Here is a 51626-nt window from a genome sequence, read left to right as displayed (position 1 = left end):
CGAAGGCGGTGTGTCATTCAGCGATGATCTGACTGACACACCGCCTTCGCGAGCAAGCCCGCTCCCACCTGTAGTTCGGTGTGTTGCCGAGCTGCCCATAACAACAATAAAAATGCTGATTCAGAGACTGACTGCCATGGCCGCACCCGCATCGCCGTTGTCCCACGACGCCATCATCCAGGACTCCTGGTCCCGTTGCCGCGCGTTCGGCCTCAGTCATCAGAGCACGCCGGCATTCGACCAATTGCCGGCCGCGGGCATCGCGCAACTGCTGGAGAGCCAGCATTCACTGGTGCAAACCACCCATCAGGAAGTGCTGCCCTACTACGAGAACATCCTGAGCAATTCCAATTGCCTGATCATGCTCGCCGACCATCAGGGCCAGGTGCTCACATCGTGGGGCACCCAGCGCTTTATCGAACCGAAACTGGCCCGGGGTTTCAGCGCCGGCGCCAGCTGGATGGAACGCTGCACCGGCACCAACGCCATTGGCACCGCCCTGGCCTGCGAGCAAGCGGTGCACATCGAGCACGACGAACATTTCCTCAAGGCCAACCGCTTCATGACCGGTTCCGCCGCGCCGATATTCGATACCGAGCGCAAGGTGATCGCGGTGCTGGACGTGTCCAGCGACAGCTACCTGCCGCCCTCCCACACCCTGGGCATGGTCAAGATGATGAGCCAGACCGTGGAAAACCGGTTGATCCTCAACCTGTTCCATGGCCAGCATTTTCAGCTGACGTTCAACACCGGGCTTAACAACCTCGACAGTCAGTGGGCCGGGTTGCTGATATTCGATGAAACCGGCCAGGTGCTGTCGGCCAACCGCCGGGCCGACAACCTGCTGGGCATCAGCCTGTCGCGGGTCAGTGTCGAAAGCCTGTTCAAGGTCTCGCTGCTGGAGTTGCTGAACCAACCCGAAGGCTTGCCCTTCTCGCTGCAGGCTTCCGGGCGTAACCGCTTCCAGTGTCTGCTGACAAGACCCAAGCAGGTTCCGATTCAGCCGCGAGTGTTCGCCGAACCTGCCGTGACTGCGCCAACACCGGCCGCGATCAGCCTCAACACCCTGCACTTCGGCGACAGCCGCGTGGAAAAAGCTGTGCGCCAGGCCGAGCGGTTGCTGGAAAAAGACATTCCGCTGTTAATCCACGGCGAGACTGGCGTCGGCAAGGAAGTTTTCGTCAAAGCCCTGCATCAGGCCAGCTCTCGCAGCAAACAGGCGTTTATTGCGGTGAACTGTGCAGCGATCCCCGCCGAACTGGTCGAGTCAGAGCTGTTCGGCTACGAGAAAGGCGCGTTCACCGGCGCCAGCCAGAAAGGCAGCATCGGCCTGATCCGCAAGGCTGACAAAGGCACGCTGTTCCTCGATGAAATCGGCGATATGCCACTGCCAACCCAGGCGCGACTGTTGCGGGTGTTGCAGGAGCGTTGCGTGCAGCCCGTGGGCAGCAGCGAGTTGTTTCCTGTGGACTTGCGCATCATTTCAGCGACCAATCGCTCGTTGCGCGAACAGGTACAACTGGGGCGGTTTCGTGAAGACCTGTATTACCGCATCGGCGGCCTGACCCTGGAACTGCCACCGTTAAGAGAGCGCAGCGATAAAGAGGCGTTGTTCAAACGCCTGTGGGAACAGCATCGCGAGCCAAGCCAATGGGCCGGACTGAGCCGCGAGGTATTGGAGCTGTTCGAGCGCCATCCGTGGCCGGGAAACCTGCGTCAGGTCAGCAGCGTGATGCAGGTGGCGTTGGCCATGGCCGAGGAACAACCGATAAGGCCGGAGCATTTGCCGGATGATTTTTTTGTTGATCTGGAGATGGAGCCGGTGGAGACGCCGGAGCCGTTGGCGGTTGACCTTGATGATGCCGAGGAGTTGAATCGGCAGCTGCAGGCGGTTGGGGGGAATATTTCCCATCTGGCGCGCAGGCTCGGAGTAAGCCGTAATACCCTTTACAAGCGGTTGCGCCAAGTGGAATGACGAGTGATCGGCGCTGGCGATGTTCGGCTTGAGACCGTTCGCGAGCAAGCCCGCTCCCACATTGGATTTGCGTCGTACACCAAACTCAAACACACCGTAGATCAAATGTGGGAGCGGGCTTGCTCGCGAAGGCGTCAGCACTGCTGGAACAGCATTTTCCTGCCATACCCACAAACAAAAACCCGCACAAGGCGGGTTTTTGCTTTTGTAAAAGGCGTAGCCAACAAGGCAATCAGTCAGCCAGACGCCAGGTCGTGCCGCCCTTGCCGTCTTCCAGCACCACGCCCATGGCGGTGAGCTGGTCGCGGATGCGGTCGGATTCGGCCCAGTCCTTGCCAGCGCGTGCCGCCAGACGCGCGGCAATCAGCGCCTCGACTTCGGCTGCGTCCACGCGCCCTTCGGCGCCGGCCTGCAGGAAGTCATCGGCTTCGAGTTGCAACACACCCAACACGCTGGCCAGTTCTTTCAAACGGGCGGCCAGACCGGCCGCAGCGTTCAGGTCACTCTCACGCAGGCGGTTGATCTCGCGGACCATCTCAAACAGCACCGCGCAGGCTTCCGGCGTGCCGAAGTCGTCGTTCATCACCTGGGTGAAGCGCTCGACGAAGGCTTCGCCGCCCGCTGGCGCCACGTTCGGCAGGCCTTTCAACGCGTGGTAGAAACGCTCCAGGGCGCCTTTGGCGTCCTTGAGGTTGTCTTCCGAGTAGTTGATGGCGCTACGGTAGTGGCTCGACACCAGCAGGTAACGCACGACTTCCGGGTGGTACTTGTCGAGCACGTCGCGAATGGTGAAGAAGTTGTTCAAGGACTTGGACATCTTCTCGCCATTGATACGGATCATGCCGCAATGCATCCAGGCGTTGGCGTAGGTCTTGCCGGTGGCCGCTTCGCTTTGGGCAATTTCGTTTTCGTGGTGCGGGAACTCAAGGTCGCTGCCGCCGCCATGAATGTCGAAGGTCTCGCCCAGGCAGCAGGTGGACATCACCGAGCACTCGATGTGCCAGCCCGGACGCCCGGCGCCCCACGGCGATTCCCAGCTCGGTTCGCCCGGTTTGGCGGCTTTCCACAATACGAAGTCCAGCGGGTCCTGCTTGGACTCGTCGACTTCGATGCGTGCGCCGATGCGCAGGTCTTCGATCTTCTTGCGCGACAGCTTGCCGTAGCCCATGAACTTGCCGACGCGGTAGTACACGTCGCCATTGCCCGGGGCGTAGGCGTAGCCCTTGTCGATCAGGGTCTGGATCATCGCGTGCATGCCAGGGATGTGATCCGTGGCACGCGGCTCCATGTCCGGTTTCTTGATGTTCAGGCGCGCTTCATCTTCGTGCATCGCCGCGATCATGCGTTCGGTCAGCGCTTCGAACGACTCGCCGTTCTCGTTGGCCCGATTGATGATCTTGTCGTCGATGTCGGTGATGTTGCGCACGTAGGTCAGGTCGTAGCCGCTGAAGCGCAACCAGCGCGTCACCAGGTCGAACGCGACCATGCTGCGGCCGTGGCCCAGGTGGCAATAGTCGTACACGGTCATGCCGCACACGTACATGCGCACCTTGTTGCCATCGAGCGGCTTGAAGACTTCTTTGCTCTTGGTGAGCGTGTTGTAGATCGTAAGCACGTTTATTCCTTGACGCTAAATCACTGGCCCCACGAATCACGCAGGGTCACGGTACGGTTGAATACCGGCTGACCTGGTTTCGAATCCTTGAGATCGGCGACGAAGTAACCTTCGCGCTCGAACTGGAAACGGTCTTCCGGCTGTGCATTGCCCAGCGAAGGCTCGGCACGACAACCGGTGAGTACCTGCAGCGAATCAGGGTTGATGTTGTCCAGGAAACTGGCGCTGTCTTCGGCCTTCTCCGGGTTCGGAGAACGGAACAGACGATCGTACAGACGCACTTCGCACTCGACGCTGGCAGCGGCCGGCACCCAGTGGATCACGCCTTTGACCTTGCGACCTTCCGGGTTCTTGCCCAGGGTGTCCGGATCGTAGGAGCAACGCAGTTCGACGATGTTGCCATCGGCGTCCTTGATCGCTTCGTCGGCGCGGATCACGTAGCTGCCACGCAGGCGCACTTCACCGGCCGGCTCCAGGCGCTTGTAGCCCTTGGGCGGCTCTTCCATGAAGTCGTCACGGTCGATGTAGATTTCACGGGCGAACGGCAACGCGCGCACGCCCATGTCTTCTTTCGGGTGGCACGGCAGTTCGAGGTTTTCGACCTGGCCTTCCGGGTAGTTGGTGATCACGACTTTCAGCGGACGCAACACGCACATGGCGCGCGGGGCGCTGTGGTCGAGGTCGTCGCGGATGCTGAATTCGAGCATGCCGAAGTCGACCACGCCGTCGGAACGGTTGGTGCCGATCATTTCGCAGAAGTTGCGGATCGATTTAGGCGTGTAGCCACGGCGGCGGAAACCCGACAGCGTGGACATGCGCGGGTCGTCCCAGCCGTTGACGTGCTTTTCATCGACCAGCTGCTTGAGCTTGCGCTTGCTGGTGATGGTGTAGTTCAGGTTCAGGCGGCTGAACTCGTACTGGCGCGGGTTGGCCGGTACCGGCAAGTGCTCGAGGAACCACTCGTACAGCGGACGGTGGCTTTCGAACTCCAGGGTGCAGATCGAATGGGTGATGCCTTCGATGGCGTCCGACTGACCGTGGGTGAAGTCGTAGTTGGGGTAGATGCACCACTTGTCACCGGTCTGGTGGTGGTGAGCGTGACGGATGCGATACATGATCGGGTCACGCAGGTTCATGTTCGGCGAGGCCATGTCGATCTTGGCCCGCAGCACCCGTGCGCCGTCCTTGAACTCGCCGGCTTTCATGCGGGCGAACAGGTCCAGGTTCTCTTCGACGCTGCGGTCGCGGAACGGGCTGTTCTTGCCCGGCTCGGTCAGGCTGCCTCGGTATTCCTTGGCTTGTTCCGGGGTCAGGTCGTCGACGTAGGCATTGCCGGACTTGATCAACTCCACCGCCCAGTCATGCAACTGGTCGAAATACTGCGAGGCATAGCGCACTTCGCCGGACCATTCGAAGCCCAGCCATTTGACGTCGCTTTCGATCGCGTCGATGTATTCCTGGTCTTCCTTGGCCGGGTTGGTGTCGTCGAAACGCAGGTGCGTGACGCCGCCGAACTCCTGGGCCAGGCCGAAGTTCACACAGATCGACTTGGCGTGGCCAATGTGCAGGTAGCCGTTGGGTTCAGGCGGAAAACGGGTGACGATCTGCGTGTGCTTGCCCGAGTCCAGGTCTGCCTGGATGATCGGCCGCAGGAAGTTGACCGGCACGGCAGGGCCGGTCTTGGCATTCGAGGTAGGGTCGACAGTGGGCTTGCTCATAGGATCCTTGAACGTACAAGTGCGTGGCCGTAATGAAGGCCGGACAAAACAAAGCCGCTATCATAGCCGATGCCGTCAAGTACCTGACAGAGCGCACTCTGTAAACCGTCGCATTTAATAGGCCGCAAATGAAAAAACAGCCTCGAAATTCGCGTCTGGCACGCTAAACTGCGCACCTTGGCCAAAAAGGCTGAACCGGTGGCGGGACGCGATGTTCCAACACCACGAATTCCTCTAGTGAGTAACGATCATGACCCAAGTCAAACTGACTACCAACTTCGGTGACATCGTCCTCGAACTGAACGCTGACAAAGCCCCGATCACCGTGGCCAACTTCGTTGAGTACGTTAAAGCCGGTCACTACGAAAACACCGTTTTCCACCGTGTCATCGGTAACTTCATGATCCAGGGCGGCGGTTTCGAGCCAGGCATGAAAGAAAAGAAAGACAAGCGTCCAAGCATCCAGAACGAAGCCGACAACGGTCTTTCCAACGACAAGTACACCGTCGCCATGGCCCGCACCATGGAGCCGCATTCGGCTTCCGCACAGTTCTTCATCAACGTGGCGGACAACAGCTTCCTGAACCACAGCGGCAAGAACGTTCAGGGCTGGGGCTACGCAGTATTCGGTAAAGTGACCGCAGGCACCGACGTTGTCGACAAGATCAAAGGCGTGGCCACCACTTCCAAGTCCGGCCACCAGGACGTACCGGCAGACGACGTGATCATCGAGAAAGCCGAGATCATTGAGTGATATTGCTGATTTCAGATTTACATCTGGAAGAGGAGCGCCCGGACATTACCCGGGCGTTTCTGGATTTGCTCGCCGGACGCGCCCGCTCGGCGAGTGCGTTGTACATTCTGGGCGACTTCTTCGAGGTGTGGATTGGCGACGACGCCATGACACCCTTCCAGCGTTCCATCTGCCAAGCCCTGCGCGAATTGAGCGACAGCGGCACGGCCATTTTCCTGATGCACGGCAATCGCGACTTCATGTTGGGCAAGGCCTTCTGCAAAGCAGCCGGCTGCACCTTGTTGAAGGATCCGAGTGTCGTGCAGTTCAACGGCGAGCCGGTGCTGCTGATGCACGGCGACAGCCTCTGTACCCGCGACGAAGCCTATATGAAGCTGCGTCGCTACCTGCGCAACCCGATCACCCTGTTCATCCTGCGGCATCTGCCGCTGCGCACCCGGCACAAGCTGGCGCGCAAACTGCGCAGTGAAAGCCGTGCGCAAACGCGGATGAAGGCCAATGACATCGTCGATGTCACGCCCGAAGAGATTCCGCGGATCATGCAGGAATTCGGCGTGAAGACCTTGATCCACGGGCACACCCACCGTCCCGCGATTCACAAGTTGCAGCTTGGCGAGCAAGCGGCCCGGCGCATTGTGCTGGGGGATTGGGATCGTCAAGGGTGGGCATTGCAGGTGGATGAGCAAGGGTTTGCGCTGGCGCCGTTTGATTTCACTCCGCCACCGCAACTGGCAGCACCCGCGAACTGAAGCCAGACACATAACCCTGTGGGAGCGGGCTTGCTCGCGAAGAGGGCGTGTCAGTCGACATCTATATTGACTGATCCACCGCTTTCGCGAGCAAGCCCGCTCCCACATTGGTACTGCGGTGTTTAGTGTCCCGCCGAGGCCTCTGGCCCGGCCTTCGCCGTAAACGGCGGCTTCGCCAGCCAGACAATCAGGATCAGCCCCAGGAACATCCAGCCCAGCAAGGTGAAGTAGTCCACCGTGGACATGATGTACGCCTGGCTGATCACCGTCTGCTCCAGCTGCGTGTAGGCCTTGGCCCCTGCCCCGCCCAGGTGGGTCAGCGCTTCGCGGGTCGCCGGATCGAAGGGGGTGATGCTTTCGGTCAGGTAGGCGTGGTGCTGGTCCGCCCGACGAATCCAGATCCAGGTGGTCAACGACGCCGCGAAACTGCCGCCCAAAGTCCGCAAGAACGTCGCCAGCCCCGAACCGTCGGCAATCTGGTTCGGTGGCAGGTCCGAGAGCAGGATGGTCAGGGTCGGCATGAAGAACAGCGCTACGCCGATCCCCATGAACAGCTGCACCATGGCGATGTGCTGGAAGTCCACTTCATTGGTGAAGCCTGCGCGCATGAAACAGCTCAGGCCGATGGCCAGGAACGCCCCGCCCGCCAGCAGGCGCATGTCGAATTTCGGTGCGTACTTACCGACAAACGGCGCCAGCAGCACCGGCAGGATCCCCAGCGGGGCCACGGCAAAACCGGCCCAGGTCGCGGTATAGCCCAGCCGCGTTTGCAGCCACTGCGGCAAAATCAGGTTGATCCCGAAGAACCCGGCATAGCCCAGGATCAGCACGATGGTGCCGTAGCGGAAGTTACGATGGGCGAACAGGCGCAGGTTGACCACCGGGTGTTCGTCGGTCATTTCCCAGATCACGAAGAACGCCAGGGCCACCACCGAAATCACCGAGCCGATCACGATGAAGCTGGATTCGAACCAGTCGGCATCGTTGCCCTTGTCGAGCACGATCTGCAAAGCCCCGACGCCAATGATCAGCGCGATCAGACCGACGTAATCCATCGGTTGGCGGCTGGTGACCACCGGGCGCTTTTTCATCTGCTGGGTGACCACCCATGCCGCGAACAGGCCGATCGGCACGTTGATGAAGAAAATCCACGGCCAGCTGTAGCTGTCGGTGATCCAGCCGCCGAGAATCGGCCCGGCAATCGGCGCGACCACCGTGACCATCGCCAGCAGCGCTAGCGCCAGCCCCCGTTTCGCCGGGGGGTAAACCGCAATTAGCAGGGTCTGGGTCATCGGGTACAGTGGCCCGGCCACTACCCCTTGCAGCACCCGGAAGCCCACCAGCTCCGGCATCGAGGTGGAAATCCCGCACAGGAACGAAGCCAGCACGAACAGCAGCGTCGCCCAGACAAACAGCTTCACCTCGCCGAAACGCCGACTGAGCCAACCGGTCAGCGGCAAGGCGATGGCGTTGCTCACGGCGAACGAGGTGATGACCCAGGTGCCCTGCTCCGAACTCACGCCCAGGTTGCCGGAGATCGTCGGCAGCGCCACGTTGGCGATGGTGGTGTCGAGCACCTGCATGAAGGTCGCCAGCGACAGGCCGATGGTGCTGAGCAACAGGCTGGGCGGTGTGAAAGACGCGTTATTGCTCATCGCAAATCCTTTGAAACCAGACGGGCGCAGCTAACCCTGTGGGAGCGGGCTTGCCCGCGAAGAGGTCGGCACATTCAACATGGATGTCGCCTGACGCTCCGCCTTCGCGAGCAAGCCCGCTCCCACAGGATCGATGTAATGGCATATCAGCGTTGCGCGGTCTTGCTGACCGCAGCGCTGTTGTCGTGGATCAACTGGGTGATCATCGCGTCGGCCTCGGTCAGCTGACGGTCGTAGACGCTAGTACTGAACGAAGCCTTCTGCGGCGGCTGTTGCGCCAGCACCGGCCCGCTCTGGTCGTGCAGGTCCACATCGACCATGGTCGACAGGCCGACCCGCAGCGGATGTTTGGCCAGCTCCTCGGCGTTGACGTGGACTCGCACCGGCACGCGCTGCACGATCTTGATCCAGTTGCCGGTGGCGTTTTGCGCTGGCAGCAAGGCAAACGCGCTGCCGGTCCCGGCGCCGAGGCTGTCGATGGTGCCGCTGTATTTGACGCTGCTGCCGTACAGGTCTGTCTCGATCTCCACCGGTTGGCCGATGCGCATGTCACGCAACTGGGTTTCCTTGAAGTTGGCGTCGATCCACAGCTGATCCAGGGGAATCACCGCCATCAACGCGGTACCCGGTTGCACGCGCTGGCCAAGTTGTACAGAACGCTTGGCCACGTAACCGGTCACCGGCGCAATCAAGGTGCTGCGGGCGTTGTTCAGGTAGGCCTGGCGCAGTTGCGCGGCGGCGGCCATCACGTCCGGGTGCGATGAAACCACGGTGTCATCGACCAGCGCGCTGGTGGTCTTGAGCTTTTGTTCGGCATTGGCCAGGGCGTTTCGCGCCGAGGTCAGGTCGTCACGGGCGTGGGACAGCTCTTCCTGGGAAATCGCCCCGCCGGCGGCGAGGTTCTTGCGGCGGCTGAAGTTGTCCTGGGCCTTTTGCACTTCGGCTTTCTGGGCGTTGACCTGGGCCTTCATGCCGTCCACATCGCTGTACAAGCCACGCACCTGACGCACGGTACGCGCCAGATTGGCCTGGGCATTTTGCAGACCGATTTCGGCGTCGTTCGGGTCGAAGTTCACCAGCACCTGGCCTTCGTGCACCAGATCGCCATCATCGGCGCCGATGCTGACCACGGTGCCGGTGACCAGCGGCGTGATTTCCACCACGTTGCCGTTCACATAGGCGTCGTCGGTGCTTTCGCTCCAGCGCCCGTAGAACTCGTGGTAGGCCCAGACACCCGCGCAACCGAGCACGACGACGGCAGCCAGGACCAGCAGCATGAACTTGCGCTTGCCCGAATTGGGGTTGCCCTGGGTGTTTTCAGGAGGTTGAGTTGTATCGGCAGTGGCCATGACAAGTACCTTGAATTAGTGGGTCAGCGTGGCTGGCGCGGTGTTGGCCGAGGCGATGGCCTCAGGCTGGAAACCGCCGCCCAGCGCCTGCATCAGTTGGATCGACAGGTCAATCTGCTCGGCATTCAGGTTGGCCAGCTGGCGCTGGGCCTGGAGCAATTGCTGTTCGATGCTGAGCACGTCCAGGTAGTTGCCGATGCCGGAACCGTAACGCTGGACCACGGTGTTGTAGGAATCCTGGGCGATGTCGGTGGCGTGCTGCTGGGCAGCGATCTGCCGGCCGATGTCACGCAGCTGGTTGATGCTGTCACTGACATCCCCCAGCGCCTTGACCAGGCTTTTGTTGTACTGCGCCACGGCGAGGTCGTAATCGGCGTCGCGGGAATCGAGGTCGGCGCGCAAGCGGCCACCGTCGAAGATCGGCACAGAGATCGTCGGTGCAATGTTGAAGAAGCGGCTGGCCGAACCAAACATCGCATCGCCCAGCAAGGATTCGGCGCCGACAGCGGCACTGAGGTTCAGGTTGGGATAGAACCGGGTCTTGCCGGCGTCGATGCTTTTGCTCGCCGCTTCGACCCGCCAGCGCGCGGCCACCAGGTCCGGGCGACGCCCGAGCAACTCGGCCGGCAGCACCGAAGGTAGCGCTACCGCACTCGACTGAAGAATGTTGGGTCGGGCAATTTCATTGCCGCGGTCCGGGCCTTTGCCGAGCAGAACGGCCAGGGCAATTTTCGCGCTGTTCAAGCGTTTTTCGGCGTCGATCAGGTTGGCCTGGGAAGTGGCTTCCAGGCTTTCGGTCTGCTGGAACTGGTACTGGCTGTCGATCCCGGCAGTCAGGCGCCGCTGGCTGAGGTCGAGCATTTGCCGGGTGCGCTTGAGGTCTTCGTTGGACAGGTCGTAGACGATGTGCGCCTGACCGAGATCGCTATAGGCCCGGGCGACATCGGCGGCCAGCGTCAGTTGCGCAGCCTGCTGGTCGACTTCGGCGGCGCGAGCCTGGCCGAGGGCCGCTTCCCAGGCATCGCGTTGACCGCCCCACAGGTCGAAGTCGTAGTTGAAACCGGTGCTGATGTTGCGAACGGTGGCGTAAGCGTCACCCTGCCCGAGCGGGTCCTGGTCCCGGGCCAGGCGCGAGCGGCTGATACCAGCGCTGGCATCCAGGGTCGGCATCCGCGCAGCGTCGGCGGCGTAGGCTGCGGCGCTGGCCTGATGGGCACGGGCATCGGCGATCTGCATGTCCGGGCTGTCGCGCAGGGCCTCGCGGATCAGGTCATCGAGTTGCGGGTCGCCGAGGCTTTTCCACCAGTCGCTTTTTGGCCAGGCCGCGGGGGACAACGTCACACCGCTGAGAGATTGCCCCGCCTTGAGGGTCTTCGCGTCGAGGCTGACGCCTTCGGTTTTCAGGCCGCTGTAACTGGCGCAACCGGCGACGCTCATGGCCAACAGCACCAGGCTCAAGCCGGTACGCAAGGGGTTACTGCTCATTTGTCACCTACCCGCAGCAGGGTGATCGCGTCACCGGCTGCCACCAAAATTTTCTTCAGGATCAACTCCAGGGTTTTCAGTTCTTCCGGAGTGATGGCACCGGCCAGTTCATTCATGGCTTCGGCGCCGATATGCGGCAACCGCCCGGCGAGCTTCTGCCCTTCTTCCGTGAGCACAAGCTGCACCTGGCGGCGATCTGCCTCGGAGCGTTGGCGGGCAAGGAAACCTTTCTGTTCCAGACGATCGAGCATGCGCGTCATCGAGCCGCTGTCCAGGGACAGGTGCCGGCACAACTCGCCCGGCGAATCGACGCCGTACTGGGCGATGATGATCAACACCTTGAACTGCGCGGCGGTGATGCCGTGGGGTTCCATGTGGGTGTCGATGATCCGGTCCTTGAGCAGCGCGGCACGCCCGAGCAACAGGCCGAGATGGCAATTCTGGAAATCTTCCGGGGAGAAATGTTTCATCTGACCACCAATTAGCTGCCTAGGCAGTGAATGTATGTCAAGATGTTACTGCCTAGGCAGCGAATGTCAACGTAATAGTTAGGTTGCTTGCTAAATACCTGATAAACGGAGTCGGGTATTGCGGTGATAACTCAGACGCCTTCGCGAGCAAGCCCGCTCCCACAGGGATCACGCTGAACCTGTGGGAGCGGGCTTGCTCGCGAATGGGGCGACTCGGTCTTTTGTACGGAATGCGGGCCTAGAAATCCCGCTTGTAGAAGATGTCCAGCGAACTGGCCACGCCGCCGGCGGCTTCGAGGTAGACCCTCTTGCTCAGTTTGTAGCGCAGGGCAATGGTGTTGGCCGGTTCGAACACGCCGACGCCATAGCGCAGGCTGAGCTTCTCGGAAATATTGCCGCTGGCCACCACACTGGTGGCGTCACCACTGCCTTGGGTGTCCAGCTGGAAGTCCTGGATGCCCAGGTTCTTGGCGATGCCGCTGGTCACCCCGGAGCTGCCCATCAAGCCCAACCCGAGGGCCGCCTGGGCGAGCATGTTGTTGTCTTCGCCATTGCTGCTCAGCGGACGCCCGAGCACCAGATAGGACAAGGCCTGCTCCTGGCTCATGGCCGGTTCGGAGAAGATCTGCGTGGTCGGCTGCTCGGCGCTGCCACTCAAACGAATGCCGGCAATGATGTCGTCGGTCTTGCGAATGGCCTCGATGTCCAGGTACGGCTGATCGATGGGACCTGCAAACAGCAAGCGTGCCCGGCGCACCGATAGCCGCTGGCCGTAGGCGCGATATCGCCCATCGTTGAGCCACAGCTCGCCACGGGTGTCCATGTTGTCGCCGATGTGCACATGCCCCTGCACATTCGCGGTCAGGCCAAATCCTGCAAAGCTCAGCTTGTCTTCGCCGACCAGCACTTCGATATCCATTTTCATTGCCAGCGGCGGCTTGCCCTCCTCGGTCTGCTGACCGACGATCACCGTGTCATCGGAGACCTTGACCGTCGATGGCGGCAACTCGCGAATGGTGATATCGCCCCTGGGCACCAGCACTTTGCCGGCGATGGCCAACTCATCGCCCTTCATCGAGATTTTCAGGTCAGGTGCGACTTCCAGCTTGGCGTAAGGCTCGACGGTGACTGGCAACTGCGAACCCTTGAGCGCCAGATCCACCACCAGCGCCTGGCCCCACGCGACGTTGCCGTTCAGGCTGCCATGCCCGGCCTTGCCGCTGTCCCAGCCACCGTTCAGTTGCACGCTTTCACCGGCGATGAGCGCCTGGAGGTGCAGATTTTTCAGCTCCATCGGCAATTCAGGACCGGAGATCTGACCGTCGCTGAGTTGCAGGCTGCCATTAACCTGCGGTGCCAGCAGCCCACCGGAAATCGTGCCGCTGCCATTCAAGCGCCCGGTCAGCTTCTCGACCATCGGCACGAACGGTCGCGCCACCGACAGGTCCAGCCCGCTCAAGCGGAACGAGCCGCTCAACGGTTTGTTCTTCGGCAACGGATTGAGCTGCGCCTGCACCATCAGCTCGCCGAGTTTGCCACCGACGAAGTTGAGCTCGGTGTCGATGCGCTTGGGCGTGAGTTTGCTGGTGAGTTTCAGGGTCTGGTACGGGAAGTCCAGCCACTGGTCCTTGTCCTTGATGCGCAACGTGCCGCCGCCGGCATCGACGCTGACCTGGCCGTTCGGGCCACTGGCCGGCAGGTCCAGTTGCAGCTCGGCGTTGAGCCGGCCCTGCCAGGCGAAATCCTTCGGCAACCACTGCGCGAGGCTGTCGATCGGGAATTGCTTGAGGTGATAACGCAGCTTAGGCTCGGGCATCAGGCGCGAGTCTTCACCGCAGAGGCTGGCTTGGCCGGAGGCCCAGCAATGGGCGCCAAAGGTGATTTTGCCGTCCGCCAGGCGTTCGAATTTCGCCGGCCCTTGCAGCTTCCAGTCCTGGCCACCGGCCTGTATATCACCGCTGGCCAGGCGTCCGCGCCAATTGCCTTTGTCCAGCGCACCGTCCAGCCCCAGCGCCAGTTTCAGCTTCGGCCCTTGCAGATCGAGGCTCAACTTCTGGTTCTTGATGTCGCCCTGGCCGCTGGCGGTCAGGGTTCCCAGTGAAGTGTCGCCCGCCCGGATGCCGCTGCCCTTGAGGTCGACTTTCGCCCGTTGCGCACTGTCCAGCGTGGCGTCCAGGTTCAGGCTTTGCAGGCGATTGTCCTGGAAAGCCAGTTGCGAACCTTGCAGGTCAAGCTTGCCTTGGGGCGCCTTGAGTGTGCCGGCGACATCCACGCGGCCATTGAGCTGGCCGCGCAGTTGCGGCCAGAGCTGGGCCAGGCGCGGCAACTTGAGATCGATCTGGCCGGCGAGTTTCTGTTGCAGGCTGCCTTTGCCGCTGATGCTGTTATCGCCGAGGCGAACTTGCAGGGTATTGAGGTTCCATTGCTCGCCACGGCCATCGGCCTTGGCCTGGATCACTGCTGGCTGACCGCGCAGTTTGCCCTTGAGGTCCAGGTCGGCATTGAGGCTGAGCACCTCGTTCTTCATCTCACCCGTGCTGCGCAACGGCCCGGCCAATGTGCCCGGCAGCTCTGCGACCCAGTACGCCGGGTTGATCGCCGACAGGTCCAGCGCGGTGTCCCAGGCAATGCCGTCGGCGAATTGCAGGTTCAGGTGCCCTTCAGCCTTGCCCTGCCCGGCCTGGAGTTGAATCTGTTGCAGGTAGATTTTCGTCAGGTCGCCCGCGAAAGGGCTGGCCAGGGTGAAGGCGCCGGCCGGACCATCCGCCGCCGCGGCGAAATGCCCGAGGTACTTGCCGTCGGTGTAAGAGACTTCGCCGGTGAACGTGCGAAGCGCTACCTGCGGTTCGTCGATGAGCGGATAGAGCCTGTGCCACGGGAAATCCAGCCAGTCGATCTTCGCCTCGGCGCTCAAGCCCTTGCTCCAATCCAGCTGTCCGGTGAGCTTGAGGCTTTGCTTGTCGTTGGCGGTCAGGTCCAGCGCGGCGATCTGCGCGCCCTTGGCGTCGACCTTGCCTTGCAGCGCCAGGGTGACTGGCCCTTGCTCGGCGGGCAGCGTGGCTTTGCCGAGCAGCGCGTAGCCGTTCTTCAAGTCGCCTGCCCCCGTGAGTTCAAGCTGATTGAGTTGCAGGGTGTCCGGCAGATCGGCACTGGGCTTGAAGCCATCGGCGGTGATCCGCACCTTGGCCGGCAGGTTTTCCACCAGCGGTTGCAGTTCGCCGGTCAGTTGCCCGTTGAGGTAACCGCTGCTGTCGGCTTTCAGGTTCAGGGTCTTGAGCAGGTCGCCGTCGACTTTCAGCGCCAGCGCCAGCGGCTCAGGCGTCGACAACAGGGTCACCTTACCGGAGGCGCTGAGGGGCCAGTTGCCGGAGGGCTGCAACAGGCCGGACAGGTTCAGGCTCAGGTCATCGCGCTGCAACGACACCGCGTCGATCTTCAAACCGGCCGTTGTCCAGTGCGCCGCCAGTTGCAAGCCCTTGAGTTCTTCGCTGCCGTTGAACAACAGGCTGCCGACCTTGATCTCCCCCAGTTCGAGGGCCAACGGTAACTTCAGCTCCGGGAGCGTGATCGGGCCGCTGTCTGGCTCTTCGGCACCCGGCGGGAACGTCAGGCTGACCTGATCGGCCTGCAATTGCTCGATGCACAGGGTCATGCGGGTCAGGCACAACGGCGACCAGGCGAAAATCACCTTGCTCAGTTCAACCCGGTTGCTGTCCTGCTGCCACAGCACCCGGTCGGCACTCCACTGCCCGCCCAACCGGCCCTGGAAGTTTTCCAGGGTCAAGCCCGGCACGAAACCCAATGCCCAGCGGCTGCCCGTCGCCGTGCCCAGCACCGTGGCCAGCGTCAGGGCAACCACTGCCACCAGCGCCACCATCGTCAGCAGTGTTGCTTTCAAACCACGCTTCACAGCTCAGGCCCCATGGAAAAGTGCAGTCGAATACCGCCATCGTCGTCCAGCGCATGGGCCAGGTCGAGGCGGATCGGCCCCACCGGCGATACCCAGCGCACGCCGATACCGACCCCGGTCTTGAGGTTCGGCAGTTCGAGCGTGTTGAAGGAGTTGCCCTGATCGACAAAGGTCGCGATCCGCCATTTTTCGGCGATGGAATACTGATACTCCGCGCTGGCGGCGACCATGTAGCGGCCACCAATGCGGTCGCCGTCGGAGTTTTCCGGGGACAGGCTCTGATAGTCGTAGCCACGCACGCTCTGGTCGCCACCGGCGAAGAAGCGCAGCGATGGCGGCACCGATTTGAAACCGTTGGTGGCACTGCCGCCGACCTGCACCCGCCCGAGGAGGCGGTGTTTATCGAACACCGTGGTCAGGCCTTTGACCAATGCCGTGCCGTAGAGCAGGTTGCTGTCGGAACCCAGACCTTCCTTGGCCACTTTGGATTCGAATTGCAGGCGATAACCGTTGTGCGGGTCGATGCGGTTGTCGCTTTTGAGGTACGAATAGCTCACACCGGGCATCAGCAAGGTACTGAGTCCCGAGTCATCGCCCAGTTGATAATCCTCGCGCTGCCACTTCAGCGACACCACCCGTTGCCAGCCGCTGGGCAGTTTGCTGTGCCACTCGGGGCCGAGGGTCAGCAGCTTGCTGTGGCTGTCCTTATCGGCGATTTCTTCATTCTGGTAGCCACCGGCAAAACGCAGTTTGTCGGTCAGTGGCGGGTCCAGCGGAATGTCGTAGAACAGCCCGACGTTTTGCCGAGGTGCCGAGACTTCGGTTTCCCAGCCATAACTGTGCCCTTGCGCGTTGACCCAGTGCCGGGTCCAGTTGGCCTTGGCCCGCGGGCCGACGTCGGTGGAGAAACCCAGGCCCAGGCCCATGGTCCGCGGCTTGCGGGTTTCGAGCTTGACGTCCACCGGGATCGCCTCGTCCCTGGACGCCGTGGGTGCCGCGTCCACGCGCACGCCTTCGAAGTAGCCGCTCGATTGCAGATTCTGGTTGAGCTCGGCGATCAGTTCCGAGTCATACGGCGTGCCGGTCTTGAACGGCACCATGCGTTGCAGCAACTCGTCATCGAACGGCGTATCGCCCTCGAAACTGACCTTGCCCAAGGTATAGCGCGGACCGCTTTCATAGATCAGTTCGATATCGGCAACGCCGGCCCGCGGATCGACCGACAATTTTGAACGGGTGAAACGGCCGCTGAAAAAGCCATAACGCGAAGCCTGATTCTGGATCAGGCGCTTGGCGTCCTCGTAATGCCCATGGTTGAGCACGGCGCCGGGCTTGAGCGCGTCGCTTTTGGGAATTCGAAAGGCCTTGAGGGAGGCTGCCGGACCGTCGACACGTACCGTGACGTTGCGCAAGTGCACCGGCTCGCCGGGGTCGACCGTCAACACCAGGCGCGGCTTTTCGCCGCCCTTCACCTCGCTGTCGATGTGCGGCTGATAATAGCCCAAGGCCTGGGCGGCCTTGCGCGCCTGTTCTTCGGCGCCACGGCTGAAGCGCAGCAACGCTTCTTCATCGCGATCGCCGAGGCTGCCGATATAGCCTTCGATATTGGCTTTCAGCTCGTCATTGGACGGTTTGATCCGTACATCCAATTCGCTTTGTGCCAGCGCTGCGCAGCTGGTCATCAGCATCAGCACACCGCTGGTAATTCTTCCTGGAAACTTCATAGGCGCGGATGCTATCACGAGCTTGAGAACGTGATAGAGCCTGACATGCCCGGAAAGTTCGAGGTTCAGGCCGTTGCGGTGTGTAACACCTGAGGATTGGGGTGAAAAAACACGTGCTCGCGAATCGGTCCTACAGCAACCTCACCGATTTCCTCGTAGCCCTGACGTTTATAGAACTCCAGATAGCGAGGATTCCCGGTATCGAGGATCACGCCCTGTGAGTTCTCATCCACCGCGCACCAGTTGTGCACGGCTTGCAACAGTTGTTCGCCGAAATGTTTGCCCTGGAACTGCGGATGAACCCCCAACAATGGCAAGACGTGCACCGATTCATTCGGCACACAGGCCTCCACGGCCGCGTGATATTCGAGGTAGCGACGGGTGCAGCGAAATCCCGTACTGAGCACCATGCGCAGGCGCCAGGCCCAACTTTCGGTGACGCCGAGGCGACGTTGCGGCGGTGCGATCAGGGCGATACCGATCAGGCGGTCGTTGACCAGCAGGCCGATGGCCGGCAGGTCCTGAAAAAAGTGCTGGGTCACCAACTCGCGCACGGTGGCGCGAACCCGCTGTTCGTAGCCGGGGCGCTCGGCTTCGAACAGATAGCCGAAGGTCGGCTCGTGTCGATAAGCCTGGTACAGCAACGAACGCGCTTCGCGGGCGTAGCCGCTGTCGAGCATGTGAATATCGGCGATGGCGGTCGAGGTTTCGGGCATGACGGTTGATCTCCCCGGCACAGCTCGGGTGGCTGCGCTCTTGTTGTTACGAGCCTGTTGGCGCTGACACAGTTCCGAAATGAGTGTAGGCAATGAAATCGCCTTCGCGAGCAAGCCCGCTCCCACAGGTGATGCGCCAGCCTTGCTTTTGTGGGAGCGGGCTTGCTCGCGAAAGGGCCATCACTACCCACACAAGACTGACAGGCAAAACCGAATCCCCTCAACCCACACTGGCCCGATTCCCACATGTCAGCTAGCATCGCCCTTTTGCCAGGACTGCCGACCATGAAGATCGTCTCCTTCAACATCAACGGGCTGCGCGCCCGTCCCCATCAGCTGGCGGCGCTGATCGAAAAGCACCAACCCGATGTGATCGGCTTGCAGGAAACCAAGGTCCACGACGAACAGTTCCCGCTGGCCGAGGTGCAGGCCCTGGGTTATCACGTGTACTTCCACGGGCAAAAAGGCCATTACGGCGTCGCCCTGCTCTCGCGCCAGGAGCCGCTGGCCCTGCATAAAGGTTTCGCCACCGACGAAGAAGACGCCCAACGACGCTTCATCTGGGGCACCTTCGCCGACGCCAACGGCGTGCCGGTGACCATCATGAACGGTTATTTCCCACAGGGCGAAAGCCGCGACCACCCGACCAAGTTCCCGGCCAAGCAGCGTTTCTACGGCGATTTGCAGCAATTGCTGGAAAGCCAGTTCAAGAACGACCAGCCGCTGGTGGTGATGGGCGATGTGAACATTTCCCCGGAAGACTGCGACATCGGCATCGGCCCGGACAACATGAAGCGCTGGCTGAAAACCGGCAAGTGCAGCTTCCTGCCGGAAGAGCGCGAGTGGATGGCCCGTCTGAAGAACTGGGGCCTGGTCGACAGTTTCCGTCACTTGAACCCGGACGTGACCGACACCTTCAGCTGGTTCGACTATCGCAGCCGTGGCTTCGAAGACGAGCCCAAGCGTGGCCTGCGCATCGACCTGATCCTCGCCTCCCACGGCCTGTTGCCACGGGTGAAGGCCGCCGGTGTGGACTATGAACTGCGAGGCATGGAAAAACCTTCAGACCATGCGCCGATCTGGCTTGAGTTGAGCTGACATCTAACAGACACATCAATACCTTGTGGGAGCGGGCTTGCTCGCGAAGGCGGTCTTACATTCAACATCGACATTGAATGTTATGGCCCCTTCGCGAGCAAGCCCGCTCCCACATTTGCAAAGCGTCATTTTTCGGAAACCTTACTGACTTAATCTCCCGACACCTCCTTTGGCTATATATGGTGCCGGCATGATGCTGCGCGTGTTGTTCCTGTTGATGCTGTGCACGGGCTTGCCGCAGGCGGCCTCGGCCGGCGACTTGCCGACACCCGAACACGGCCCGGCGCTGCGGATTCAGGGTTCCAACACCATCGGTGCGGCATTGGGGCCGGCGCTGGTCGAGGGTCTGTTGAGTGAACAGGGCCTGCGCAAGATCCGCCGTGAAACCCCGGACACCGCCAACGAACTGCGCATCGTCGGCGAAACCGTTCAGGGCCGTCGGGTCGTGGTGGAGGTAGCGGCCCATGGCTCCAGCACCGGTTTCACTGCACTCAAAGCAGCCAGCGCCGATCTGGCCGCCTCGTCGCGCCCAATCAAGGACAGCGAACTGGCCAGCCTGCAATCGCTCGGCGACCTGAAAAGCCCGAGCGCCGAACAGGTCATTGCCATCGATGGCCTGGCGATCATCCTTCATCCGGATAATCCGCTGAACCAACTCGACACCGTGCAACTGGCGCGCATTTTCAGTGGCGAGGTGAAGAGCTGGGAAGACATTGGCGGTCGCGGCGGGCCGATTCATCTGTATGCACGGGATAATCAGTCCGGGACCTACGACACCTTCAAGGAACTGGTCCTCAGCGGCCACGGGAAAACCCTCGGTGGTGCGGCGAAGCGCTTCGAGTCCAGCGAACAACTGTCCGATGCGGTCAGCGCTGACCCGCAAGGCATCGGCTTCATCGGTTTGCCCTACGTGCGCCAGGCTAAAGCCGTGGCCATTGTCGACGGTCAATCGCAAGCCATGCCGCCGCTCAACAGCCTGATTGCCACGGAAGATTATCCGCTGTCCCGTCGGCTGTTCTTCTATCTGCCACCCAACGGAAAAAATCCCTGGGCCAATGCCCTGGTGGCGTTTGCCCAAAGCACTAAGGGTCAGGCCATTGTGGCCGCCAACGGTTTTATTGCCCAAACCGTCCAGGCCATGGCCGTTACCCCCAATGCGTTGATGCCAGAGGGTTATCAGGCGCTAAGCAGACATGCTCAACGGTTGTCGGTGAACTTCCGTTTCGAGGAAGGCAGCGCCACCCTGGACAACAAGGCCCGACAAGACCTGTGGCGGGTGCTCGACTATATAAAGCAGCACGACAAAACGGCTGGGCAAGTGACGCTGGTGGGGTTTGGCGATGCCAAGAGCGACCCGGCGCGCGCCGATCTGTTGTCGAAGCTGCGGGCCATGGCGGTACGGCGGGAGTTGGTGAAGAGCGGCGTGGTGTTTCGCGAGATTCGCGGATTCGGTGCCGAAATGCCGGTGGCGGCCAATAGCGCCGATGAGGGAAGGATCAAGAATCGGCGGGTTGAGGTTTGGGTGTATTGAGCCAGATGTTGGTGCATTGAATGGAATGACGCCTTCGCGAGCAAGCCCGCTCCCACACTGAATCTTCGCCGTGGAGAGATCCAATGTGGGAGCGGGCTTGTTCGCGAATGGCAGGCGCCGCGGTCTTAGTGTCCGCTACGCATCATCTCCTTCGGCACATATTTGCCGATTTCGAACTTGCCGATTGCCGCACGGTGCACTTCGTCCGGGCCGTCGGCCAGGCGCAGGGTGCGTTGCATTGCATACATGTAGGCCAGCGGGAAATCGTTGGAAACCCCTGCCCCGCCATGGATCTGGATCGCCCGGTCGATCACCCGCAATGCCACGTTTGGCGCGACGACCTTGATCTGCGCGATCTCGCTTTTCGCCACTTTGTTGCCGACGGTGTCCATCATGTACGCCGCTTTCAACGTCAGCAGGCGTGCCATGTCGATTTCCATCCGCGAGTCGGCGATCTTGTCGATGTTGCCGCCCAGGCGTGCCAGAGGCTTGCCGAACGCCGTGCGGTTCACCGAGCGCTTGCACATCAGTTCCAGGGCGCGCTCGGCCATGCCGATCGAACGCATGCAATGGTGAATCCGGCCAGGGCCAAGGCGACCTTGAGCAATTTCGAAGCCGCGTCCTTCGCCCAGCAGGACGTTTTCGTAGGGCACCCGCACGTTTTCGAAATGCACTTCGGCGTGCCCATGAGGTGCATCGTCGTAACCGAACACCGGCAGTGGACGCACGATCTTCACACCGGGCGCATCCACCGGCACCAGAATCATCGAGTGCTGGGCGTGACGTGGCGCGTCCGGATTGCTCAGGCCCATGAAAATCAGGATTTTGCAGCGCGGGTCGCAAGCACCCGAGGTCCACCATTTCTTGCCGTTGATCACCCACTCGTCGCCATCGCGCACGGCACGGGCGGCCATGTTAGTGGCGTCGGAGGACGCAACGTCCGGTTCGGTCATGGCGAACGCCGAGCGGATCTCGCCCCGCAGCAGCGGTTCGAGCCAGCGTTGTTTCTGCTCTTCGTTGGCGTAACGCACCAGCACTTCCATGTTGCCGGTGTCCGGTGCCGAGCAGTTGAACGGCTCTGGCCCCAGTAGCGAGCGGCCCATGATTTCCGCCAGTGGCGCGTATTCGAGGTTGGTCAGGCCGGCACCCAGTTCGGACTCAGGCAGAAACAAATTCCACAGGCCTTCGGCCTTGGCCTTGAGTTTCAGTTCTTCCATGATCGCCGTCGGCTGCCAGCGATCACCCTCGGCGACCTGGCGCTCGAACACGGCTTCGGCGGGATAGACGTAGGTGTCCATGAACGCTGTTACGCGCTCACGCAGTTCCTGAACCTTGGGCGAATAAGCGAAATCCATGAGCGAGATACCTTCTTGGGGGAGGTTGTTTTAGGTCATGTATCGATGCTAGAACAGCGTTGATAATTTACCTAGCCTATTCTCGGCGTGTATAAACATTCATCACCGATATATGATCGGCTGATCGTCACGGTCAGCCCGCCCACACAATAAGAGAGCCGCGTAATGAATCTGAGCAAGGTCGATCTCAACCTTTTCATCGTCTTCGACGCGATCTACACCGAAGCCAACCTGACCCGCGCCGGGCAGATTGTGGGCATTACCCAGCCAGCGGTGTCGAACGCTCTGGCCCGGTTGCGCGAGACCTTCAACGACCCGTTGTTCGTGCGCACCGCCCAGGGCATGGTGCCCACGCCCATGGCACAGAACATCATCGGCCCGGTGCGCAACGCGCTCTCGCTGCTGCGCGTGTCGGTGCAGGAAAGCCGCATTTTCAACCCGCAGCAAGCGGTCAAGACCTATCGCATCAGCATGACCGACCTGACCGAAGCGGTGATCCTGCCGCCGCTGTTCCAGCGCCTGCGCCGCCTGGCTCCGGCGGTGATCATCGAAAGCTTCCTGTCCAAACGTCGCGAAACCACCAAGGAACTGGCCGCCGGCCGCCTCGACTTCGCGGTGGATGCGCCGCTCAACACCGACCCGCAGGTGCGTCACGTCAAGTTGATGGAGGACCGCTACGTGTGCGCCATGCGCAAGGGGCATCCGCTGGCGGGCAAGGAAAAACTCACACTGGACGATTACCTGAGCCTGACCCACATCCATATTTCCAGTCGTCGCAGCGGCCTCGGCTATGTCGACCTGGCGCTGGGCAAGATGGGCATCCAGCGCAAGATCGCCCTGCGCTCCCAGCATTACCTGATGGCCTCGCAAGTGCTGCAGCAGACCGACATGGTCATGACCGTACCGGAACGATTCGCCCGTCGTAACGATTTGCACGCCTTTTATCTGCCGGTCAACGATGTACCGCCGGTGGAAACCCACCTCTACTGGCACGAAAGCACTGACCAGGACCCGGCGAACCGCTGGATGCGCGAGCAGATGATCGAGTTGTGCCAGCAGGTGACGGCGCAGGAGAAAAAGCTCGAGAAGGTGTAGGGCGCTACACCGCGTTATCGTTCTTCGCGAGCAAGCCCGCTCCCACATTGGATCTTCAGTGGACAAAATACTTGTGTCCTACACAGATCCCTGTGGGAGCGGGCTTGCTCGCGAAGAGGCCAGCAAGAACAGCAAAAATCGCTGCCCCTTGACGTAAACGTCAACCTGCCATTAGCTTAGCGCCATGACCTTTTGCGAGCGCGTCCATGAGCAGCCAGACCTACAGCATTTCCGATCTCGCCCGCGAGCTCGACATCACCACCCGCGCCATTCGCTTTTATGAAGAGCAAGGCCTGCTCAGCCCCGAGCGCCGTGGCCAGGAACGCATTTACTCGCCCCGCGACAAGGTCAGCCTGAAGCTGATCCTGCGGGGCAAGCGCATCGGTTTCTCCCTGGCTGAATGCCGCGAGCTGATCGAGCTCTACGATCCGTCCAGCGGTAACACCAAACAGTTGCACAGCATGCTGGCGAAAATCAGTGAGCGCCGGGAGCAGCTTGAACAGCAAATGCTGGACATCGAACAGATGAAACTGGAACTCGATACCGCAGAAGAGCGCTGCGTGCAGGCGCTGGAGCAGACGCTCAAAAGCCAGGAAGTCATTCAGTAAAACCCGACCCCTTGTAGGAGCGAGCCTGCTCGCGATGGTCGTTAACGATAACCCGTGTTTGCTGGATAAACACGGTGCCTGGGAGCCCATCGCGAGCAGGCTCGCTCCTACAGGGTTCTCCGAACAATCAGCACAGGTCGAACCCCATGCCCCTCCCCACCCACGTACGCATTGTCGAAGTCGGCCCACGCGACGGCCTGCAAAATGAAGCCCAACCCATCAGTGTTACCGATAAGGTGCAACTGGTCGACGCACTGACCGCAGCCGGGCTCGGCTATATCGAAGTCGGCAGTTTCGTTTCGCCCAAGTGGGTGCCGCAGATGGCTGGCTCTGCCGAGGTCTTCGCGCAGATCCAGCGCAAACCGGGCGTGGTCTACGGCGCGCTCGCCCCCAACTTGCGCGGTTTCGAAGATGCCCTCGCTGCCGGGGTCAAGGAAGTGGCCGTGTTCGCGGCGGCGTCCGAAGCGTTTTCCCGGCGCAACATCAATTGCTCGATCAGCGAAAGCCTGGAGCGTTTCGGGCCGATCATGGACGCCGCCAGACAACATGGGGTGACCGTGCGCGGGTATGTGTCCTGCGTGCTGGGCTGTCCCTATGAAGGTCATGTCACCCCGGAGCAGGTCGCCCTGGTCGCCCGCGAGCTGTATGCCATGGGCTGCTATGAGGTCTCGCTGGGGGACACCATCGGCACCGGCACCGCTGGCGCAACCCGCAAGATGTTTGAAGTGGTATCGAAGGAGGTGCCCCGGGAGAAACTCGCCGGGCACTTCCACGACACCTACGGTCAGGCTGTGGCCAACATCTACGCCAGCTTGCTGGAAGGCATCTCGGTGTTCGACAGCTCCATCGCAGGTCTCGGCGGCTGCCCCTACGCCAAGGGCGCCAGCGGTAACGTCGCCACCGAAGACGTGGTTTACCTGCTCAACGGCCTGGGCATCGACACCGGAATCGACCTCGACGCCCTGATGCTCGCCGGTCAGCAGATTTGCACGGTATTGGGCCGCCCTACCGGTTCCCGCGTGGCCAAGGCCCGCAGCGCACAGTGAGTGCGCTGAGTGTGTCCGGGTGTTACCGCTGTGTCTGAAACGTGGGCACAAGCGAGTAACACGGAAACAAATTGTAGGGTTTTGCCTGAGGCGCAAAACCCTACAAATTTTCAAACCATTGATTTTAAAGGCTTTTATAAAGTTGGCACGCCTCCTGCTATATCTATCGCATAACAAGAATAAAAAAATTGCGGCAAACCTAATAAAAACAAGACGTAACGACTCTGACATAACAAAAACAACACGGCAGAGACGCAGCTAACAGATTTTTTTGGAGAAGATGTGCTTTTCAGGGTGCTTTTCGGAGTTACCCGCAACCGGGCAGAGAATAATAAAACTACCTTCAGGTAGCTCCCGAACTGGTTGGATCGCTCAGCGAGAAAGTAGATCAGCGCTCAAAAAAATACGTTTGCTCTTGATCCCGAATGGGGATCGCCAAAAACAGCGGTAAAGGGCAACGGTTGCCAAAAACAAAAACAGACCGACCCTCAATAATAAAAAAAGAGCACGCGCAACGAAAATTAAAGGGGAGCTTCGGCTCCCCTTTGTGCTGTCTGCGATTCTGAAAACTCTTCAAGACACTGTGGGAGCGAGCTTGCTCGCGATGGCGGTGGATCAGTCAGCACAAACGTTGAATGTCACACCCTCATCGCGAGCAAGCTCGCTCCCACAGGTTTCCTCTTCATTCCTGCTTTTCGCGCAACTCCTCGATACTGATCTCGCGCATCCGGAATTTCTGGATCTTGCCAGTCACCGTCATCGGAAACTCCTCGACGAACTTGAAGTAGCGCGGCGTTTTGAAGTGCGCGATGCGCTCCTTGCACCAGGCTTGCAGCTCTTGCTCGGTAGCGCTGTGGCCGGGGTGGAACTTGATCCAGGCGACAATCTCTTCGCCGTAGCGCGAGCAGGGAATGCCAATCACCTGCACGTCCGCAACGGCCGGATGAGTGAAGAAAAATTCTTCCAGCTCCCGCGGGTAAATATTCTCACCACCACGGATGATCATGTCCTTGTTGCGCCCGGCAATGCACACGTAGCCCTCGTCGTTCATGCTCGCCAGGTCACCGGTGTGCATCCACCCAGCCTGATCGATGGCGTCCGCCGTGCCTTCAGGGTTGTTCCAATAGCCGAGCATCACGCTGTAACCGCGGGTGCACAGCTCACCGATGGTGCCACGCGGCACCAGGTTGCCCGCTTCGTCGATGATCTTGCTTTCCAGTTGCGGCTGGGTGCGGCCGACGGTGGTCACGCGCAGTTCCAGGTCGTCTGAAGGACCGGTCTGCAACGACACCGGACTGGTTTCCGTCATGCCGTAGGCAATCTGCACTTCGCTCATGTGCATTTCGCTGATGACCCGGCGCATCACCTCAATAGGACAGGTTGCGCCCGCCATGATCCCGGTGCGCAGGCTCGACAGGTCGAACCCGGCACGCTGAGGTTGATCGAGCATGGCGATGAACATGGTCGGTACGCCGTACAGCGCGGTGGCCTTTTCTTCGGCCACGGTGCCCAGGGTCAGCAACGGATCGAACGCGTCGTTCGGGTAAATCATCGTACTGCCATGGGTGATGCAGCCAAGATTGCCCATCACCATGCCGAAGCAGTGATACAGCGGCACCGGGATCACCAGGCGATCGGCCGCCGTCAAGCCCAGGCTTTCGCCAACCATGTAACCGTTGTTGAGAATGTTGTAGTGACTGAGGGTCGCGCCCTTGGGAAAACCGGTGGTGCCAGAGGTGTACTGGATGTTCACCGCCTGGTCGAAATGCAGGCTTTCCTGACGCTCGCGCAATTGTTCAGGAGACACGCTGCCAGCCAGATCCGTCAGTTGCGACCATGGCAGGAAACCGCTGGGCGGCTGCACATCCAGGCTGATCACGCCGCGCAACTCCGGCAACCGCTCGCTGAGCAATTTGCCGATGGACTGCTCCGCCAGTTCCGGCACCAGGCCCTGCACCATGGCGTGATAGTTCGAGGTCTTGAAGGCCCCGGCACACACCAGCCATTGGCAGCCGGATTGCTTCAACACGTATTCGAGTTCGGAACTGCGATACGCCGGATTGATGTTGACCAGGATCACGCCGATTTTCGCGGTGGCAATTTGACTGATGCACCACTGCGCACAGTTCGGCGCCCAGATACCGAGGCGGTCCCCGGCTTGCAGCCCCAGCGCCAGCAGTGCCCTGGCGTGCAGGTCCGCGGCCTCGGCCAATTGCCGCCAGGTGTAACGCAGCTGTTGATGGCGCACCACCAGCGCCTCCCCGTCCGGGTACTGCGCGACCGTGTTGTCGAACGCCTGGCCGATGGTCATCGCCAGCAAGGCTTTGTCCTGGGAACCACGGGTGTAACTGCGTTGCGGGCTTGCACTGGGTTGATCCATGACGACCCCTATTGTCTTTATTTATGGGCTACCGGCGGACGGCGGTCTCTGTAGGAGCGAGCCTGCTCGCGATGAACAAAAGGACGCCGCGTCTATCCTGAATGCACGCGTTATCGTTTACGACCATCGCGAGCAGGCTCGCTCCTACAGGTCCGCGTTCTATCTTGAACTGCCTCTACTCTCGCTCAAGTTGACGTTAACGTAAAGGGTGATTGACAGCCATTCGTCACAGGCTTACGTTAACGTAAAGGTGAGAACCCAATCACGGCCTCCCCACCCTACAAAAAAGCCAAAAGGTGACCCATGAGCTATCCATCCCTGAACTTTGCCCTCGGTGAAACCATCGACATGCTGCGCGATCAGGTTCAGTCCTTCGTCGCCAAGGAGATCGCCCCGCGCGCCGCTCAGATCGACATCGACAACCTGTTCCCCGCCGACCTGTGGCGCAAGTTCGGCGACATGGGCCTGCTGGGCATTACCGTGCCGGAAGAGTACGGCGGCGCCGGCCTGGGTTACCTGGCCCACGTGGTGGCCATGGAAGAAATCAGCCGTGGCTCGGCTTCGGTGGCGTTGTCCTACGGCGCGCACTCCAACCTGTGCGTCAACCAGATCAACCGTAACGGCAACCACGAGCAGAAATCCAAATACCTGCCGAAGCTGATCAGCGGCGAGCACATCGGCGCTTTGGCCATGAGCGAACCGAATGCCGGTTCCGACGTGGTGTCGATGAAACTGCGTGCCGATAAACGCGGCGACAAGTACGTGCTCAACGGCAGCAAGACCTGGATCACCAACGGTCCGGACGCCAACACCTACGTGATCTACGCCAAGACCGACCTGGAAAAAGGCCCTCACGGCATCACCGCCTTCATCGTCGAGCGCGACTGGAAAGGCTTCAGCCGCAGCAACAAGTTCGACAAGCTCGGCATGCGCGGTTCGAACACCTGCGAGCTGTTTTTCGATGACGTCGAGGTGCCGGAAGAAAATATCCTCGGCGTGCTCAATGGCGGCGTGAAAGTGCTGATGAGCGGCCTCGACTACGAGCGTGTCGTGCTCTCCGGCGGCCCGACCGGGATCATGCAGGCGTGCATGGACCTGATCGTGCCGTACATCCACGACCGCAAGCAGTTCGGCCAAAGCATCGGCGAATTCCAGCTGATCCAGGGCAAGGTCGCCGACATGTACACCCAACTCAACGCCAGCCGCGCCTACCTGTATGCCGTGGCCCAGGCTTGCGAGCGCGGCGAGACCACACGCAAGGACGCCGCCGGCGTGATCCTCTACAGCGCCGAACGCGCTACGCAAATGGCCCTCGACGCGATCCAGATTCTCGGTGGCAACGGCTACATCAATGAATTCCCGGCCGGCCGTCTGTTGCGTGACGCCAAGCTGTACGAAATCGGCGCAGGCACCAGTGAGATCCGTCGCATGCTGATCGGTCGCGAACTGTTCAACGAAACCCGCTAAACGGAGCTGCACATGGCTACCCTGCATACCCAGCTCAACCCCCGTTCAGCGGAGTTCGCCGCCAACAGCGCAGCGATGCTCAAGCAGGTCGACGCGTTGCACACCCTGCTCGCCCAAGTGGCGCAAGGTGGCGGCCCGAAGGCTCAGGAACGCCATACCTCGCGGGGCAAATTGCTGCCTCGCGAGCGCATCAACCGCTTGCTGGATCCGGGTTCGCCGTTTCTGGAGATCAGCCAACTGGCGGCGTACGAGGTGTATGGCGAAGACGTCCCCGCTGCTGGCGTAATTGCCGGGATCGGCCGTGTGGAAGGCGTCGAGTGCATGATTGTCGCCAACGACGCCACGGTCAAAGGTGGTTCGTATTACCCGCTGACGGTGAAAAAGCACCTGCGCGCCCAGACCATCGCCCAGCAGAACCGTCTGCCGTGCATCTATCTGGTGGACTCCGGCGGCGCCAACCTGCCGCGTCAGGATGAAGTGTTCCCGGACCGCGAGCACTTCGGACGAATTTTCTTCAACCAGGCCAACATGAGCGCCCTGGGCATCCCGCAGATTGCCGTGGTCATGGGTTCCTGCACCGCTGGCGGCGCCTATGTACCGGCGATGGCCGATGAAGCGATCATGGTCCGCGAACAAGCGACCATCTTCCTCGCCGGCCCGCCGCTGGTGAAAGCCGCGACGGGTGAAGTGGTCAGTGCCGAGGACCTCGGCGGGGCCGATGTGCACTGCAAGATTTCCGGTGTGGCCGACCATTATGCCGAGAGCGATGAACACGCCCTGGCACTGGCACGCCGCAGCATCGCCAACCTCAACTGGCGCAAGCAAGGCGAGGTTCAGCAACGCACGCCGATCGCCCCGCTCTACAGCAGCGACGAGTTGTACGGCGTGGTCCCGGCCGACGCCAAGCAACCGTTTGATGTGCGCGAAGTGATTGCGCGGCTGGTGGACGGATCGGTGTTCGACGAGTTCAAGGCGCTGTTCGGGACGACGCTGGTCTGCGGTTTTGCTTACCTGCACGGTTACCCGATCGCGATCCTCGCCAACAACGGCATCCTCTTCGCTGAAGCGGCGCAGAAAGGCGCGCACTTCATCGAACTGGCGTGCCAGCGCGGCATCCCGCTGCTGTTCCTGCAGAACATCACCGGTTTCATGGTCGGGCAGAAGTACGAAGCTGGCGGCATCGCCAAGCACGGCGCGAAACTGGTGACCGCCGTGGCCTGCGCCAAGGTGCCGAAGTTCACCGTGATCATCGGCGGCAGTTTCGGTGCTGGTAACTACGGCATGTGCGGTCGCGCCTACGATCCGCGCTTCTTGTGGATGTGGCCGAATGCGCGCATCGGCGTGATGGGCGCCGAACAGGCGGCCGGCGTGCTGGTGCAGGTCAAGCGCGAACAGGCCGAGCGCAGTGGCCATGGTTTCAGCGCCGAACAGGAAGCCGAGATCAAGCAACCGATCCTCGACCAGTACGAAGAACAGGGTCACCCCTACTATTCCAGCGCGCGTCTGTGGGACGACGGTGTCATCGACCCGGCCCAGACCCGCGACGTACTGGCCCTGGCCTTGTCCGCGTCGTTGAACGCGCCAATCGAACCGAGCCGCTTCGGCGTGTTCCGGATGTGATTTTTTGTAGGAGCGAGCTCGCTCGCGATGGTCGTCAACGATAACGCTGAAAGCCTGACACCCAGCGGCGTCCTCAAGACCATCGCGAGCAGGCTCGCTCCTACAGAACAGAGTTGTGGAGACGGACAATATGAGCGACTTCAACACCCTCGAACTGCTGACCGACCCCCGTGGATTTGCCACGCTGTGGCTCAGCCGTGAAGAAAAGAACAACGCCTTCAATGCCGAAATGATCCGCGAACTGATACTCGCCCTCGACAAAGTCGCCAGCGATGCCAGCCTGCGGTTTCTGATCGTGCGCGGTCGTGGTAAACATTTCAGCGCCGGCGCCGACCTGGCCTGGATGCAGCAATCGGCCGAGCTCGATTACGCCACCAACCTCGATGACGCCCGGGAACTGGCGGAATTGATGTACAACCTGGCCAAACTGAAGATTCCGACCCTGGCCGTCGTGCAAGGCGCAGCCTTTGGCGGCGCGTTGGGCTTGATCAGTTGCTGCGACATGGCCATCGGTGCCGATGACGCGCAATTCTGCCTGTCGGAAGTGCGCATCGGCCTGGCACCCGCGGTAATCAGCCCGTTCGTGGTGCAAGCCATTGGCGAGCGCGCTACACGTCGCTACGCCTTGACCGCTGAGCGCTTCGGCGGGCAACGGGCACGGGAAATCGGATTGTTGTCGGAGAGCTATGCAGGTGCCGAGCTGGAACAGAAAGTCGGTCAATGGATCGACAATCTGCTGCTCAACAGTCCGGCCGCGATGCGCGCCAGCAAGGACCTGTTGCGCGAAGTCGGCGACGGTTCACTGACCCCGGCATTGCGCCGCTACACCGAAAACGCCATCGCCCGCATCCGCGTCAGCCCCGAAGGCCAGGAAGGCCTGCGCGCCTTCCTGCAAAAACGTCCGCCGAGCTGGCAAGCCGAAACCACCAAGGAGCCCCGTTGATGAGCGCACCTGTCCTCACCACCCTGCTGGTGGCCAACCGTGGCGAAATCGCTTGCCGGGTAATGCGTACCGCCAAGGCCCTGGGCCTGACCACCGTGGCCGTGCACAGCGCCACCGACCGTGACGCCCGGCACAGCCGCGAAGCTGACATTCGGGTTGACCTCGGCGGCAGCAAGGCCGTCGACAGCTATCTGCAGATCGACAAACTGATCGCTGCCGCCAAGGCCAGCGGCGCCCAGGCGATTCACCCCGGCTATGGCTTTCTGTCGGAGAACGCCGGGTTCGCCCGCGCCATCGAAGCGGCCGGCCTGATTTTCCTTGGCCCGCCCGCCTCGGCCATCGATGCCATGGGCAGCAAGTCCGCCGCCAAAGCCCTGATGGAAACCGCTGGCGTGCCACTGGTGCCCGGTTATCACGGCGAAGCCCAGGACCTGGAAACCTTCCGCGCCGCCTGCGAACGCATCGGCTATCCGGTGTTGCTCAAGGCCACGGCCGGGGGTGGCGGCAAAGGCATGAAAGTGGTCGAGGACGTCAGCCAATTGGCCGAAGCCCTGGCCTCGGCCCAGCGTGAGGCGCAATCGTCGTTCGGCGATTCGCGGATGCTGGTGGAAAAATACCTGCTCAAGCCACGTCACGTGGAAATCCAGGTCTTCGCCGACCAGCACGGCAACTGCCTGTACCTCAACGAACGCGACTGCTCGATTCAACGTCGTCATCAGAAAGTCGTCGAAGAAGCACCGGCGCCGGGCCTGAGTCCGGAGCTGCGGCGCGCCATGGGTGAAGCCGCCGTACGCTCGGCGCAGGCCATCGGTTACGTCGGTGCCGGCACCGTGGAGTTTTTGCTGGATGCGCGCGGCGAGTTCTTCTTCATGGAAATGAACACCCGCCTGCAGGTCGAACACCCGGTCACCGAAGCCATCACGGGCCTCGACTTGGTGGCTTGGCAGATTCGCGTGGCACGCGGCGAAGCGTTGCCGATGACTCAAGACCAGGTGCCGCTGGTGGGGCACGCGATCGAAGTGCGGCTGTATGCCGAAGACCCGGGCAATGATTTCCTGCCGGCGACCGGTCGCCTGGAGCTGTATCGCGAATCCGCCCAAGGGCCGGGCCGTCGAGTGGACAGCGGCGTTGAAGAAGGCGATGAAATTTCGCCTTTCTACGACCCGATGCTCGGCAAGTTGATTGCCTGGGGTGAAGACCGTGAACAGGCGCGCTTGCGCCTGCTGAGCATGCTCGACGAATTCGCCATCGGCGGGCTGAAGACCAACATCAATTTCCTGCGGCGCATCATTGGCCACCCGGCATTTGCCGCTGCCGAACTGAATACCGGCTTCATTCCCCGTTATCAGGAACAGTTGCTGCCGACCCCAGCGGAACTCAGCGATGATTTCTGGCAAGCCGCCGCCCAGGCGTTCGCCCAGAGCCAGCCCCATGCAACCCGCGCCGATGACCTGAGTTCGCCGTGGGCTGCACCTAACGGGCTGCGTGCCGGCTTGCCGAGAGAAATCACTCTTCACCTGAGTTGTGAAGGTCAGGACCGTGCACTGACGCTGGGCGACATCAATGCCCACAGCGCTCGGCTCAAGGGCGAGCAACTGCTGACCGAGCACGAAGGCGTGCGCCGTCAGCACCGCGCAATACGCCGTGGCGACTATGTGTATTTGCAGTGGGATGGCGAGTTGCGCCGCATCGAGTCTTACGACCCGATCAGCGCCGTCGAGGCCAGCCACAGCCATCAGGGCGGGCTGACCGCCCCCATGAACGGCAGCATCGTCCGGGTACTGGTAGAGGCCGGGCAATCGGTCGAGGCCGGGGCGCAATTGGTGGTACTGGAAGCGATGAAGATGGAACACAGCATCCGCGCGCCCCACGCCGGGGTGATCAAGGCGCTGTATTGCCAGGAAGGCGAAATGGTCAGCGAAGGCAGTGCGCTGGTCGAACTGGAAGAAGCGTGAAATGAAGATCGGTCCTACGCATCGCGAGGACCGATCTGATCAGAACCTGGCTGTTGCCTGAACCACTACACCGATGATTCGACACTCTTCGGTGTACAAGGCTTTCGGATACGTCGGATTGAGCGGGACCAGATAACGCTGCCCGCCCTCTTCGATGAGCTTGCGGAACGTGGCTTCGTTGCTGCCCGGCCACTGGGCAATGACCAGTTTGCCAGGCTCGACGTCCACCGCAGGGTCCACCAGGATCAGCATGCCTTCCGGGATGCTGATGCCATTGGGTGCGGTCATCGCATCGCCTGCCACTCTCAACCAGAATGCCGGCCCCCGGGCGTGGTAATCGGACAGTTCAAAGTGTCCTTTTCCGTACACCGGAACCTCGCCGTCACGCACTTCGGCAGGTTCGCGCCAGTCACTGACCGGGTAGCGAAAGTACGGGTTGTACTTCTGTGTCAGGGGGATTTCGTCGTCCGTTGACGCCTGCGGCTCCCGGATCACCAGCGCCACTTCGAGAAACTCAAGGCCCAGCGCCCGCAGCACACGGTTCATGTCTTCGATGCCGGGTTCACGACGTTTGTTGAGCCAGTGGCCAATGCCGCCCTGGGACATCCCGAGGCGCTCGGCGAGTATCTCTTGAGTGATTTTGAGTTCACTCATCTTGGCCTTGACCAATTCAATCCATTTATCCATGTGCGGCACGATACGTGGGCGACTCCAGCCATCAAAACACAAAATGTAGTATTTAAATTGTCGTCACAAATACAGTTCGTATTAGGATCGGTTCACGGATCTGAATCTAACACGGAGCTTGCCATCGCCATGAACCAACCCACCAATGACCTGCCGGACATGCACATCGACACCACCTTTACCTCGCCCTTGGACTCGGCGGCGGCACAACGCGCGCTGGACTATTACTTGAAACCAGCTGTTTCGGAAGGAGTGGCCGAGCCGCGTCTTTTTGATGTAAACCGCAATATCAACGGCGAAGAGGCGCTGGTCCATGCCCTGGACCTGTTGCGCTGTGCTGCCGCCACCGCGTACGAGTCCGCCAATCACCTGCAAGGCGCAAGCCGCGACCTGGCATTTTCGACGGTGCACATGATCGACATGGCCAAGGCGATGGTCGATCGATCGCTGGAGAAGTATGAAAACGGTTGAGGTGAGAAGACAAATCGAGAGGGCAGGAAAGAATTTTCCTGTCGCGCAGGTAAAAACGTTTGACTTGCAAACGAGAATGATTATTATTGCATCAACTGATCGCGAGATCAGTCGATGGACCAGGTGACCTTAGGTCGGTCTCCTGGACTATCTCCTCATCAGGCTAATCACGGTTTTTGACCCGGCTTTTTGCCGGGTCTTTTTTTTGCCAGTTTTTCTGGCTTTGGCTTCAGGCTAATGAAGTCTTTCGGTGCCGCAAATTCGATGGCGCGAATGATATCAAAAGAATTCCAGTTGGCAAGAGAAGCCCGGCATCATTGGTTCAAACCAGCGACAGATAGCACTTGAGAATCAATCGCATAGCCTCTAAGCTGCGGCGGCGTCAAGGAGGACGCCCCCACCCTCGCACCCCGCAATTCCCCTCGGTTTCACCCCACTCTTGCGTGTAAAGTAGCCACCATAAAAATCATATTCAGGACCCGATTATGGCCGTGGCTAAATCTTCTTTCGACATCAGTGCCAACTTCGACAGCGGCAATATCCAGGTAATCGATGTCAGCGACCCGCTCAAGCCCCTGCTGGCGATCCGCCCCGATACAAAAAGCAACCATTTCCAATGGTTCCACTTCAAGGCCAGCGGCCTGCATGTCGGCCAGGAGCACTGGTTTCGCCTGAACAATGCCAGCCAATCCTCCTACAACAAGGCCTGGGCCGGCTATCAGGCGGTGGCGTCCTACGATCACGTCAACTGGTTCCGCGTACCGACCATTTTCGAAGGCGACTGCCTGCGCTTCAGCCTCGAAGCCGAGCAGACCCATGCCTGGTTCGCCTACTTCGAACCCTACAGCCGTGGCCGCCACGACTGGCTGATCGAGCAGGCGCTGACCAAGGCCGGCACCGAACTGCTGGCCACCGGCAAGAGTGTCGAAGGTCGCGACATCCAGCTATTGCGCAAAGGCACCGGCGCCGAAGGCCAGCGCAAAGTGTGGATCATCGCCCAGCAACATCCGGGCGAGCACATGGCCGAGTGGTTCATGGAAGGCGTGATCGAACGCCTGGAAAGAAACGACGACCCAGTGCTGAACAAACTGCTGGCCGGCGCTGATCTGTACCTGGTGCCGAACATGAACCCGGACGGCGCCTTCCACGGACACCTGCGCACCAATGCCATGGGCCAGGACCTGAACCGCGCCTGGCAGAACGCCAGCCAGGAAATCAGCCCGGAAGTCCTGTTCGTTCAGCAGCAGATGGAAAAATACGGTGTCGATATGTTCCTCGACGTCCATGGTGACGAGGAAATCCCTCACGTGTTCACAGCTGCTTGCGAAGGCAATCCGGGTTACACACCGCGGATCGAAAAACTCGAAGAACACTTCCGCAACCACCTGAAACACACCACAAAGGATTTCCAGACCAAACACGGCTACACCCGCGACGAGCCGGGTCAAGCCAACATGACGCTGGCCTGCAACAGCGTGGGCCAGAAGTACGACTGCCTTTCGCTGACCCTGGAAATGCCGTTCAAGGATCACGATGATCATCCGAACCCGTTGACGGGCTGGTCGGGCAAGCGCTCGAAGCAGCTGGGCAAGGATGTGCTCACCACCATTGCGGATATGGTCGATACCCTGCGCTGATCTCCCTTCAAGATCAAAAGATCGCCGCCTGCCGCAGGCTGCGATCTTTTTCTCCATTGCAACTAGCCGCGATCCTTGCCCCGCAACATGCTGTCCAGCACATCATCCCGCCGCACCCAGCCGTGAAACAACGCGGCCGCCAAATGCAGCAACACGGTCAGAAACAGCAGATACGCCAAATACCCATGAGCCTTGCGCAAAAACGCAAACAGCTGCGCGTCCGCCGGCACGATCGATGGCAACTGCAACGAACTGCTGAGCATCACCGGTTCGCCCGACGCCGAAATCATCGTCCAGCCCAGCAGCGGCAAGACCAGCATCAAGGCATACAGCAATACATGCGAGGCCTTGGCCGCCATCGCTTGCCAACCCGGCAAATCCGCCGGCAGCGGTGGTTGCGTGGTGGAGAACCGCACCACCAGCCGCACGATCACCAGCAGCAAAATCGCGACACCCAAAGGTTTGTGCAGATTGATCAGCCATTCATGCCGTTCGGACACCGAGGCGACCATGCCGGCACCGATAAACAACATGGCGATGATCATCAGTGCCATCAGCCAGTGCAGCAGTCGCGCCAATGGAGCGAAGTGGTTGGGTTGAGTGCTCATTGCTGGGCCTCCTGTTTGGCGGCGGGCAACTGGCTGACTTCGCTGGTGCGACGCAGGTAGGAATTGGCGTAACCGGCTGAACGAGCGGCGAGCAACGGGTCGTCGGACCCTTCGATGCCGGCGGGTAAAACCAGCGGGTCGTAATTGATGTCACGGCATTCGCCATTGAGTTGCGGCTGGGTTTTTTCCAGCACCAGCGTGCCTGCGTTCAACACTTTGCGCCCTTCAGGCCAGGCTTTGCTGGCGTCGTTCACGGGATCGCCGGGATTGGCCAGGATGATATTCAACTGCCAACGCAACGGTCCTGCGGCTATACGCTGAACCAGGTCTTTCTCCAGAAAGTCGCTGCCCTCGGGCGCCATGGCACCCGACGCATCCTGCGCTACCGGCACCATGCTCCAGCGCACAGCCTGGCGTTGTCCGGCAGCGTTCACCAGATAAAACGCGTTGACGCTGTTATAGGTCTCGGTGACGTAACTGGCTGACGGTTTGGCGGTCTTGATCCAGGCCAGAAAGGGTGCAGCTTCCGGATGCGCACCGAAAAACGCCGGAACCGCGGTCGGGTTCGGCTTGCCCGTAGCCGGGTCCGGCGACTGCGCCTGCTGCAATTGATAGAACGCCTCGGGCGTGCCCACCGGGAACACCGGCATGCTGTTCATCCCCGTGCGCCACTGCTGGCCGTTGGCCTGGGTGAAGCGCAAGGCCATGCTGCGGATCGGCACGGCACTGTCCGGAGCATAAGGATTGCCGGCCGGCAAGGCGAAACGTCCGACCACCGGCGTCCGAGCTTCGTTGAACACCTGGGCGGTGGAATAGCTGCGCGCCTCACCGCTGCTCTCGAAATGCCCGATCACGCACACGCCTTTGGAATGGTTGCGACGGAAACCCGGATGCACGCCGTTGTTGGTTTCCAGCACGTTGATCAGTTTCTTCGGAGTCAGGCGCTGTGGGTCAAAGGTGCCGTTGACGTAGGCAAACGCCCCAGCCAAGGCGGCAACGACCACAGCAATGCCAGCCAGACGCAACGTCAGGCTTGCCGCACTCAAGGGTGGCCGGGTTGGCGGTGATGATCGATCTACCATGAAAGACTCCAGGGCCATCGGCCACAAGTGAGAAGAATCAAGCAGACGAACCGCATGCAGGTTTATTCCCACGCGCGGTGTTTATTTTTTCTGACGTGGAATAACCTCCGGTACCGGACGTCTTCCTAGTCCCAAGCGTAGTGACTAGTCAGAACTTCATGAACGATATCGACGAACAACTGAGGGAAATCATTCCAGGATTGCGACGGTTCGCCGTGTCGTTGACGCGCAACACCAGCAGCGCTGACGACCTGGTGCAGGCGAGCCTGGAGCGGGCACTCTCGAGTTGGGCTGGCAAACGCGCCGAGGGCGACTTGCGCGCCTGGCTGTTCTCGATTCTCTATCGGCAGTTTCTCGATGCCCACCGTCGCTCCCGGCGCTATGCGCGCATGCTCGAATTCTTCACCGGGCGTGACGATGCCCAGCCCTCGGTGGAGCGCACCGTGATTGCCCAATCGACCCTCAACGCCTTCGACCGGCTGCCCACCGAGCAGCGCGCGCTGCTGCTCTGGGTGTCGGTGGAAGGTTTGAGTTACAAAGAGGTCGCCGAGATTCTCGACGTACCCACCGGCACCGTGATGTCCCGCCTGTCCCGGGCTCGCCAGGCCCTGCGCCAACTCAGCGATGGCGAAATCAACCGCCCTTCCCTGCGGAGACTCAAATGATCAGCATGCCCCCCAGCGAGCGTGACCTGCACGCCTACGTCGACCACCAACTGAGCGACGCCGACCGACGCCAGGTGGAGACTTTTCTGGCCGGTAACCCGCAGATGGCCGCGCAAGTATGCGCCTGGCAGCAGGATGCCCAGACACTGCGCGCAGCGCTGAGTGGTGCCTTGCAACAACCCTCGAACCCGGACCTGGATCCGGCGGTTATACGCCAGCGCCTTAAACGCCAATCCCGTAGACACCTGGCCAGTGCCGCGGTGTTGTTCATCGCCGTCAGCGTCGGCGGTGTCAGCGGCTGGCAAGCGCGGGAGATGACACTGGCGAGTCCCCAGCTTCCAATGACCGATGCGCTGCAGGCTTATCGCCTGATTGCCCAGCAAGGCCTCCTGCCGGCGGATTTCAAAGTCGGCGACGACGGTGACATGCAAGGCTGGCTCGACCGCTACTTCACACAGGCCAACCGCCTGCCCGACCTTTCGGATGCCGGTTTCAAACCGGTCAGCGGGCGCCTGCTGAGCACCGAGCAAGGCCCGGCGGCGATGGTGGTCTACGAGAACCAGAGCGGGCAGAAAATCAGTTTCTACGTGCGCCCGCCAGGGCCGAAAAACTTCCTGCTGCCCAGGGGCAGTCGCAGTGATGGCGAGTTGCAGGCCGAGTACTGGTCGGGAAGTGGCTACAACTATGCGATGGTCAGCCCGGCGGATACACCGGCGGCGCGGATGCTCAAACAGACCACTCAATTCTGATCGCCATCCAGCTGCTTTTTTTTGTGGGAGTTTGCGGTGTTCCTTTAGAGCCCAGTGACGGTGGCCCGGAATATTCCGACACTGCTGGAAGCAGATTCCCTGCTCTGGTTACACTATGGCGCCGCAGCACAAAGAGCCTGCCCGTACACCAGAGGTGATATCCCAGTGGCCGTTCGACCGCCCAGCCGTTCGCGAATCAAATCGCGCTGGCAAACGTTGCGCCGCCTTCTCGGCAAGGCACCGGCGCCCGGTAGCGCCGCGACAGGCCAGGTCATCCACGACTACTTTCGCCATCAGGCCCATGCACAGGGCTACACCCTCAGTCACAGCCAACAGCGGGTGATCGACTGCATGGCCCGGCATGCCTGCATGCTGATGGGCACTGCGGCCAAACCCCTTCCCGGCCTTTACCTGCATGGTGCCGTGGGGCGCGGCAAAAGCTGGCTGCTCGACGGGTTTTTCCGGGCCATTCCCCTCGCGCAAAAACAACGCCTGCACTTCCATCAGTTTTTCGCCCAACTGCACCAGGGCATGTTCGAGCACCGCGATCAGGCCGACGCCCTGGCGATCACCCTCGATGAACTGCTCAGCGATTGCCGGGTGCTGTGTTTCGATGAGTTCCATGTGCACGACATCGGCGATGCGATGCTCATCACCCGGTTGTTCAAGGCACTGTTCCAGCGCGGCATCCTGTTGCTGGTCACCTCCAATTATCCGCCCGAAGGCCTGTTGCCCAATCCGCTGTACCACGCCCGCTTCAAACCGGTGATCGACTTGATCAATGCGCGCATGCAGGTGATGGAGGTCGGCGGGCCCCACGACTACCGCAGCCAGGCCCGAACCCACGCGCATCAGTTGTTCACTCAAGGTCACTACGTCTGGCCGGCGAGCGTGGCGCAACGACAATCGCTGAACCTGCCCAGGCACAATGCCCCGCCTGTTTCGTTGCCGGTAGGTACCCGGCATTTGCGAGCACGTTTCTGCGAAGGGCGCGGCGTCGGTTTTACCTTCACCGATTTGTGCGATCATCCCACGGCGGTGATGGATTATCTGGAGCTGTGCCGCCAGTTCGACCGCTGGATCATCGATGAACTGCCACTGCTGGGCGATTGCACGATTGCCGCCCAGCAGCGTTTTATCAATCTTATCGACGTGCTGTACGACCAGGACAAGCACCTGACGTTGCTCGGGCAGCACTCATTGCGCGAAAGCCTGGGTGGTGATGCCATTGATCTGGCGCGCACACGCAGCCGACTGGGACAACTGGTCGAAGTCAGCGAACCGGTCTGATCGATAGCTTTTTGTTGCATTGACTGACTTCTTCGCGAGCAAGCCCGCTCCCACAATGGATTTGTGTCGGATACAGAATTTGTGATCTACACCGATCAAATGTGGGAGCGGGCTTGCTCGCGAAGGCGGCCTGACAGTCGCCACATCTTTCCCGCTATCATGTCGCCCATTTCCGGGGCCCCGCGCCCTCCTCTAGGTTAATGGCGAATCTGTTCATGCATACCCTTGCTCAATTGCGCGCCGGCGAGTTGTCGGGCATCACGCGGCTGGATCTGGCCGAAGGCCTGACCGAGTTTCCCCGGGAGATCTTCGATCTGGCGGATTCGCTGGAAGTGCTCAACCTCAGCGGCAATGCTCTGAGCGCGCTACCAGAGGACTTGCATCGCCTGACCCGTTTGCGCGTGCTGTTCTGCTCCGATAACCGTTTCACCGAGTTGCCGGCCTGTGTTGGCCAATGCGCTGCACTGACGATGATCGGCTTCAAGGCCAACCGTATCGCCCACGTGCCCGCAGCGGCACTGCCACCGCTGCTGCGCTGGCTGATCCTGACCGACAATTGCATCGAGACGCTGCCGAGCGCGTTGGGAGAGCGGCCATACCTGCAAAAGCTGATGCTTGCCGGTAACCGCCTGCACGCGTTGCCGGAGTCGATGCACAATTGTCATCGGCTGGAGCTGATCCGCATCGCCGCCAACCAGTTCACTAACTTGCCGCAATGGCTGCTGACGCTGCCAAGCCTGACCTGGCTGGCCTACGCCGGTAATCCGCTGGAAACCGAAGCCGATGCCGCCGCCCTCGATGCCACACTGCGCATTGACTGGTCGGCATTGCACCTGGAGAAAAAAATCGGCGAAGGGGCGTCCGGAGTGATTCATCAAGCTGTCTGGCAACCGACCGACCAACCGGCCATGCCAGTTGCGGTGAAGCTCTACAAGGGTGAAATGACCAGCGATGGCTCGCCGCTGCACGAGATGAACGCCTGCATCACCGCAGGCCTGCACCCGAATCTGATTCGCGTCGAAGGGCGGATTGTCGATCACCCGCAACAAACCGCCGGGCTGGTCATGCGGTTGGTCCCGCCGAGTTTTCGCAACCTCGCCAGCCTGCCGAGCCTGGCGTCGTGCAGCCGCGACATTTATGCCGAAGGCTTGCGTTTCAGTGCGGCGGTGGCGCTGCGCATTGCCTCGGGCATTGCCTCGGTGGCCGAACACTTGCACAACCACGGCATCACCCATGGCGATCTCTACGGGCACAATATTCTGTGGAATGAACAGGGCGATTGCTTGCTGGGGGATTTTGGCGCGGCGTCGTTCCACGGGATTTCCGACAGCCTGGAAAGCCGCGCCTTGCAGCGGATCGAGGTGCGGGCGTTCGGGGTGTTGCTGGGCGAACTGCTGGAGCGGGTTAATTCGGGGTTGAGCGACGAACAGCGTGGGGTACTGGAAGATCTGCAACAGCGTTGTTGCCAGCCGCAAGTGCTGGTACGGCCGGGGTTCAGCGAAATCGTGCGGCAATTGGAAAGTCTGTGACCGCTGCGCGGTCAATCGCGAGCAAGCTCGCTCCCACATTAGATCGCGCCAGACCATGCAACTCGGTCAACTGTGGGAGCGAGCCTGCTCGCGATGACGGCCTGCCAGACAACAGAGCCGTCATTGACACAAAGACTTAACCCGCCAACCCGACAAACATGTCCTGCACGTCGTCGTGGTTATCGAGGCCTTCGAGGAACGCTTCGACTTCCGCCATCTGCTCATCGCTCAGGCCGCTGACCGGGTTTTTCGGCTGGTAGCCCAGTTTGGCCGACAGCACGGTGAAGCCTTGTTCCGGCAGGGCTTTCTGCACCGCGTCGAGGTCGGTCGGTTCGGTCAGGAACAGGGTTGCCCCCTCTTCACCCGGCTCGAAATCCTGTGCACCGGCTTCGATGGCGGCCATTTCCGGATCGGCGTCCGGGGTGTCCGGCGACGCTTCGATCATGCCGACGTGGTTGAAGTCCCAGGCCACCGAACCGGAAGCCCCCAGCTGACCCTTGCGGAACGCCACGCGGATCTCGGCGACGGTGCGATTGATGTTGTCGGTCACGCACTCAACGATCAACGGCACCTGATGCGGGGCGAACCCTTCATAGGTCACGCGATGGTATTGCACGGTTTCGCCCAGCAGGCCCGCGCCCTTCTTGATGGCACGATCCAGTGTTTCCTTGGGCATCGAAGCTTTCTTGGCCTGTTCAACCACCAGGCGCAAGTGCGCGTTGGTAGCTGTATCAGCGCCGTTGCGCGCAGCAATGGTGATTTCTTTCACCAGTTTGCCGAAGATCTTGCCCTTGGCATTGGCTGCCGCTTCTTTGTGTTTAACCTTCCACTGTGCGCCCATTTCTCACTCTCTTATCTGTGGCATCTGTGGCGCCGAGACATCTATTGGCCGACGCTTTGCACAAGTTTATACGGCCTAAAGTTGGCAATCGACCAAAAAATCCCGACTTGCATCGACATCTTCACCAGCGGTTGTAGGGCAATTCGGAAATGTCGCTTTACCGTGCCCGCAATGCGCCGGGGTTTCGTACGCTTTGCACCCTACTCCACAGCGGTAGCGCGTTCGATGCACAACGACAAGGAAAGTCCCACCACCCTGACGCTTCTCGAAGACGACCTGAACTTCCAGGTGGTCCGGTTCAGTGGTCATGAAGCTCTCAACCAGCCCTATCGATTCGACATCGAGGTGATCGGGCTGGCACCAGCCCTGAACCTTGAGCGATTGCTGCACCAACCGGCGTTCCTCGAATTCGGCCACGATCAAGGCATTCATGGCGTACTGGACAGCGCCAGTTGTGAACATCGAAGCGGGCACCGGGTCGCTTACAAGCTGGTGCTGGTGCCTCGTGTCCAGGTGCTGGAACAGCAACGATGCCGACGTATTTTCCAGCACGCCAGCGTGCCCATGATCCTGCGCCAATTGCTGGAGGAACATGGGTTGCCCGCCAGCAGTTATCGCTTTGAACTGGCAACCAGGCACTATCCCCTGCGACCTTTTTGCATTCAGTATGAAGAATCCGACCTGGCGTTGCTGCAACGGCTGTGCGAGGAAGAAGGCATCCACTATCACTTCGAGCATCAACGCGACGGCCATGTGCTGGTGCTGGCCGACGACAGCTTGAGCTTTCCCCAAGAGCCACTGCTCATGTCGATGAGCGGCGGCGCCCCCGGCGAACACCAGGAACCGGTGATCAGCGAACTGTTCCAGCGCCATGACGCCACGCTCTCCCCTGTGCGTCCAGGTGCCAGGAATCCGGGTGCAGCGGACATCAGCGAGGGCGCTGCCAATCACTCGTTCGCCACGGCGAGGCACTGTCCCGCTGGCGAGCAACAACATCGCGACCAGCTCAGCCGTCGACAACTGGAACGCCTGCGCTGCCGTCACCAGCAGATCCACGGTCAAAGTAGCCAGGGGGCATTACGCAGTGGCCGGATCCTGCAAGTGGCCGAGCACCCGCTGGCGAATTTCAATGATCAGTGGCTGGTTACCGAAATCCGCCATCAGGGGTGTCAGTCATCCATTCTGCTCGACGACACACCGGGCACGGCCTCGGGTTACCGCAATCAATTCAGCGCCATCCCCTGGTCGACGGTATTCAGGCCAGCGCTCAAACAACCCAGGCCGAATATCCCTGGGTATCAGCCCGGTCGCGTGTGCGGCCCGGTCGGGCAACCGGCGGCAGTGGACGAGGATGGCCGGGTTCAGGTGAACCTCTGGCCCGCCACACAACCAGTCGCAGAAGAGTCCAACGGCCTGTGGCTTCCGCTGGCGCTGACCACCGCCGAGGACTGGATCGATCCGGCCCGCTTGCCCGTGGCTGGCAGCGAGGTACTGGTGATTTTCCTCGACAGTGACCCGGATCGCCCGGTGCTTTGTACGACCATGGGCCCTCGGCCACAACCTCACCGCCCTCACCCGCATGAGCCCCGTGGCGATACCCGCCTGCTGTTCGACTGGCTGCTCACCCGCTCGGACCCTGCACCCTGACGCTCAACCCTTGTCAGCCTTGCCGGCTGCAGCAGCGAACTTCGCCAGACGCACGTCCAGATGCCGTGGCCGATGCCCGTGATCTTCCGCGCGCTCCTTGCGGCGGATGGCGTTGCGCACCATCAGCGAGCCGATATAGCGAATCGGCTCCGGCGGGAAAAAGCCCAGTGGGCCATTGACCAGCGGCGAACGGGTCCAGGGGTTGTCCAGGCCTTGAACCATCGACGCCAGAATCTGCCCGCCCATGTGGCAGGGGCCGACGCCGCTGCCGGAATAGCCGAAACCGTAAAACACATTGCCACTGGCGCTCATCTGCCCGAAGAACGGCAGCCCGGTCACCGATCGATCCGATGGACCGTTCCAGGTCGCCTCGACCTTGACGTCGGCAAACGCCGGGAAGAAATCCGCGAGACTGCTCTGCAACAGGCCGGCATAAGGCGATGGCTGATCGAACACCGGCAGCATGCGCCCGCCATAGGCGAAGGTGTTGCCGCCCTTGCCGAGCATGATCCGGCCGTCCGGCGTGTTGTGGTAGTAGTGCACGAAAATCCGCGAATCGAGCACCGTGACGCCGCTGGTCAGACCGATTTCGTCGAGTAAATCCGGCCGAGGCTCGGTGATCAGCATGTCGCTGGAAACGATCGCCACGCTGCGTTCGAACTGCGGAAACGCCCGGGCCATCCAGGCGTTCATCGCCAGCACCACGCGGTCGGCGCGAATGATGCCCTTGGGGGTTTGAATGCCCGCTGGCCGGCCCTCCTCCAGCCCGGTCATCGCGGTGTTTTCATGAATCCTCACCCCCAGCTGCAGGGCTACCCGGCGCAAGCCACGCACCAGTTTGCCCGGCTGCACACTGGCCGCGGCCGGGGAAAACCAGCCTTCCAGGTGTTTGCTGGAACCGGCCATGCGCTGCACATCGGCCACCGGCCGCTGGGTGAACGAGTTGATGCCGTTGCGCTCCAGCGCCGCGATCACAGCGTCGGTCGAGCCGACCTGCGCGCGATTGGTCGCGGTGTAGAGGGTGCCATCGAGGCGGTAATCGGCGTCCACCCCATACTGTTCGCAGAAGGCGCCGATGGCATGGATGCTGCGCTCGGACTCTTGGACCAGACGCACGGCTTCTTCGACGCCGAACAAACGTTCGAGGGTGAAATACTTGGCCGACCACGACAACGCACAACCACCATTGCGTCCACTGGCCCCGGCACCGCAGATGTCCGCTTCGATCAGCAGCACATCCAGTTCGGGGTTCTGCTCCTTGAGCATGATCGCGGTCCACAACCCGGTGTAACCACCGCCGACGATACAGACATCGGCGCGGGCGTCGCCTTCCAGTGGCGGACAGGTTTCGGATGCATCAGCCTTCAAGGCCTGGTCCAGCCAAAAGGGTCTCATGGGGTCAATCTCCGGTCAGTGGCCCACACGCCGGCCTGCCGCAGGTGCAGCAGGCGACGAGGGACAGGATTCAGGTACGCAGGGGTTTGATGGTCATCGCCTGATTGGGCACGTAGGCGAAGTGAGTGCCCAGGCCACCGGGGCGGCTGTTCCAGTGCGGGATCAATACCAGCGCCGAGAACATGGCGCAGCCGGCGAAGACGATGAACACGGTAACGGTGTCGAAGTAGCCTGGCAGCAGCCCGCCGAGAATCGCCCCGACCGAACCGCAGCCGTTAACGAAACCGGCTGCCGTGGCGCCGGCCTTGGCGGTGCCGAAGTCGATGGCGGCCGCGCCGCTGATCATCGAGTCCGGTCCGTAGAGGGTCAGGCCCATGACGAACAGCAGCGCCACTACCAGCAGCACGCTGCCGGTATGCAGGGCGCCCATGAAAAACGCCAGGGACACCGTCAGCGCCAGCAGGCTGATCACGCAAGCCGGCATGCGCCGGGCGCCGAACAGTTTGTCCGAGGCCAGGCCAATCAGGATCGGCCCGAGCAACCCGGCCAGCTCAAACGCAGTCGGAATGATCGCCGCACCGACCTTGCCCACCGAAGGCATCTGTTCGAAGACGATCACCGGCCCCCATAGCAGAATCGCGTAGCGCGCCGGCTTGAGCATGAAGTACGCCAATCCCAATACCAGCACCGTGCGGTTGCGCAGGATTTCCTTCAAAGGCTCCCACATGCTGATTTTGCTTTGCGCCTCGGCTTGTTCGGCGGTCAGCTCAGGCTCCGGCTCCACCGCCGGCAAGCCGACGTCCTCCGGTTTGTTGCGTTGGAAAATAAAAAACAGCACGGCGACCAGCCCAACCACCGCCGCACTGGAAATGAACGCCGCATGCCAGCTGCCGATGAGCGTGTACGCCCACCAACCGGCAAACGGCGAGGCTACCAGGCCGCCAAAGGCGTAGCAGGAACTCCACAGGCCCAATACCCGTCCGCGTTGCTCGGAGGGAAAGAAGCTGCCGAGGTTCTTGCACAGCCCCGACCAACCGGTGGACTGCGCCAGGCCTTGTATCAGCATGCAGGTAGCGAAAATCGGTAACGTTGCGAAGTTGCCCATCACCAGCGCCGCGGCGGCGGAAATCAGCAACCCGCCGAGCACCACAACTCGCGGGCCAAAACGGTCTGCGAGGATGCCCCAGGTGAACTGACCGACGGCGTAAGCCGTCAGGTAGATGGCGTCGAGGTTGGCCATGGCCATTTTGTCGAGCATGAAGGTCGGGTCTTCGCCAATACCGAGTTTGGCGACCGAGAATGCTTTGCGGGTGAAATAGAACGCGGCGTAGGCGAGCCAGGTGATCGCGAAGATCTGCACGCGCCAACGCTTGATGGTGCCGATGTGCTTGTTCATTGTGGTTCTGACCTCAGGGTGTGAGTGTGCCGGCAGAATTGGAAGAAAACGCCTGTGTTTTTTATTGTTGAGCACTGCGATATCGCCCTGTCCCTACGGCGGATACCGGTCAGATGAGTCCTGTAGTTGCACGCACAGGCTCATGGCACCCGCTGCTGTTCGACTGACCAGTCAGCGGGGCTGAGGTGGATAAAAACAATTACTGATTAATAAGTGAAATCGATTTATCGTATTTCAAATATAAGCTCAGCTTGTTACTGGAGATTCCCATGTCGGTGTCCCACGCCCAGCTCAAAGCTTTCCACGCCGTGGCGGTCCATGGAAGCTTTACCAAGGCCGCCGAACGCCTGTTTCTGACGCAACCGGCGATTTCCGACCAGGTGCGCAAACTCGAAGAGCGCTACGGGGTTTTGCTGTTTCACCGCAACAAGCGCTCGGTGCGCCTGACCGATCTGGGTGAGCGTCTGTTGAGCGTTACCCAGCGGCTTTTTGTGATCGAGGCGGAAGCCCAGGAACTGCTTCAGGAATCCCAGGCCCTGCAGACCGGCAGCCTGATTCTGGCGGTGGATGCACCGGTGCACGTGCTGCCGCAGATTGCCCGATTCTGCGAACGCTACCCCGGGATCAGCGTGAAGATCGAAACCGGCAACACCGATGAGTCGCTGTTTCGACTGTTCAACTATCAGGCCGACCTTGCATTGCTGGGCCGTGATGTCAGCGATGAACGCCTGATTTCACTGCCCCTGCGCAATGACCCGATGGTGGCGTTCGTGTCGCGCAATCATCCGTGGGCCGACCGCGAATCCATCACCCTCGCCGACCTCGACGACACGCCACTGGTATTGCGGGAAATCGGTTCGGTGACCCGGCAGACGCTGGAGGAGGAAATGGCGGGGGCCGGGTTTCGCATTCGGCCGGCGATTCAGGTTGAAGGTCGCGAGGCAGCGCGGGAGGCGGTGGTGGTGGGGATTGGCGTGGGCGTGGTGTCGGCTGCCGAGTTTGGTGCGGATTCCCGTGTGTGTGCGCTGCCGATTATCGATTGCAAGCGGCGGTTGACCGAGACGTTGGTGTGCTTGCGTGAACAGAGTTCACGGCGGGTGGTGGCGACGTTTCTTGAGATGGTGCGCGAGAGTCTTGTGTAGGCAGGTCCGGCGCCATCGCGGGCAAGCCACGCTCCCACAGGTATTGGGTCGTACACAAAATCGGCGAACGTGCATAAATCCCTGTGGGAGCGAGCTTGCTCGCGATGCAGGCAACTCGGTCTACCTGACGGGCGCCAACCCGAAAAACGCCTGAATCAAGCGCAAATCCCGCCGCCGCTCCATACAGCCAATCATGTGCCGATTCACCAACCCCTCGCCAATGATCGGCACCGCCGCCACCCGTGGATCGTGGCTGACCTCCACCGACGACACCACCCCCACGCCCAGTTCGGCGGCCACCGCCTCGGTCACCGCTTCGCGGCTGTCCAGTTCCAGCAACACCCGTGGATTGACCTTGGCCTGGGCGCAAGCCTCATCGAAGGTGCGCCGGGTAATCGAACTCGGTTCGCGCAGCACCATGATCACCTGATCCAGTTCCTTGAGCTGCACGCCTTTAGTCTTCTGCGCCCAAGGATGCCCGTCGGGCACCAGTGCGCAAATCCGCGACTCGTTCAGCGCCTGAAGATGCAGGCCCTTGCGCGGCTCGACCTCGGTCAGCACCGCCACGTCGGCATGTTCGGACAGCAGCGCCGCCAGGGTTTCCTGGGCGTTGCCCAGGCGCAGGTTCACCGTGATCCCCGGATAGCGCGCCCGCAGGCTGGCGAGCATCGGCATGACCATGTGCGGGCCGTCCGCCGCCACCTCCAGACGCCCGGTCAGCAATTGCCGGTTGGCTTCGAGCATCACCTGCGCCTCTTCGGCCAGGCCGAACATCGCCCGGGTGATTGCCGCCAGTTTGGTGCCCTCCTCCGTCAGCTCCACCCGTCGGGCGGTGCGGCGCAGCAGGGTGATCTGGTAGTGCTCCTCCAGGGCCTTGATGTGCCCGGTGACCGCCGGCTGGCTGATGAACAGCCGCGCCGCTGCCCGGGTAAAGCTGCCTTCCCGGGCCACGGCATCGAAGGCGCGGAGCTGAAACAGGTTCATGAATAACCCTCACTGATGGCTGGCATAACAATAAACAATTTGATTGATAACACGGCAAATTGCAATTTAAGCCCCGTAGCTTCATCCCATCGATTGCGAGGACACGAGAATGAGTACTGCCGAACCCATCCTGCTCACCCCCGGCCCGTTGACCACGTCGCCCCGCACCCGTCAGGCGATGATGATCGACTGGGGTTCATGGGATGACCGCTTCAATCAACTGACCGCCAGCGTCTGCGAGCAACTGCTGACCATCATCAACGGCACTGCCACCCACCACTGCGTGCCTTTGCAAGGCAGCGGCACCTTCGCGGTCGAGGCAGCGATCGGCACGCTGGTGCCTCGGGACGGCAAGATTCTGGTCCTGATTAACGGCGCCTACGGCAAACGCCTGGCGAAAATCTGCGAAGTATTGGGCCGCTCCTTCAGTACCTTCGAAACCGCAGAAGATAAGCCGACCACCGCCGCCGACGTCGACCGCCTGCTACGTGCCGATCAAGACATTACCCATGTCGCCCTGATTCACTGCGAAACCAGTACCGGCATCCTCAATCCGCTGCCAGAGATCGCCCAAGTAGTGGCGCAACACGGCAAGCGCCTGATCATCGACGCCATGAGCTCCTTCGGCGCTCTGCCCGTGGATGCGCAGCAAGTGCCGTTCGACGCATTGATCGCCGCCTCGGGCAAATGCCTGGAGGGCGTACCGGGCATGGGTTTTGTCTTCGCTCGCAGAGAATCCCTGGCCAGCGCCGCCGGCAACTCGCATTCGCTGGCGATGGACTTGCAGGACCAGCACGCCTACATGGCCAAGACCGGCCAGTGGCGCTTCACCCCGCCGACCCATGTGGTCGCGGCGCTGCACGAAGCCCTGCTGCAATACAACGAAGAAGGCGGCTTGCCGGCGCGGCACGAACGCTACGCCGCCAACTGCCAGGCATTGATGGAAGAGATGGGCAAACTGGGGCTGCGCAGCTTCCTGCCGGCGGCTATCCAGGCGCCGATCATCGCCACCTTCCACGCCCCGAAAGATCCGCGCTACGCGTTCAAAGAATTCTACGAGCGGGTCAAGGCCAAGGGCTACATCCTCTACCCCGGCAAACTGACCCAGGTCGAAACCTTCCGCGTCGGCTGCATCGGCCATGTCCAACCAGCCGAAATGCGCGAAGCCGTGGCCGCGATTGGCGAGGTGTTGCGCGAAATGGAAGTGCTAGAGATCTAACCAACACTACCTTCCCCTGTAGGAGCGAGCCTGCTCGCGATAGCGTTCTGAGATTCACCATTGATGTCGACTACCAGGGCCTCATCGCGAGCAGGCTCGCTCCTACAAAAAACCGTTTTCCTAAATAGCCATTTATTACAGGATTCAGATCACCATGAACTACGCCAACCCAACCAAACTGCAAGCCGCCATCCTCGACTGGGCCGGCACCGTGGTCGACTTCGGCTCCTTCGCCCCGACGCAGATTTTCGTCGAGGCCTTCGCCGAGTTCGATGTCCAGGTGTCCATCGAAGAGGCTCGCGGCCCGATGGGCATGGGCAAGTGGGACCACATCCGCACCCTGTGCGATCTGCCGGAAGTTGCCGAGCGTTATCGCAAAGTGTTCGGCCGCACGCCGACCGACGATGACGTCACTGCGATCTACCAGCGTTTCATGCCGCTGCAGATCGAAAAAATCGCCGAGCACTCGGCGCTGATTCCCGGGGCACTGGAGACCATCGCCAACCTGCGCCAGCAAGGGATCAAGATCGGCTCGTGCTCCGGTTACCCGAAACAGGTCATGGACAAGGTGGTCGAACTGGCCGCCACCAACGGTTACGTGGCCGACCACGTGGTCGCCACCGACGAAGTCCCGAATGGTCGCCCATGGCCCGCCCAGGCGCTGGCCAACGTCATCGCCCTGGGCATCGACGATGTCGCCGCGTGCGTGAAGATCGATGACACGGTGCCGGGCATTCTCGAGGGTCGCCGCGCCGGCATGTGGACCGTTGCGCTGATCTGCTCGGGCAACGCCCTGGGCCTGGACTACGAAGGCTATCGCGCCTTGGGCTGCGACCGACTGGACAGCGAGCGCAAGCGCATCCACGGGATGTTCGAAGGTTCACGCCCGCATTACATGATCGACACCATCACCGATCTGCCGGAAGTGATCGCCGACATCAACAAGCGCCTGGCCAACGGCGAAATGCCACAGTCGAGCTAAATACCGCAACGCCCCCCCCTGTAGGAGCGAGCCTGCTCGCGATGGTGTGTCAGATACATTGATGTCGACTGACACACCATCGCG

At 61.0% G+C, this 51626-nt stretch carries 40 protein-coding genes; 22 read left to right on the top strand and 18 right to left on the bottom strand.

Going from position 1 to position 51626, the window contains the following annotated elements; genetic code table 11:
* Positions 1-136: 136 nt before the first annotated feature.
* Positions 137-1975, top strand: coding sequence for a sigma-54-dependent Fis family transcriptional regulator (locus tag KGB20_RS18975; RefSeq protein WP_223532854.1), 1839 nt, complete (start codon positions 137-139; stop codon positions 1973-1975).
* A 232-nt stretch (positions 1976-2207) separates the two neighbouring features.
* On the opposite strand, the gene cysS is transcribed toward KGB20_RS18975, so the two are convergent.
* Positions 2208-3590: a cysteine--tRNA ligase gene (cysS, locus tag KGB20_RS18970; RefSeq protein ID WP_007970481.1), complete on the bottom strand. Its 1383-nt coding sequence runs from the start codon at positions 3588-3590 to the stop codon at positions 2208-2210.
* 20 nt (positions 3591-3610) lie between these two features.
* Positions 3611-5308, bottom strand: coding sequence for a glutamine--tRNA ligase/YqeY domain fusion protein (locus KGB20_RS18965; RefSeq protein ID WP_150812606.1), 1698 nt, complete (start codon positions 5306-5308; stop codon positions 3611-3613).
* 250 nt (positions 5309-5558) lie between these two features.
* Between KGB20_RS18965 and KGB20_RS18960 the strand changes: the two genes are divergently transcribed.
* Both KGB20_RS18960 and lpxH read left to right on the top strand, forming a co-directional pair.
* A complete protein-coding gene (locus KGB20_RS18960) occupies positions 5559-6062 on the top strand; it encodes a peptidylprolyl isomerase (protein ID WP_008053603.1) in 504 nt (167 codons plus the stop codon).
* Positions 6059-6811: a UDP-2,3-diacylglucosamine diphosphatase gene (gene lpxH, locus KGB20_RS18955; protein ID WP_090456633.1), complete on the top strand. Its 753-nt coding sequence runs from the start codon at positions 6059-6061 to the stop codon at positions 6809-6811. Before KGB20_RS18960 ends, lpxH begins: the two co-directional genes overlap by 4 nt.
* Before the next feature lie 122 nt (positions 6812-6933).
* Here lpxH and KGB20_RS18950 read toward each other — a convergent pair whose 3' ends face one another.
* The 7 genes from KGB20_RS18950 to KGB20_RS18920 form a co-directional block, all read right to left on the bottom strand.
* Positions 6934-8466 (bottom strand): DHA2 family efflux MFS transporter permease subunit, encoded by a 1533-nt coding sequence (locus tag KGB20_RS18950; RefSeq protein WP_150812604.1) that lies wholly within the window; start codon positions 8464-8466, stop codon positions 6934-6936.
* A 146-nt stretch (positions 8467-8612) separates the two neighbouring features.
* Positions 8613-9815 carry an efflux RND transporter periplasmic adaptor subunit gene (locus tag KGB20_RS18945; protein WP_223532852.1) on the bottom strand — a complete coding sequence of 401 codons (1203 nt, stop codon included), beginning with the start codon at positions 9813-9815 and terminating at the stop codon, positions 8613-8615.
* Between the two features lie 15 nt (positions 9816-9830).
* Entirely contained in the window at positions 9831-11300 is a 1470-nt protein-coding gene (locus tag KGB20_RS18940; RefSeq protein WP_223532850.1) for an efflux transporter outer membrane subunit, read from the bottom strand.
* Entirely contained in the window at positions 11297-11770 is a 474-nt protein-coding gene (locus KGB20_RS18935) for a MarR family winged helix-turn-helix transcriptional regulator (RefSeq protein ID WP_090456640.1), read from the bottom strand. Before KGB20_RS18935 ends, KGB20_RS18940 begins: the two co-directional genes overlap by 4 nt.
* 238 nt (positions 11771-12008) lie before the next feature.
* The gene (locus KGB20_RS18930; protein WP_223532848.1) at positions 12009-15680 is read right to left on the bottom strand and encodes a translocation/assembly module TamB domain-containing protein; all 3672 of its coding nucleotides are present in this window, start codon (positions 15678-15680) and stop codon (positions 12009-12011) included.
* Positions 15677-17404 (bottom strand): autotransporter assembly complex protein TamA, encoded by a 1728-nt coding sequence (locus KGB20_RS18925; RefSeq protein WP_102671588.1) that lies wholly within the window; start codon positions 17402-17404, stop codon positions 15677-15679. Before KGB20_RS18925 ends, KGB20_RS18930 begins: the two co-directional genes overlap by 4 nt.
* A 65-nt stretch (positions 17405-17469) precedes the next feature.
* A complete protein-coding gene (locus KGB20_RS18920; RefSeq protein ID WP_150812598.1) occupies positions 17470-18120 on the bottom strand; it encodes a GNAT family N-acetyltransferase in 651 nt (216 codons plus the stop codon).
* Between the two features lie 285 nt (positions 18121-18405).
* On the opposite strand from KGB20_RS18920, the gene xthA reads away from it, so the two are divergent.
* Together xthA and KGB20_RS18910 are read left to right on the top strand one after the other, a co-directional pair.
* Entirely contained in the window at positions 18406-19218 is an 813-nt protein-coding gene (gene xthA, locus KGB20_RS18915) for an exodeoxyribonuclease III (protein ID WP_057714133.1), read from the top strand.
* A 190-nt stretch (positions 19219-19408) separates the two neighbouring features.
* Complete coding sequence (locus KGB20_RS18910) at positions 19409-20749, top strand: phosphate ABC transporter substrate-binding/OmpA family protein (protein ID WP_223532846.1); 1341 nt, start codon at positions 19409-19411, stop codon at positions 20747-20749.
* Positions 20750-20874: 125 nt separating this feature from the next.
* Here KGB20_RS18910 and KGB20_RS18905 read toward each other — a convergent pair whose 3' ends face one another.
* On the bottom strand, positions 20875-22104 hold the full coding sequence (locus KGB20_RS18905; RefSeq protein WP_095059574.1) for an acyl-CoA dehydrogenase: 1230 nt from the start codon (positions 22102-22104) through the stop codon (positions 20875-20877).
* A gap of 165 nt (positions 22105-22269) precedes the next feature.
* Between KGB20_RS18905 and KGB20_RS18900 the strand changes: the two genes are divergently transcribed.
* The 3 genes from KGB20_RS18900 (at position 22270) to KGB20_RS18890 (ending at position 24853) form a co-directional block, all read left to right on the top strand.
* On the top strand, positions 22270-23199 hold the full coding sequence (locus KGB20_RS18900; protein ID WP_090456650.1) for a LysR family transcriptional regulator: 930 nt from the start codon (positions 22270-22272) through the stop codon (positions 23197-23199).
* Positions 23200-23405: 206 nt separating this feature from the next.
* Positions 23406-23807 (top strand): MerR family transcriptional regulator, encoded by a 402-nt coding sequence (locus KGB20_RS18895; protein WP_057714129.1) that lies wholly within the window; start codon positions 23406-23408, stop codon positions 23805-23807.
* Positions 23808-23953: 146 nt separating this feature from the next.
* Positions 23954-24853 carry a hydroxymethylglutaryl-CoA lyase gene (locus KGB20_RS18890; RefSeq protein WP_102671594.1) on the top strand — a complete coding sequence of 300 codons (900 nt, stop codon included), beginning with the start codon at positions 23954-23956 and terminating at the stop codon, positions 24851-24853.
* Between the two features lie 682 nt (positions 24854-25535).
* Here the strand turns inward: KGB20_RS18890 and KGB20_RS18885 are convergent.
* Positions 25536-27233: an AMP-binding protein gene (locus tag KGB20_RS18885; protein WP_090456654.1), complete on the bottom strand. Its 1698-nt coding sequence runs from the start codon at positions 27231-27233 to the stop codon at positions 25536-25538.
* A gap of 303 nt (positions 27234-27536) precedes the next feature.
* Between KGB20_RS18885 and KGB20_RS18880 the strand changes: the two genes are divergently transcribed.
* The 4 genes from KGB20_RS18880 to KGB20_RS18865 all read left to right on the top strand — a co-directional run bounded on the left by KGB20_RS18880 (position 27537) and on the right by KGB20_RS18865 (position 33218).
* Positions 27537-28700 (top strand): isovaleryl-CoA dehydrogenase, encoded by a 1164-nt coding sequence (locus KGB20_RS18880; protein WP_007946948.1) that lies wholly within the window; start codon positions 27537-27539, stop codon positions 28698-28700.
* Between the two features lie 12 nt (positions 28701-28712).
* Positions 28713-30320 (top strand): carboxyl transferase domain-containing protein, encoded by a 1608-nt coding sequence (locus tag KGB20_RS18875; RefSeq protein ID WP_150812594.1) that lies wholly within the window; start codon positions 28713-28715, stop codon positions 30318-30320.
* Positions 30321-30450: 130 nt separating this feature from the next.
* Entirely contained in the window at positions 30451-31263 is an 813-nt protein-coding gene (locus KGB20_RS18870; RefSeq protein ID WP_150812593.1) for a gamma-carboxygeranoyl-CoA hydratase, read from the top strand.
* On the top strand, positions 31263-33218 hold the full coding sequence (locus KGB20_RS18865; protein WP_223532844.1) for an acetyl/propionyl/methylcrotonyl-CoA carboxylase subunit alpha: 1956 nt from the start codon (positions 31263-31265) through the stop codon (positions 33216-33218). Before KGB20_RS18870 ends, KGB20_RS18865 begins: the two co-directional genes overlap by 1 nt.
* A gap of 39 nt (positions 33219-33257) precedes the next feature.
* Here the strand turns inward: KGB20_RS18865 and KGB20_RS18860 are convergent, their stop codons facing one another.
* Positions 33258-33905 carry a LexA family protein gene (locus tag KGB20_RS18860; protein WP_150812591.1) on the bottom strand — a complete coding sequence of 216 codons (648 nt, stop codon included), beginning with the start codon at positions 33903-33905 and terminating at the stop codon, positions 33258-33260.
* A 129-nt stretch (positions 33906-34034) separates the two neighbouring features.
* Between KGB20_RS18860 and KGB20_RS18855 the strand changes: the two genes are divergently transcribed.
* Positions 34035-34376 (top strand): DUF6124 family protein, encoded by a 342-nt coding sequence (locus tag KGB20_RS18855; RefSeq protein ID WP_150812590.1) that lies wholly within the window; start codon positions 34035-34037, stop codon positions 34374-34376.
* A 485-nt stretch (positions 34377-34861) separates the two neighbouring features.
* The gene (locus KGB20_RS18850; protein WP_057714121.1) at positions 34862-36013 is read left to right on the top strand and encodes a M14-type cytosolic carboxypeptidase; all 1152 of its coding nucleotides are present in this window, start codon (positions 34862-34864) and stop codon (positions 36011-36013) included.
* Between the two features lie 62 nt (positions 36014-36075).
* Here KGB20_RS18850 and KGB20_RS18845 read toward each other — a convergent pair whose 3' ends face one another.
* Positions 36076-36621, bottom strand: coding sequence for a cytochrome b (locus KGB20_RS18845; RefSeq protein ID WP_102671603.1), 546 nt, complete (start codon positions 36619-36621; stop codon positions 36076-36078).
* Entirely contained in the window at positions 36618-37703 is a 1086-nt protein-coding gene (locus KGB20_RS18840; protein ID WP_102671604.1) for a catalase family peroxidase, read from the bottom strand. The genes KGB20_RS18845 and KGB20_RS18840 overlap by 4 nt, the downstream gene beginning before the upstream one ends.
* 158 nt (positions 37704-37861) lie before the next feature.
* On the opposite strand from KGB20_RS18840, the gene KGB20_RS18835 reads away from it, so the two are divergent.
* From KGB20_RS18835 to KGB20_RS18820, 4 genes are all read left to right on the top strand, one after another.
* Positions 37862-38368: a sigma-70 family RNA polymerase sigma factor gene (locus KGB20_RS18835; protein WP_090456673.1), complete on the top strand. Its 507-nt coding sequence runs from the start codon at positions 37862-37864 to the stop codon at positions 38366-38368.
* On the top strand, positions 38365-39117 hold the full coding sequence (locus KGB20_RS18830) for an anti-sigma factor family protein (protein ID WP_102671605.1): 753 nt from the start codon (positions 38365-38367) through the stop codon (positions 39115-39117). Before KGB20_RS18835 ends, KGB20_RS18830 begins: the two co-directional genes overlap by 4 nt.
* Before the next feature lie 165 nt (positions 39118-39282).
* Positions 39283-40407, top strand: coding sequence for a cell division protein ZapE (gene zapE, locus KGB20_RS18825; protein WP_223532842.1), 1125 nt, complete (start codon positions 39283-39285; stop codon positions 40405-40407).
* A gap of 215 nt (positions 40408-40622) precedes the next feature.
* Positions 40623-41936, top strand: coding sequence for a leucine-rich repeat-containing protein kinase family protein (locus tag KGB20_RS18820; RefSeq protein WP_223532840.1), 1314 nt, complete (start codon positions 40623-40625; stop codon positions 41934-41936).
* A 136-nt stretch (positions 41937-42072) separates the two neighbouring features.
* Here KGB20_RS18820 and KGB20_RS18815 read toward each other — a convergent pair whose 3' ends face one another.
* Positions 42073-42777, bottom strand: coding sequence for a YebC/PmpR family DNA-binding transcriptional regulator (locus tag KGB20_RS18815; RefSeq protein WP_056854673.1), 705 nt, complete (start codon positions 42775-42777; stop codon positions 42073-42075).
* 225 nt (positions 42778-43002) lie between these two features.
* On the opposite strand from KGB20_RS18815, the gene KGB20_RS18810 reads away from it, so the two are divergent.
* The gene (locus KGB20_RS18810; protein WP_223532856.1) at positions 43003-44424 is read left to right on the top strand and encodes a type VI secretion system Vgr family protein; all 1422 of its coding nucleotides are present in this window, start codon (positions 43003-43005) and stop codon (positions 44422-44424) included.
* A 3-nt stretch (positions 44425-44427) separates the two neighbouring features.
* Here KGB20_RS18810 and KGB20_RS18805 read toward each other — a convergent pair whose 3' ends face one another.
* The gene (locus KGB20_RS18805) at positions 44428-45819 is read right to left on the bottom strand and encodes an FAD-dependent oxidoreductase (protein WP_150812584.1); all 1392 of its coding nucleotides are present in this window, start codon (positions 45817-45819) and stop codon (positions 44428-44430) included.
* Positions 45820-45889: 70 nt separating this feature from the next.
* On the bottom strand, positions 45890-47215 hold the full coding sequence (locus tag KGB20_RS18800; RefSeq protein ID WP_057714112.1) for an MFS transporter: 1326 nt from the start codon (positions 47213-47215) through the stop codon (positions 45890-45892).
* A 269-nt stretch (positions 47216-47484) separates the two neighbouring features.
* Between KGB20_RS18800 and KGB20_RS18795 the strand changes: the two genes are divergently transcribed.
* Positions 47485-48357: a LysR family transcriptional regulator gene (locus KGB20_RS18795; RefSeq protein ID WP_057714111.1), complete on the top strand. Its 873-nt coding sequence runs from the start codon at positions 47485-47487 to the stop codon at positions 48355-48357.
* 120 nt (positions 48358-48477) lie between these two features.
* Here KGB20_RS18795 and KGB20_RS18790 read toward each other — a convergent pair whose 3' ends face one another.
* Positions 48478-49341 (bottom strand): LysR substrate-binding domain-containing protein, encoded by an 864-nt coding sequence (locus KGB20_RS18790; RefSeq protein ID WP_090456686.1) that lies wholly within the window; start codon positions 49339-49341, stop codon positions 48478-48480.
* 109 nt (positions 49342-49450) lie between these two features.
* On the opposite strand from KGB20_RS18790, the gene KGB20_RS18785 reads away from it, so the two are divergent.
* Positions 49451-50560, top strand: coding sequence for a 2-aminoethylphosphonate--pyruvate transaminase (locus KGB20_RS18785; RefSeq protein WP_223532838.1), 1110 nt, complete (start codon positions 49451-49453; stop codon positions 50558-50560).
* Positions 50561-50714: 154 nt separating this feature from the next.
* On the top strand, positions 50715-51542 hold the full coding sequence (gene phnX, locus KGB20_RS18780) for a phosphonoacetaldehyde hydrolase (protein ID WP_090456689.1): 828 nt from the start codon (positions 50715-50717) through the stop codon (positions 51540-51542).
* The last annotated feature ends 84 nt before the right edge of the window (positions 51543-51626 follow it).

The organism is Pseudomonas sp. BF-R-30 (assembly GCF_019956175.1).
Taxonomy (GTDB): domain Bacteria; phylum Pseudomonadota; class Gammaproteobacteria; order Pseudomonadales; family Pseudomonadaceae; genus Aquipseudomonas; species Aquipseudomonas jessenii.
This window is presented reverse-complemented; position numbering and strand designations above follow the sequence as displayed.

Bases quoted from the DNA above. Each gene is read 5' to 3' on its own strand.
- KGB20_RS18975 (WP_223532854.1), top strand. From the start codon at position 137: ATGGCCGCACCCGCATCGCCGTTGTCCCACGACGCCATCATCCAGGAC.
- KGB20_RS18965 (WP_150812606.1), bottom strand. From the start codon at position 5,308: ATGAGCAAGCCCACTGTCGACCCTACCTCGAATGCCAAGACCGGCCCT.
- KGB20_RS18960 (WP_008053603.1), top strand. From the start codon at position 5,559: ATGACCCAAGTCAAACTGACTACCAACTTCGGTGACATCGTCCTCGAA.
- KGB20_RS18950 (WP_150812604.1), bottom strand. From the start codon at position 8,466: ATGAGCAATAACGCGTCTTTCACACCGCCCAGCCTGTTGCTCAGCACC.
- KGB20_RS18945 (WP_223532852.1), bottom strand. From the start codon at position 9,815: ATGGCCACTGCCGATACAACTCAACCTCCTGAAAACACCCAGGGCAAC.
- KGB20_RS18940 (WP_223532850.1), bottom strand. From the start codon at position 11,300: ATGAGCAGTAACCCCTTGCGTACCGGCTTGAGCCTGGTGCTGTTGGCC.
- KGB20_RS18935 (WP_090456640.1), bottom strand. From the start codon at position 11,770: ATGAAACATTTCTCCCCGGAAGATTTCCAGAATTGCCATCTCGGCCTG.
- KGB20_RS18925 (WP_102671588.1), bottom strand. From the start codon at position 17,404: ATGAAGTTTCCAGGAAGAATTACCAGCGGTGTGCTGATGCTGATGACC.
- KGB20_RS18920 (WP_150812598.1), bottom strand. From the start codon at position 18,120: ATGCCCGAAACCTCGACCGCCATCGCCGATATTCACATGCTCGACAGC.
- xthA (WP_057714133.1), top strand. From the start codon at position 18,406: ATGAAGATCGTCTCCTTCAACATCAACGGGCTGCGCGCCCGTCCCCAT.
- KGB20_RS18910 (WP_223532846.1), top strand. From the start codon at position 19,409: ATGATGCTGCGCGTGTTGTTCCTGTTGATGCTGTGCACGGGCTTGCCG.
- KGB20_RS18905 (WP_095059574.1), bottom strand. From the start codon at position 22,104: ATGGATTTCGCTTATTCGCCCAAGGTTCAGGAACTGCGTGAGCGCGTA.
- KGB20_RS18900 (WP_090456650.1), top strand. From the start codon at position 22,270: ATGAATCTGAGCAAGGTCGATCTCAACCTTTTCATCGTCTTCGACGCG.
- KGB20_RS18895 (WP_057714129.1), top strand. From the start codon at position 23,406: ATGAGCAGCCAGACCTACAGCATTTCCGATCTCGCCCGCGAGCTCGAC.
- KGB20_RS18890 (WP_102671594.1), top strand. From the start codon at position 23,954: ATGCCCCTCCCCACCCACGTACGCATTGTCGAAGTCGGCCCACGCGAC.
- KGB20_RS18885 (WP_090456654.1), bottom strand. From the start codon at position 27,233: ATGGATCAACCCAGTGCAAGCCCGCAACGCAGTTACACCCGTGGTTCC.
- KGB20_RS18880 (WP_007946948.1), top strand. From the start codon at position 27,537: ATGAGCTATCCATCCCTGAACTTTGCCCTCGGTGAAACCATCGACATG.
- KGB20_RS18875 (WP_150812594.1), top strand. From the start codon at position 28,713: ATGGCTACCCTGCATACCCAGCTCAACCCCCGTTCAGCGGAGTTCGCC.
- KGB20_RS18870 (WP_150812593.1), top strand. From the start codon at position 30,451: ATGAGCGACTTCAACACCCTCGAACTGCTGACCGACCCCCGTGGATTT.
- KGB20_RS18865 (WP_223532844.1), top strand. From the start codon at position 31,263: ATGAGCGCACCTGTCCTCACCACCCTGCTGGTGGCCAACCGTGGCGAA.
- KGB20_RS18860 (WP_150812591.1), bottom strand. From the start codon at position 33,905: ATGGATAAATGGATTGAATTGGTCAAGGCCAAGATGAGTGAACTCAAA.
- KGB20_RS18855 (WP_150812590.1), top strand. From the start codon at position 34,035: ATGAACCAACCCACCAATGACCTGCCGGACATGCACATCGACACCACC.
- KGB20_RS18850 (WP_057714121.1), top strand. From the start codon at position 34,862: ATGGCCGTGGCTAAATCTTCTTTCGACATCAGTGCCAACTTCGACAGC.
- KGB20_RS18845 (WP_102671603.1), bottom strand. From the start codon at position 36,621: ATGAGCACTCAACCCAACCACTTCGCTCCATTGGCGCGACTGCTGCAC.
- KGB20_RS18840 (WP_102671604.1), bottom strand. From the start codon at position 37,703: ATGGTAGATCGATCATCACCGCCAACCCGGCCACCCTTGAGTGCGGCA.
- KGB20_RS18835 (WP_090456673.1), top strand. From the start codon at position 37,862: ATGAACGATATCGACGAACAACTGAGGGAAATCATTCCAGGATTGCGA.
- KGB20_RS18830 (WP_102671605.1), top strand. From the start codon at position 38,365: ATGATCAGCATGCCCCCCAGCGAGCGTGACCTGCACGCCTACGTCGAC.
- KGB20_RS18820 (WP_223532840.1), top strand. From the start codon at position 40,623: ATGCATACCCTTGCTCAATTGCGCGCCGGCGAGTTGTCGGGCATCACG.
- KGB20_RS18815 (WP_056854673.1), bottom strand. From the start codon at position 42,777: ATGGGCGCACAGTGGAAGGTTAAACACAAAGAAGCGGCAGCCAATGCC.
- KGB20_RS18810 (WP_223532856.1), top strand. From the start codon at position 43,003: ATGCACAACGACAAGGAAAGTCCCACCACCCTGACGCTTCTCGAAGAC.
- KGB20_RS18805 (WP_150812584.1), bottom strand. From the start codon at position 45,819: ATGAGACCCTTTTGGCTGGACCAGGCCTTGAAGGCTGATGCATCCGAA.
- KGB20_RS18800 (WP_057714112.1), bottom strand. From the start codon at position 47,215: ATGAACAAGCACATCGGCACCATCAAGCGTTGGCGCGTGCAGATCTTC.
- KGB20_RS18795 (WP_057714111.1), top strand. From the start codon at position 47,485: ATGTCGGTGTCCCACGCCCAGCTCAAAGCTTTCCACGCCGTGGCGGTC.
- KGB20_RS18790 (WP_090456686.1), bottom strand. From the start codon at position 49,341: ATGAACCTGTTTCAGCTCCGCGCCTTCGATGCCGTGGCCCGGGAAGGC.
- KGB20_RS18785 (WP_223532838.1), top strand. From the start codon at position 49,451: ATGAGTACTGCCGAACCCATCCTGCTCACCCCCGGCCCGTTGACCACG.
- phnX (WP_090456689.1), top strand. From the start codon at position 50,715: ATGAACTACGCCAACCCAACCAAACTGCAAGCCGCCATCCTCGACTGG.